The organism is Pseudomonas batumici (genome assembly GCF_000820515.1).
Taxonomy (GTDB): Bacteria; Pseudomonadota; Gammaproteobacteria; order Pseudomonadales; family Pseudomonadaceae; genus Aquipseudomonas; species Aquipseudomonas batumici.
On record NZ_JXDG01000062.1, the window covers coordinates 1 to 57,473 of the forward strand.

The window sequence follows — 57,473 nt, forward strand, 5'->3', positions numbered from 1 at the left end:
TCCACGGTGACTTCCACGGTGACTTCCACGGTGACTTCCACGGTGACTTCCACGGTGACTTCCACGGTCGCCCATCAGGCCCCGACGACTCGGGACCGATGGGCGACCTGCGGAAAAGCTCAAGTCATCAGTGTTGCTGCTCAAGAGGAAGTCCCAACTCACGGGCCAGATCGGCCATACCTTTAGCACGGGCAACGGCTCCCATCGCTTGGGCGATATGAGCCACATCACCAGTCTCGAAAGCATCAGCCATAAAAACAGCAATCGACTCCGGGTCGCCTAGCGCCGAGGCGGGGTCGTAGTCATAGAAAGGTTCGTTCATTTTTGACTTCACTGGCGCGCTAGGTTTGGAAACCTCGTTCGCAGGTAGTGGCTGCGTTGAATGTGACATCGCAATCGCCGGCAAGCCAGCTCCTACAGGTCCGAGTTTCAACGGTAGGGTAGTGTTTGCCTTGGGGGAGCAGGATGGAGGCCTTGGCCGAAACGTTATCGATTACAGGAAAGGGTTGATCCAGCGACGTCGGCGGAACGTGCCCTGCCTTGGGCAGGCATCGTTAACCATCACACCGAGGTTGTCTGTCGCCCAACATCCTCGTTGAGCATCAGCATTTTGGACCAGAGAAGAGAGAAATTTCCGACGTGTCGCTAAAACGCGATTTCAGCGACACGTTCTTCTCTCATGTCGCCGTCAGCGACATATCCTCACTACGTGTCGTTACGGATAACTAAACCGCCGAGCCAACGTCAACTCCCCAGGCGCCCGCATCGGCACGATGAACGACTCCATCTTCTCGTTCACCGTCCCCTCCTCCGTAATCACCGTGACCTTCGCCGTGGTCAGTGGCTGCACAGCATTCTCCTGCCCGCCGCTCTCGTCATCCTCACTGCGATAACCTCCACCGAAGTAGTTCACGTAGATCAGGTACTGCCCCTTGATCGGCGCAGGCATGGAGAAAATCTCCGGGCCGTACCCGGTAGTCACGTCCACATCCAGCGCCGCGCCATTGGGCGCGACCCGATCGCCGTACCAGATATGCGCACCATCCGGCGTCACCACGTGCAGATCCAGGTCGGTGCCATCGGTGTCCCACGACAGCAGGATCCGCAACTTGGCCGGTGTCGCGCCACCACCCACATTGAGAAACTGCACCCGCTTGCGCTGCTGCCCATCCGGGCTGCGCACTTCAACGCTGTTAGTGCCGTTGGGAAACATGAACGGCCGATCAAAATGCCCCGACTCATCGATCTTCAACGGCATGCTCACACCATTGACGATCAGGTTCCCCGGCACTCTGGCGCTCTTCGGCGCCCCCTTGATCATGCCCATGATCCGCGCCGTGTCCGCCTGGCCCAGCGGGGTGTTGACCGACGAGGCCGGGTAGTTGACGGTCTGGCGGAAGTGTTCAGTGTCCGGCGAGCCGACGTGCCAGCCGCCCCTGGGGGTGTCGAGCTGGATGCCGCTGTCGGCATGGGCCGCGTTCAGCACAAACAGCGCGCCAAGGAACAGGACAACGGTGGAGATGCGCAATTTCATGGCCTATTCCAGTAACAGGTGGCGGGCAAGCCCTTCGACGTAATCTTCGTCCTGGCCGTTCGGATGGGCTTCGAACGCCAGGTGCAGGTATTCATGGGTCAGGTCGAGGCGGTCCTGTTGCGTCAGCACGCCGCGCACATAGATACGTTGGCGTTCGCGGTCGACATAAGGCCGACCATAGGACACCCGGCAGACGGCAAACTGGCTCAATTCGTTATAGCCAACTTCCTGGTCCAGACGCTGGCGCCACACACGACGCTGCTTGAGCAGCCACTCCTGCGCCGCCGGCAACGGCTCGCACGAGGCCACCGGGTTGTCCCAACGGCTCAGGCTCGCACGCGGGTAGGCGTGCTGGAGGATCTGGTCGTAGCGCTCGCCGCCATTGGCCTGTTCCACTGCCTGTTGCCAGGACAGCTTGTCCGGGCCGGGTTGATCCGAGTGGTAGGTCACCGGGCTGCCCGCCAGCACCAGGTCGCTGGTCCAGGCCGCAATGCTCCGCGCCTCGACGGTGGCCGGACGCGGAGCGACGCGCTGACGGCCGCTGCTGTCGTCGATGCTCAGGCAATCGCCGCTACGGCCGGCGTTCTGCAACAGGTAGGTGCGGATCGCCACGGCCAAAGCCTTGGCGGCTTCGATGGGCTCGCTCTTGGCTTCGCGCTGCAGGACGCGGGCGACGTATTCCTCGCGGTCCAGCCGCGCCACCAATTGCGGCTGGCCGGCGTTCTGCAGCAGGAAGAGTTCGCCCGCGCTTTCGATTTCCAACTGGTTACCGTTGGCAAAGTCGACCCGGTAGTGACCTTGCAAGGCTCCTTTGGGAGCAGCCTGGCCGTCGGCGCGAGTGACACCTTTCAGCGGGTAGCGGGAGAACAGGTCGACCTGCACGCAACGCCCGGCATCCTCGGATGACGGCGATGGCAGGAAGCTGCCCAGCACATCCGAATAGTGCCGCAGCACCATCTGGCTGGTGCCGCGACCGCCGACCCAGAGCGGCGTGCCGTCTTCCAGCCAGCCGGCAAAACCACCCTGGCGCGACTGCGGGTCCTGGTCGCCGAGCCAGCTCCAGGTCTTGACCCGCACGCGCCCGCCCAGCAGCCCCACCGCCTGGCCGTCGGCGGCGTTGAGCAGCACGTCCAGCAGCAGTTTGCGCGTCGGTTCCTGGGCCGGCAGCGTACGTAGCGCTTCCAGCAGTTGCACCACGGGCACGCGGGTTTGCGGTTGCACTTGATCGAGCGTCAGCAGCCAACTTGGCGCCTGGCGCGCCTGCCAGTAGTCGCGCCAATGGCCGACATCGATCTTCAAGCGCTTGGGATCGAAGTACAAACCACAGGAACGGACCAACGCAGCATCCCGGGCGATATTGCCGCCCGGGGTGCAGCAATAGACTTCCTCGTGGTCCTGGCCGTGGCAGTCGTAGGCCGGCTCTTTCTGATCCGTATCCACCAACCAGGCATAGACGAAGAGCTTCCACAGGCTGCCCAGCGGTGTTTGCAGATCAGCCGGCAACGGCTCGCGGCTGAGCACCTGGGTGGTGTTCAGGTTCACCAGCTCGTAGCCGTTAGCAGTTTTCCAGGCCAGGCGCACCGGGGCTTCCTCTGCCGTCGCCAGCAGAGGAAGGATGCACAACAATAGCCAGGCCAGTGGACGGGTCATGTCATTCAACCGTGATTTGCCCAAGGGCTGGCTTCTGTTCCTGGGCCTGATGCTCCGGCGCATAGATCTGGCTGAAACGAGCCGGCGGCAACTTGAACTGGCCCTTCTGCGAGAAGCGGATCAGGTGGCGCAGGCGCACCTCACCGTTGAGGCTGTTGACCGGTACGCCGTAGGCCATCTGCCCCGGCTCGAAGTGCGCCTTCTCCAGCGGCGTGGCTTCGGCACCGGCCAGCCCGGCGAGGTTGACGCCCCAGGTGGTGCGCTCAACGTCCGCGCCCGGCGGCAACGGCACTTCGAGCATGCCGTAGCGCAGTGGCTTGACGCTCTTGGTGGTGAGGATCACTTCGTCCAGGTAGAGGCTGTCGCTGGACAACGGCTTGTCACCCACGGCCTTGAGGCTGAAGGTGTAGGCGTCGTCGCCCGGCACCAGTTCCAGCAGGCGGCGCTTGATCTGCACCGGCAGGTCGTCCGGGACTTTCTGCTGGCTCAGGTAGCTCAGCTTGGCCCGCAACGGACGCTCCTGCACACCGCCCAGGCTCAGCACACTCGGTACGCCTGCGCCCTGCCATTGCCAATAGTTTTCGCCGGTCCCGCCCTGGCGCGCTTGCCAGCCTTCGCCCGGGGTCAGGTTGACCATTTTCGGGGTCTGCTCGATGCTGCGTTGCAGCCAGGTCAGGGCCAGAGCACGCTCCAGAGTGGATTGCTGCGGCAACAGGCGCTGCAACAGGTCCTGGGCCTGGTCGGCGTTGAACGGTTTGAGCGACAGGTTCAAGGCACTGGCGAACGGTTGCGAGCTGGTGCCGAGGCGCTGCTCGGCCGCGGGCAGTTGCTTGCTGAACGCATCCGGCAAGGCGACTTTGCTCTGGCGTGCCAGGGCGGCGGTCAGCACCCGCGCACTGGCCAGGCCCAGGGCCGAATCCGGCGCGCTCATGATCAGGCTGTCCTCGCCGTCATCCATCAGGTTGGCGTCGGCGCCCTCGCCGGCTTTCGCCAGTTCGTTCATCAGGCCGCTCAGCAAGGTGTTGACCGGCAGTTGCATGTCCTTGGCGAACGACAGCACCAACGCCCGTTGCAGCAAAGGCGTGACGGTGGCCTGTTTGCCGTAGACATCCAGCACCCGCTGCCAGTGCTCCGGCGGCAGGCTGATGCCCAGGGCCTTGCTGGCGTGCCAGTCGGCGTAATAGGCATAGCCGGTCAGGAACGCATCTGGAGTGACGTCTTCACCCCACCAGGTGAACCAGGCGTCCGGCCCGGCCATCGAGACCAGGCGCAGGCGGCTGTTCTGCATGATCAGGCGCAAGCGGTCACGGACCTGGGCGTTGGCCGACAACGCCGGGTAGGCGATGCTCAACGGCAGCAGCTGGCTGGCGGTCTGTTCGACGCCGCCATACGGGTAGCTGAGCAAATCGTCGAGGCTGGCGCGGAACAGCGCTTGCGGGCTGTCGTCGAGGCGCAGGCGAATATCGCTGGCGTCCGCCGGCAGGCTCAGCGGGGTGTCGCCGCTCGCCACGCTGAGGTTCTGGCTTTGCGTCACTTGCCAGCCGTCACCCACGGCACTCAGGCGTACCGCCAAGGCATCCTGGGGCTTGCCGTCCTGTTGCAGCTCGGCGCTCCAGTCGCCGCTGCTCAACGGGGTCGCCGGCAGCGGGATGTAGTTGATGCCTTTGTTCAGGGACAGCGGCAGGCGTTGCTCCTGGCCGGCGTAGCGGATCAGCAGTTCGGTCTTGACCGGCTTGTCGGCCTGGCTGAAGGCGAACAGGCCGAGTTTCGGCTGGTCGCCCGTGCGGAAGTGGGTCGGGCCGCTCCATTTCAGGTACAGCGGTTTGTCGGAACGGATGAACTGGTTCTTCTGCCCCACCTGCCCGGCATCGGCGATGGCCCGAGCAGTGATGCGCCAGCGGGTCAGGGAGTCCGGCATGCGGAAGGTGAAACGCACCTTGCCGTTGGCATCGGTGACCAGCTCCGGTTGCCAGGCGGCGGTGTCGACGTCTTCACGACGCGGCCGTTCCAGCACTTTCACCCCACGTTCGCTACGGTTGGCCTTGCCCGGCGCGCCAGGGCTGCCCGGCAATGCCACGTCGTAGCTGATGAACGACAGGCTGGCGCTGGTGCGCACGTTGTTACGCCGTGGGTGGTAGAAGAACTGGTCGATGCTCGGCGCCACTTCCGGTTGCAGCGCGTAGATCATTTCATCCACCACGCTGACGGTCAGGTGCGCCGGGATCGGCTTGCCGGCGAACTGGGTGGTCAGGTCCACCGAGACGGTGTCGCCCGGCTGGTAGCTGTCCTTGTCAGTGGCAATGGCCACGTCGATCTGCGGCGTGGTGACCTTGAGGCCGGCGTTCTGGAAGCTGTATTCGCCGCCCTTGGTGTAGAGCACCGAGAAGGTAAGGTTGGGGGCGAAGTTGTCCTTCACCGGAATCCGCGCACGGTATTGGGTGTCGCTGATTTTTTCCAGGCGCAGCCAGTCGGCGCCCTTGGACAGCAACGCGGTGGCCTCGACCTTGTCACGCTCCAGCGACAGCAACGCGTCGTTGACCGGCTCCGGGAAGGTGATCAGCGCCAGGGCTTCATCACCCGCCTGGTACTCGGGTTTGTCGAGAAGGATTTCCACGGTGCCGGGCACGGCTTTCACCCCGTCGCCGGTCACCGAGTGGCCGGTGGCGCCGAGGATGCGTTCGTGGTCGTCCTTGAGCGACAGGTTGTAGGTGCCGGGACGGTCGAAGGTGACGCTGAAACCCTTATCGCCGGCAGCCAGTTTTCCGTTGCCGGTGGTCTGGTCTTCCAGGCGCACCCAGCTATAGGTACTTGGTTTGCCGGCGTTGGGCTGTTCGACAGTGGACTCGCTGGCGTAGCTGAACGCGACCTTCTCGCCGGTGGCGCTGAAACGCTGCGGCGCCGACAGGCGATAGCGGGCCGCACCGCGTTCGATGAGGATTTCCTTGGTGGTCTTGACCCGATACGCCGCGCCATCGCTGGCGAACACGGTGAGCATGTAGCGGCTCGGTTTTTCCGCCGCCGGCAGGTCGAGCACAGCCTGGCCCTTGTCGTCGGTGGTCAGTTCGGTGCTGGTCAGTTCCACCGGGAATTGCCCGAGGTATTGCAGCTCGTTGTCGACCATCGACAGTTGCTGGGCGCGCAGGCTCAGCTGCACACGGGCATCGGCCACCGGCTTGCCGTCCGGGTAGAGCAGCAGCAATTTGCCCTTGATCGGCTCGCCGGTGCGGAAGTCCTGCTTGGCCAGATCCATGGAGATTTCAAAGTGCGGCTTGATGTACTCGGCAACACGGAAGGCGCTGCTGTAGGTCTGGTCGCGGTAGGTGAAGCGCAACTCGTAGCCACCGGCCACGGCGTTGTCCGGTAGCTGGAAACGGCCCTGGGTACCGGACTTGGCGTCCAGGTTCAGGTCCAGGGTCTGCAACGTGGTGCCGGTGGCATCCAGCACGCTGACACGCACCGGGGCGGTGGTCGGGTTGACCGAGTCACGGGCGTTCTTGAATTCGCGGCCGACGATTTTCATCGACACCCAATCCCCCGGCCGGTATAGCGGCCGGTCGGTGAAGGCGTAGAGCTTGGTGTCGTAGATTTCGCTGTCGTAGTAGAAGTTCTCGGAGACGAACACGCCGCCCTCGTCGTCCTCGCCGATCATGAACGAGCGCTCCGGGCTGACGTGCTTGAGGCGCAGCAGGCCGTCGGCATCGGTCTCGCCACTGCTCATCACCCCCAGGCCATCGGTCCACAGCACCTTGACCTTGGGCACCGAGCTGCCTTCATGCTTGCGCGCCGCCCATACCACCAATTCGTCGCCGGCGATCTTGCTCACGGCCACGGTGTTGGAGACGAACACCACGGTGGTCGCGCGGTATTTGCCGATCAGCGCTTCCACCAGGTACAGGCCCGGCTTGAGTTTGCCCAGCGGCACATAGACGTTGCCGGGGGCGACGCTGATGAACTGGCTGGAGGAACCGGCCAGGTCGACGCCCTTCGGCGGCTGGATCGGCTTGGCGTCCCACAGCGGGTAGCGGAACTGGCTGACCAGCGGCAGGCCGGGCAGCGGCGCATATTGCGGGTGGTTGTCGTAAGGGGTCGGTGCGGCGATGGCCGTGCCCATTTTCAGTTCCGGCACTTCCTCGGTCACTTGCTTGCGCGACTCGTAGGAGAACGCCCGCTGCATCACGCGACGGGACTTGCGATACCAGTTGTCCCACAGGTAGGCCAGGGTGTTGGACAGGCCTTCGCCCTTGAACTGGCCGTCGCTGACCACCCGGTGCAGGTTCTTCTGGCGCTTGAGAAATTCCAGCGGCTGGTCGATGCGGTACACGCGGATATCCGCGCCGCCGTAGGGCTCCATGCGGAAACGCCGGTAGTCGCGGCCCGGTGCTTCGAGGCGGACCAGGGCCTGCTCGTCGCTGGCGAAGCTGCTATCGGCCAGCAGGAAGAAACTCTCGCCGGATACCGGCGTGTAGTTGCTCGGCGGCACCGAGTCATCGGCGGCACCGGCGACAACCGGCACCAGCACGGCCAGGGCGAAAACCATTCGGGAAAACAGACGCATCATGGGAGACCCGTTCATCGAGAGAGGAAGTTCAGCCGGTAGACGCCGATGAAGTTGGGGTTCGTTGCATCGGGTATCCATCGGGTGTCCTTCCATGTCATGAGTTGCTGCACGCTGGCGGAGCGCATGCCGTTGTCGGTGGGGGTGGTGGTGCCGGTGTGATAGGCGATGTTGCGGCCCATCCAGATCATCAGGTGCTGGTCGTCGCCCTGGTCGAAGAACAGCAGGTCGCCGGGCCGCGCCTGGTTGAGGTCGCGGCTGACCAGCTGGCTGTTGAACTGGATCAGCTTGATCGCATTGACGTAGGGCCCGACCTTGCCGCCGCCCTGCTGCCATTGCTGGGCCAGGTTGCGCTGGCTCTCGCTCAGGGTCAGCTCGGGCGGCAGGTAGCGGTTGGACAGGCCATTGGCCCGCAGCCATTTGTCATCGTGTTTTTTCAGCGCTTCGTTGGCGGCGAAGCGCACCAGGCCGGCGCAGTCCTGCTGGTACCAGCGCGGACTCGGCCCCTGGGTCAGTTGCTCCTGGGCGATGCGCACGAACCAGGCGCGGAACACCTGGGACTGCTCGACATCCAGGGGCGCTGTTTCAAGGGCGAACGCCGGCGCACTGAACGCGGTGTTCAGTAATAGCGCCAGCCAGCCCAACCTCTTGAACAGAGGAGTCACATTGCACGCCATTGCAGAGGCAGCCATTGCCAGTGGCCGTCCGGTTCGCTGCCTTCAGGCAGGGTCAGGGCGTACTTGCCGAAACCGGCGAGCTTCTGCAGCTTGGGAATCAGGTGGGTCTGCGCGGCATTGCGGAACACCGGCTCCATGTCCTGGGGCAGGCTGTCGAGGGTTTCCTGCTGCATCAGTTGCGCCAGGGAATCCGGGCCGAGGTAGACCGGCATCAGCACGTCCTTGGGCAGCACGTCGGCCAGCGGCGGGAAGTGTTTGTCGAGGGTACCGAGGGCCTTGTCCACCAGCTTGTCGTCCAGGGAGAACAGCAGGGTCGAACCGTGCCGCGCCAGGCTTACGCGGAAGAAGCCCTTGCCGGTGATGGCGTCAGGGTTCTCGGCTTCCTTGGCGGCGTACTGGCCGAAGGTCGAGCTGACCTGGCGCTTCCACTGGTGGACGCTGTCTTTCTGCTGCTCGTCGATGGGGAACAGGCCGCCTTCGACATTGCTTTCCTTGCTCCCGACCATGGAGCCGAACAGCTTGCCCAGATCGGCGTCGAGGCTGTCGTTGGACTTGGTTAGGTTCGCCACCAGCAACGGGGTGTAGAGGCGCGAGTCGGCGTACCAGCAGAGGCCGGCGGCACCGCTCATGTGTTCGGTGAGTTTCTGCGCGGTGGCTTCGTCGGCACCCAGTTTGACCAGCAGCGGTTGCTGCTGCTCGGCGGCCAGTGGCAGGGCCACACAGGCGCTGGCGCCCACCGGCATGGCTTGCCAGATCGGCTTGAAGTCGAAGTCGGCGGGTTTGTCCTGTTCGTCGAGGGCGAGGAAGCTGTGCCAGCCCTTGTCGTCCATGTCCAGGCGCAGGCCGGCGAAGTTGGGGATAAAGCGCTGGTAACCCATGGCCAGGACGCTGGAGGCGACCGAGATACGCTGCTTCACCGTGGTTTCGCGAGGCTTGAGGCCGAAGGCCTCGGGGAACAGTTTGTCGCCGTTGAGCAGCGCCGCCAGGGCCTGGGTCGAGACATCGCCCGGTACTAATTCGCTGTCGTCGCTGGTTTGCTCGTAAAGCCGGTCCGGGTTGGACAGCACCACCAACTTGTCGCCACGGGACGCAAACAGCAATGCTCTGTTGGCGTTGTAGGCCAGGCGATAGACCGCCACGCTGTCACCGGCCACTTTCACGTCGCCGACCTTGGTCAGTTGGGTGTCGTCCAGCGCCACATGAGCCAGGGGTTCGAGCAGCTTGGCCAGGCCGCCACGGTCCATCACCAACAGGAAATCCTTGAGCCGACCGTCGGCGCCGCGCCACAGGGCGATATCCGCCGGCTGGTCGAAGAGTTGCTCGATCAGGTTGTCCTGCAGCTTGAGGTCATGCTCGTAGATGATCCGGCGCAGGCTGCCGATCAGGCCCAGGCGGTCGCCGTGGGTTTCGTAATAGAAGACGAAATCCTCGGTCAGGGTGTCGCGCAGGAACGGTACGCTGAGCAGGTCCTTGGGCAACTGGCTCAGCGACGCGGTTTCCAGCAGCGCATCCGGGCGGCTCACGCCGAGTTTTTCCATGGCCAGTTCCGGCACCGGGGCAACGGGTTTGTGGTGGAAAAACCAGCCCAGGCCGCCGAGCACCGCACCGGCCACGCCAAGCCCGAGCACAAGGCCCAGCCAGCGGCGCGAGCCGGCAGGTTTGGTGGCGGCCGGTACAGCGGCGTCCGGGGAAGCTGTGTTATCGCTCATGTTCGCAAAGCCCATTCATCCGTGGAGCGGGATGTTCAATAGTTGAAGGTCTTGACCAGCAGCAGGTCGCCGATGGCACGCAGGGGCACGATGAAGCTCTCGCGCTTTTCATCGACGGTGTTTTCGTTGAGCACCAGGTTGATCTGCGAGGTGATGACCTCGTTCTGGTTGGAACGCTCGTTAAAGTTAAAGCCCTCGCTGGCGCTGTAGTTGCCCCAGTAGTTCACATAGATCAGGTAGGTACCGTGCAGCGGCGCGGTCATGGTGAACATTCCCGGGCCGGGGCCGTCGACGCTGTCCGGGTCGAGGCCGCCGCCGTTGGTCAACGCGGGATGCGCGTAGAAGGCGTGCTGGCCGTCGGGGGTGATGATGTGCAGGTCGAGTTGGGCCTTGGGGTCGTCCCAGGCGAGGACCACGCGGATACGCGCCGGGGTGATCTGCTTGTTGGCTTCGTAGAACTGTACGCGCTTGAGGGACTTGCCCTCGGAACTGCGCACTTCGACGCTGTTGGAGCCGGCGCCGAAGGCGTAGGGGCGCACGAAGCGGCCGGCGTCGTCGGTGTAGAGATTCAGCGGGCCGCCGTTGACCGACAGGATGTGCGGCGTGCGCGGGCCGGAGGGCGGATTGATCCGGCCTTCGATGGGCGTGCGGTTGCGCTGGATGCCACGGTCGATGGGCGGCGTGGGGTAGGCCACCTGTGGCGCGTCGTTACGGTTGAGCAAACCTGCATAACGCCAGCCGCCGGTGGGTTCCTGAAGCTCGGCCGAGGGCTCGGCCCAGGCGGTCGTGGCCCAGAGGGCGATCAGGATGGGAAAAAACCGGCGCATCAACAGCCTCCTTGCGGCGCATCACAAAACCCTGCGCAGACTCCATAGCGCACTCACGACACGGTACCGGTCAGAGAAGACCTGTCGATGACAGGTGGGGGAAGCGGCAGAGATTAGCGACTCGACGGTGGTTAGACAATGGAGGTAAAGCGCTATTTGTGAGGTGGCTCATCAAATAAACCAGGATCCGCGTTCGAACCCCGAAAAGCCCCGCAAAACAAGGCAAATGGCCAGTATTCAGGCAGTACTTCCTGATCGAGCTGCGGCCTTCATACGATGCTGGCGCCCTGCGCTTGCCCACGACAGCAATTGCCACAGGGCGTCCAACGCGCCGCGTGGGAACGATCCACTATCCTGTTCAGGGTAAGCCGAGTGGTAGCCCCTCGCATTTGCCCCGAAACCCGCTGTCTGCTAGTGTCGCGCCCGTTCAACGCCTACCGAGATCGCCGCCATGGCCCGCAAAAAAGCTTCCCTGGACTTCGAGCAATCCCTTGCCGACCTGCAAACCCTGGTCGAACGCCTGGAGAACGGCGAGTTGTCGTTGGAAGACTCGTTGACCGCCTTCGAACAAGGCATCCGCCTGACCCGCGACTGCCAGGGCGCCCTGGCCCAGGCCGAGCAGAAGGTGCAGATCCTGCTCGAGCGCGACGGCGAGCTGGCCGAAGAGCCCTTCGACGCGGAACAAGCACAATGATCAAAGCCTATCAGGCCAGCAGCCAAGCCCGGGTCAACGCCGCGCTCGATACCCTGTTCAGCGCCCCCGGTCCCGAACTCGCCCGCCTCTATGAAGCCATGCGCTACAGCGTGATGAACGGCGGCAAGCGCGTCCGCCCCCTGCTCGCCTACGCCGCCTGCGAAGCCCTCGGCGGCAAGCCCGAACAGGCCAACGGCGCGGCCTGCGCGGTGGAACTGATTCACGCCTATTCGCTGGTCCACGATGACCTGCCGGCCATGGACGACGACGACCTGCGCCGCGGCCAGCCGACCACTCACAAGGCGTTCGACGAAGCCTGCGCGATCCTCGCCGGCGACGGCCTGCAAAGCCTGGCCTTCAGCGCCCTGCTCGACCCGAGCCTGAGCGACCTGAACGCCGACATCCGCCTGTCCATGGTCACCACCCTGGCCCAGGCGGCCGGCCCCGCCGGCATGGTCGGCGGCCAGGCCATCGACCTCGGCTCGGTGGGCCTCAAGCTCGACCAGAACGCCCTGGAAACCATGCACCGGCACAAGACCGGCGCGCTGATCGAAGCCAGCGTCAAGCTCGGCGCCCTGGCCAGCGGCCAGGCGCAAAAGGACGAATTGCGCGCCCTGCAGGCCTACGCCCAGGCTATCGGCCTGGCCTTCCAGGTGCAGGACGATATTCTCGACGTGGAAAGCGACACCGCGACCCTGGGTAAGCGCCAGGGTGCCGATATCGCCCGCGACAAACCGACCTATCCGGCCCTGCTTGGCCTGGACGCAGCCAAGGCCTACGCCCTGGAACTGCGCGACCAGGCCCTGCACGCCCTGCGACCGTTTGACGCGTGCGCCGAACCGTTGCGCGAGCTGGCCCGCTATATCGTCGAACGGCGCAACTGATCCGGGCGCCGCGCTCAAGACCGCATATCGGCCAACTTCGACGCTGCGCGTGGGCAGCGTGCGATGCATCAGGTAAACTGCCGCCTCTTCTATACCTATAACGATTCGCCTGATGCCCACGACGTTCCATGAGATTCCCCGCAAGCGCCCGACCACGCCCCTGCTGGACCGTGCCGACACGCCGGCCGGCCTGCGCCGGTTAGGTGAAGCCGAGCTGGAAACCCTGGCCAATGAACTGCGCCAGGAGCTGCTCTATTCGGTCGGCCAGACCGGCGGGCACTTCGGTGCCGGCCTCGGCGTGATCGAACTGACCATCGCGTTGCACTACGTCTTCGACACCCCGGACGACCGGCTGGTGTGGGACGTGGGTCATCAGGCGTATCCGCACAAGATCCTCACCGGTCGCCGCGAGCGCATGCGCACCCTGCGCCAGAAGGACGGCCTGGCGGCTTTCCCGCGCCGTTCGGAGAGCGAGTACGACACCTTTGGCGTCGGTCACTCCAGCACTTCCATCAGCGCCGCGCTGGGCATGGCCATCGCCGCCCGCCTGCAGAACAGCGACCGCAAGGCCATCGCGGTGATCGGCGACGGCGCCCTGACCGCCGGCATGGCCTTCGAGGCGCTGAACCACGCGCCGGAAGTCGACGCCAACATGCTGGTGATCCTCAACGACAACGACATGTCGATCTCGCGCAATGTCGGCGGCCTGTCCAACTACCTGGCCAAGATTCTCTCCAGCCGCACCTACGCGAGCATGCGCGAAGGCAGCAAGAAAGTGCTGTCGCGCCTGCCCGGCGCCTGGGAAATCGCCCGTCGTACCGAAGAATACGCCAAGGGCATGCTGGTGCCCGGCACCCTGTTCGAAGAGCTGGGCTGGAACTACATCGGCCCGATCGACGGCCATGACCTGCCGACCCTGATCGCCACCCTGCGCAACATGCGCGACCTCAAGGGCCCGCAGTTCCTGCATGTGGTGACCAAGAAGGGCAAGGGCTTCGCCCCGGCGGAAGTCGATCCTATCGGTTACCACGCGATCACCAAGCTCGAACCCCTGGACGCCCCGGCCGCCGCGCCGAAGAAGGCCAGCGGACCGAAATACTCCGGCGTGTTCGGCGAATGGCTGTGCGATATGGCCGCCGCCGACCCGCGCCTGGTGGGCATTACCCCGGCGATGAAGGAAGGCTCGGACCTCGTGGCCTTCAGCGAGCGTTTCCCGCTGCGCTACTTCGACGTGGCCATTGCCGAGCAACACGCGGTGACCTTCGCCGCCGGCATGGCCTGTGAAGGTGCAAAGCCGGTGGTGGCGATCTACTCCACCTTCCTGCAACGCGGTTACGACCAGCTGGTGCATGACGTCGCGGTGCAGAACCTCGACGTGCTGTTCGCCATCGACCGCGCGGGCCTTGTGGGCGAAGACGGCCCGACCCACGCCGGCAGTTTCGACCTGTCGTACCTGCGCTGCATCCCCGGCATGCTGGTGATGACCCCGAGCGACGAGAACGAACTGCGCAAGATGCTGACCACCGGACACCTGTACAACGGTCCGGCGGCAGTGCGTTACCCACGTGGTACCGGGCCGAATGCGCCCATCGAGAAGGACCTGGAACCGATCGAGATCGGCAAGGGCGTGGTTCGCCGTCGGGGCAGCAAAGTGGCGCTGTTGGTGTTTGGCGTGCAATTGACCGAAGCGCTGATCGTCGCCGAGAAGCTCGACGCGACCGTGGTCGACATGCGTTTCGTCAAACCACTGGATGAAGCCCTGGTACGCGAGATTGCCGGCAGCCATGAGTTGCTGGTGACCATCGAGGAAAACGCCATCATGGGCGGCGCCGGGGCAGCGGTCAGCGAGTTCCTCGCACGTGACAACCTGCTCAAGCCGGTGCTGCACCTGGGCTTGCCGGATGCCTACGTCGAACACGCGAAACCGGCGCAGATGCTGGCGGAGTGCGGGTTGGATGTGGCGGGGATCGAAGCATCGGTGACCGAGCGGATGCAACTGCTGGGGCTGTAACCCCTTGCCACGCCCATCACTGTAGGAGCGAGCTTGCTCGCGATGGGCGCCAACGATAACGCGGGGTACCTGACGCCCCGCGGTGCCCCTACCTCCATCGCGAGCAAGCTCGCTCCTACAGGAGGAGGGAAGCGGCGTCGAGCTTATCAGCCCAGCTGACGCGGAATCCGGTACAGGTAGAACAGCACCACGGTGGACAACACCAGCAGCATCAACGGCACCGCCTCCAACCCGACGAACACCGCCAGGGTGCCGATCCAGGTCGGCAAGGCGGCCACCACCAAGGCCTTGCGCCGGACGTTCGCCAGTTCAATCCACGCCGCCGGCTCTTCCGGCGTATCCAGCGCCGCCTGCGTCGCCATCAGCGAACGCTTGTAAGCCCCGAAAAACCGCAAGCTGACAAACATCGAAGCCACGCCGGCAATGAAAAACGGCATCGCCAACACTGGCAACAGCGGTTCCGCCTGAGCGAAAAGCCAGTTCGCGACAAACAGCGGCAGCACACTCAACACCAGCTGTTTCCACCAGCCCACCGCCAGCCGTCGCTTCACCTGGCCACGGGTCACGCCGGATCGGCCTCGTTCTGATGCTCGTTGCCCATCATATGACCGAGCTTGCCGGCCTTGGTCGCCAGGTAGTGTTTGTTGTGCGGGTTCTGCCCGGTTTGCAGCGGCACGCGCTCGGCCACGTTGATGCCCATCTCGGTCAAGGCCTTGACCTTGCGCGGGTTGTTGGTCATCAGGCGCAGGGCCTGGATGCCCAGGTGTTCGAGCATCGGCCGGCAGATGGCGTAGTCGCGCAGGTCGGCGGCAAACCCCAGGCGCTCGTTGGCCTCGACGGTGTCGGCACCGCCGTCCTGCAATTCATAGGCACGGATCTTGTTCATCAGGCCGATGCCCCGACCTTCCTGGCGCAGGTACAGCAAGACGCCACGACCTTCCTTGGCAATCGCCCGCAGGGCCGCCTCCAGCTGGGAGCCGCAATCGCAGCGCTGGCTGAACAAGGCATCGCCAGTCAGGCATTCGGAATGCACGCGGCCAAGAACCGGTGCGCCATCCGCCACGTCCCCCAGGGTCAGCACGACGTGTTCACGGCCCGTGGCTTCTTCGAGAAAGCCATTCATGGTGAAGGTCGCAAAGGGAGTGGGCAGTTTGGAAGCAGCGACGAAAACGACGGGCACCGTGTGCTCCTGATCAGTGTGAGGACTGGAAATTCGCAGAGGTCGCATTGTAACAGCAGCTTCCTACAGACGCTTAGGCTGAATTGTCCATGATAACTATCAATAAGTTTGATTCGTTAGCACCGGCACCGGCAGGCTGTCGAACGGATAAGGTTGCTTCCAGTGCTCGAAGATGGCGCGCAACTCGCCACTCTTGACCAGTTCGTCCATGCGCTGATCGTACAAGGCCATTAACGCCCGCCCTCGCGCCGTGTTGGCAAACCCCAGGTACAGCGGCAGGTCCACCAGGTGGGTGCGTTGGTACATCTCCGGGTGCGCGGCCTGGCGCTGCACCTCGTTCACTTCCGTCAACGCGTCAATGTAGTAGTCGGCGTGACTCTGGGACAGCATCGACAAGATCCCGTCCCGCCGCTCGATTTCGTTGTAGTGGCGGATATTGGGCAGGTAGTGCTGGTATTTGTAGCCACGCATCCAGGCCAGACGATAGAGGCCGAGGGTTTCCAGGGACGGTTGCGGATTGCTCGCCAACCCCAGGGCATAAAGATGATCGACATCGAAATGCCAGCGCGGAAAAAGAGCGCCCGCCACCTCGTTGCGATAGGCCGCCACCCAGGCATCTGCCTCACCCCGCTGCACCAGGCCGATCGCCCGGGTATAGGGCTCGATGCTGATCAATACCTTGACGCCCTTGGGCTCGAAGATCTCGCGCATGACCTCCCAGGCCATGCCGCGTCCATCGGCGCCGGTGTAGTCGACCCATTCCTCGCTGGCGAGATGGATCTGCCCGGGCAAGGCGGTTTCTTCACGGGCCTGAGCGACATTTCCGACAACACCGACCGCCAACAGACAGAGCAGCAACACCCACAACCGACAGCGAGACATGCCTGAATCCTCAGGTGAAGAGGTGCACCAGCCCTTGCATGGCCAACCAGGCGAAAACCCCGGCGAGGACGTCGTCGAGCATGATACCGACACCACCCTGGACATGCCGGTCGATCCAGCGGATCGGCCAAGGCTTGAGGATATCGAAGAAGCGGAACAGCACAAAACCCGCCAGCAACCAGTACCACCCCTGCGGCACCAGCCAGAGGGTGATCCACATCCCGACCATCTCGTCCCAGACGATGCCTTCGTGGTCGTGTACCCGCAGATCGTCGGCGACCTTGCCGCACAGCCAGAAGCCGAACAGCGTGGTGACGCCGAGCATCAGCCAGTAGCCCCAGCCCGGCAACATCTGCCATAACGGCATGAAGGGCAGCGCCACCAGCGAGCCCCAGGTACCCGGCGCCTTGGGCAAGGTGCCGGAGCCGAAGCCGAAGGCCAGGAAATGCCAGGGGTTGCGCCAGACCGACGGCGGGACCTGCTTGGAATGATCTGTCACGGCGTCTCCGGAAAATGTTGGTAGCCCCGATGCGCCGGCGTGATGTCGCGACCGGTAGCGTCCACCAGTACCACGCCCTGCCCGGCCAGCACCTGCCCGATCACCCGCACCGATCCATGCGCCGCCAGCACCCCGGGCAACTCGCCCGGTGGCAGGGTGAAGGCCAGTACGTAGTCGTCGCCACCGCTGAGGGCCGCCTCGCGGGCGCCCTCCTGGCCGAGAAAGGCCAGCAATGCCGAAGACAGGGGCAAGGCCTCGCGCTCCACCCGCAACCTGACGGAGGATGCCGCCGCGATATGTCCGCAATCGGCCAATAGCCCATCGGAAATATCCAGCGCCGAGCTGGCCTTGTTGCGCAAGTACTGTCCCAGCGCCAGTTGCGGCTTGGGCGACCAGTAGTGGTCCAGCAGCGGCTGGGCAATCGCCGGCTCCGCGGTACGCTGTCCCAGCACCAGCGGCAAGGCCCCCGCCCCATTGCCCAGCTCACCACCGACACACAGCAGGTCGCCGACTTGCGCGCCGCCACGGGTCAATGCCTGCCCCGTCGGCACCCGGCCGAACACCGTCAGCGTCAGGCACAACGGCCCACGGGTGGTGTCGCCACCGATCAGGCGCAAGGCACACTGCTGCGCCATCAGGTTCAACCCATGGGCAAAGGCTTGCAGCCAACTGGCGTCGTTATGCGGCAGGGTCAGGGCCAGGGTAAAGGCCAGGGGCGTGGCGCCCATGGCGGCCAGGTCGCTGGCGGCCACGGCCAGCGCGCGCTGGCCGAGCAGGAAAGGGTCGCAAGGGTCGGCGAAGTGCACACCGGCCACCAGCGTGTCGGTGGAAATCGCCAGCTGTTCCCCGGCGGGAACGCTGAGCAGGGCACAGTCGTCGCCGATGCCCAGGGCAACGCCCTCGCCGCCCTGCGCACAGGGCGCGGCGGCGAAGAAATTGCGGATCAGCTCGAACTCGCCCATGCAAAGGTCAAGCGCGGATCAGCGCTTGAACGCCTTCACTTCAGCTTCACGCAGGCGCGGCGCCAGCTTGTCGAGCACGCCGTTGACGAACTTGTGGCCGTCGGTGGAACCGTAGACCTTGGCCAGTTCGATCCCTTCGTTGATCACCACGCGATACGGCACGTCGACGCGCTTGAGCAGTTCCCAGGTGGACAGGCGCAACACCGCCAGTTCAACCGGGTCCAGCTCTTCGATCTCGATGTCCAGGCATGGCTTGAGAGCGGTGTCGATCTCGGTCTTGAACTGCGGAACGCCGTGGAGGATTTCACGGAAGTACGCGCCGTCGACATCGGTGAAATCGTTGTCGACCCGGAACTGCGCCTCGATCTCGTTCAACGACTGCTTAGCCATGTGCCACTGGTACAGCGCCTGGGTCGCGAGCTGACGGGCATCGCGACGCTTGGCGCTCTTGGAGGGCTTGCCAGCGCCTTCGGGTTTCGGCTCGCGCGGGTTGAAACGATCGCTTTCGTCGCTAATCACACAGCCTCCAATTGCGCCAGCAGGCTGACCATTTCCAGGGCGGAAAGGGCTGCTTCGGCGCCTTTGTTACCGGCCTTGGTGCCGGAACGTTCGATGGCTTGTTCGATGGAGTCGACGGTCAGCACGCCGAAGGCCACCGGCACGCCGAACTCCATGGAGACCTGGGCCAGGCCCTTGGTGCATTCGCCGGCCACGTATTCGAAGTGCGGAGTACCGCCACGAATGACCGCGCCCAGGGCGATGATGGCCGAGAAGTCGCCTTTCTGTGCGACTTTCTGCGCGACCAGCGGGATTTCGAAGGCGCCAGGCGCACGGATGATGGTGATGTCGCTTTCGCTGACACCGTGGCGAACCAGGGCGTCAACGGCGCCGCTCACCAGGCTTTCGACGACGAAGCTGTTGAAACGGCCGACCACCAGGGCATAGCGGCCTTTGGGGGCGATGAAGGTACCTTCGATGGTCTTCAGGGTCATTCGACAATTCTCTTAAAGAGCCGGAGCGCGCCTAGTACGCGCCCCTCAGGGATATTTGAACCGCGAATCAAGGGCCGCGAGCAGCCGGTCTTTATTCGGAGGGCACGTATTCTACTACTTCCAGGTCGAAACCGGATATCGCATTGAACTTCATCGGCGCACTCATCAGGCGCATTTTGCGTACGCCCAGGTCACGCAGGATCTGCGAACCGGCCCCGACAATGCTGTAGGTGGTCGGTTTTTTCGCCGGGGCGTGCTCGCCGGTCTCGCGGATATGCGCCAGCAGGACGTCGCCGTCCAGCGGGTGACCGAGCAGCAGCACCACGCCGCTGCCGGCCTCGGCCACCGCGGCCATGGCGGCGCGCAGGCTCCAGCGCCCGGGCTGCTTGACCATCAGCAGGTCGCGCAGCGGGTCCATGTTGTGCACCCGCACCAGGGTCGGCTCTTCGGCGCAGACATGGCCCAGGGTCAGGGCCATGTGCACGTCACCTTCCACCGAATCACGATAGGTCACCAGGGTGAAATGCCCCAGTTCGCTGTCCAATGGCTGCTCGGCAATCCGCTGAACGGTACGTTCGTGGATCATCCGGTAGTGGATCAGGTCGGCGATGGTGCCGATCTTGATGTTGTGTTCGGCGGCGAAGGTTTCCAGCTCGGCGCGACGGGACATGGTGCCGTCGTCGTTCATCACTTCGCAGATCACCCCGCTCGGTTCGAAACCGGCCATGCGCGCCAGGTCGCAGGCGGCTTCGGTGTGACCGGCGCGGGCCAGGGTGCCGCCGGGCTGTGCCATCAGCGGGAAGATGTGACCGGGGCTGACGATGTCTTCGGCCTTGGCGTCCTTGGCGGCCGCCGCTTGCACGGTGCGGGCGCGGTCGGCGGCGGAGATGCCGGTGGTCACGCCTTCGGTGGCCTCGATGGACACGGTGAACTTGGTGCCGAAGCCGGAACCGTTGCGCGGCGCCATCAGCGGCAGCTTGAGCAGCTCGCAACGCTCGCGGCTCATGGGCATGCAGATCAGGCCACGGGCGTGCTTGGCCATGAAGTTGATGTGCTCGGCCTTGCAGCATTCGGCGGCCATGATCAGGTCGCCTTCGTTCTCGCGGTCTTCGTCATCCATGAGGATGACCATCTTGCCTTGGCGAATGTCTTCGACCAGTTCTTCAATCGTGTTGAGCGCCACGCGGCACCCCCTTCTTTCAGGATTTGAGGTAGCCGTTGGCGGCCAGGAAACTTTCGGTGATGCCGCCGCTCGAGGGCTCCGCGGCCTTGTCGCCCAGCAGCAGGCGCTCCAGGTAACGGGCCAGCAGGTCGACTTCGAGGTTGACCTGGCGACCGGGGCGGTAGTCGGCCATGATGGTCTCGGCCAGGGTGTGCGGGACGATGGTCAGTTCGAACTCGGCACCGTTCACCGCGTTGACCGTCAGGCTGGTGCCGTCGACGGTGATCGAGCCCTTGTGGGCGATGTACTTGGCCAGGTCTTTCGGCGCACGGATGCGGAACTGGATGGCCCGGGCGTTTTCTTCACGGGCGACGACTTCGCCGACGCCGTCGACATGGCCGCTGACCAGGTGCCCGCCCAGACGCGTGGTCGGGGTCAGGGCTTTTTCCAGGTTGACCCGGCTGCCAGCCTTCAATTGGTTGAAGGCGGTGCAGTCCAGGGTTTCACGGCTGACGTCGGCCCAGAAGCCGTCGCCCGGCAGCTCGACGGCGGTCAGGCAGACGCCGTTCACCGCGATGCTGTCGCCGAGCTTGACGTCGGCCAGGTCCAGCTTGCCGGTTTCCACATAGACGCGGACGTCGCCGCCCTTGGGGTTCAGGGCACGGATACTGCCGATGGATTCGATAATGCCGGTAAACATGAAGTCCTCCTCGAGAACGGGCCCGCGCGTGGCGCAAGCCGAAAATTATACGCCGGGTGCCGGATCAGGTATTGCGGTGACTCGCCAGTCACTGCCGATTGCGCGCATTTCGATGATTTTCAGCCGTGGGGCCTGGTTCATCCGCTCCAGCGGCCAGTCCAGCAACGGACGCGCCGTGGAACCGAGAAAGGTCCCGGCGACAAACAGTTGGTATTCGTCCACCAGGCCTTGTCGGGCAAAGGCACCCGCCAGGCGTGGGCCGGCCTCCACCAGCACTTCGTTGATGCCACGGTCGGCCAGCTCGGTCAACACGCGGCGCAGATCGACATGGCCGTCGGCACCGGGCACCTCCAGCAGTTCATGGCCCAAGGCCTGATAGCGTGCGGCGGCCCCCGGGACGCAGGTCACCACCAGCGCCGGACCCGCGGTGAAGAACGCGGCATCCAGCGGTACCCGCAGGCGACCGTCGATCAGCACCCGCAGGGGTGGACGGCGTTCGGCCAGGGCGGTCTGTTCCGGATCGAGACCCAGTTCGGCGGGGCGCACGGTCATCCGCGCCTTGTCCGCCATGACGCTGTCGGCACCGGTCAGCACCACGCTGGCCTGGGCCCGCAGGCGCTGCACCGCGGAGCGCGCCTCCGGACCGGTGATCCACTGGCTTTCGCCGCTGGCCATGGCCGTGCGACCGTCCAGGCTCATCGCCAACTTGACCCGCACGAACGGCACGCCATGTTCCATGCGTTTGAGGAAACCCTGGTTGAGCGCCCGCGCCTCGCCTTCCAGCACACCGCTGTGCACGGCGATACCGGCCTCGGCCAGACGCTTGAGGCCGCGTCCGGCCACTTCCGGGTTGGGGTCCTGCATGGCCGCGACCACCCGTGCCACGCCGGCCTTGACCAGGGCGTCGGCACACGGTGGCGTACGACCGAAGTGACTGCACGGTTCAAGGGTGACGTAGGCGGTGGCACCGCGAGCGTTTTCGCCCGCCTCGCGCAAGGCATGCACCTCGGCATGGGGCTCGCCGGCGCGCACGTGCCAGCCTTCGCCGACCACCGCGCCGGCCTGCACGATCACGCAGCCGACCCGTGGGTTCGGGTGGGTCGAGTACAGGCCCTTGCGGGCCAGCTCCAGGGCACGGGCCATGTAGTGGGCGTCGAGGACGGTCTGCTCGGTCGAAAGGCTCATTGTTTGGCGGGCTCGCGGGCGAGGCGCTCGATCTCTTCGCGGAACTCGTTGAGGTCCTGGAAGCGGCGATAGACCGAAGCGAAACGGATATAGGCGACTTCATCGAGTTTCTGCAACTCGGCCATCACCAGTTCGCCGACGACCAGCGACTTGACCTCGCGCTCGCCGGTGGCCCGCAGCTTGTGCTTGATGTGCACCAGCGCAGCCTCCAGGCGCTCGACACTGACCGGGCGCTTTTCCAGCGCGCGCTGCATGCCGGCGCGGAGTTTTTCCTCGTCGAAAGGTTGGCGGCTGCCGTCCTGCTTGATCAGGCGTGGCAGGACCAGTTCGGCGGTCTCGAAGGTGGTGAAACGTTCACCGCAGGCCAGGCATTCGCGCCGGCGGCGCACCTGCTCGCCCTCGGCGACCAGACGCGAGTCGATGACTTTGGTGTCGTTGGCACCGCAGAAGGGACAGTGCATGGTGGCAGGCAACAAAAAATGGGAGGGCCATGGTAGCGCATCCCCGTGGCAAGACAAGCCATAGGGTTTGCGGTATACAGTCGCCCGACTACCTTTTAATCAGATCGATGCCCCGGATTTCGCCTTCAGTTGGAGCCGTTCATGTCAGTACGACCGCTTGTTTTGCTCAGCCTCGCCGGCCTGTTGGCCGCTTGCGGCAGCCCACCGCCCAAGCCCGTTCCGGCGGCGCCGGCCCAGCAGCAGACGAGCAAACCGGTCAATCCTTATGAAGAACTCGGTCCCTTGCCCGCCTATCAGCGTGAATTGAGCGGCACCTTGCAGGGCGTCCCCAAGGGCGCGGAAGTGGAACTGGCGCTGCTGGTGATCGACGAGCGCGGTCGGCCGCAGCAATTGCTGGCCAGCAGTACGATCAACGGCACCGGCCAGGTCCTGCCCTTCCACCTGCGCTTCAACCCGGACGTGTTCCCGGTGGGCAGCCGGGTGGAATTGCGCGGGCGGGCCAGCCAGTCCGGGCAACTGATCCTGCATCTGCCGTCGCGGAGCATCACCGAGCCGACCACCCAGGCCCTGGGCCAACTGCAATTCTTTACCGCGCCATGAGTGCACCGCCGAACCTGCAACAGTCCTTGAGCGAGTTGCTCGGCGATGCGCGACTGGTGGCCTGCCCGTTGCCGGAAACCGCGTTGCAGTTGTGGCTGATCGACGCGCACAACATGGATCGCGCGTTCACGCCGGAGGAAACCCGGCGGATCCTGCATGAACCGCCGTACTGGAGTTTCTGCTGGGCCAGCGGCCTGGCCATGGCCCGCTACCTGGCCGAACACCCGCAGTGGGTGGCGGGCAAGCGGGTCCTGGATTTCGGTGCCGGTTCGGGCGTGGCGGCGATTGCCGCGGCCCGGGCCGGGGCGCTGGAGGTGGTGGCCTGCGACCTCGACCCGCTGGCGCTGGCGGCCTGCCGGGCGAATGCCGCGCTCAATGGGGTGGAACTGAGCTACAGCGAGGATTTCTTTGCCGAGACCGATCGCTTCGACCTGATCCTGGTGGCGGATGTGCTGTATGACCGGGAAAACCTGCCGTTGCTCGATCAGTTCCTCAGTCGAGGTCGGGAAGCGCTGGTGGCGGATTCGCGGGTGCGGGATTTCCGCCATCCGCTGTATCGCCGCCTGGAAATGCTCGAGGCCTTCACCCTGCCGGACCTGGCGGAGCCGGAGGAGTTTCGTCATGTAAGCCTGTATCACGCCTGCCGCCCCTGACGACACACTGTGGCGAGCGCAACTTGAAATAGCACCGCCCTGAACCATGGGCCGCTTCCGGCCATCCCACCCAGGCTTTATAGTTGGCCTATTCCCCGCTTTCCGAGACTCCGATGACTCAACCCACCCCCTACATCTTCGACGCCACCACCGCTGACTTCGACCAGTCGGTGATCGAGAACTCGTTCCACAAGCCGGTGCTGGTGGACTTCTGGGCCGAGTGGTGCGCGCCCTGCAAGGCGTTGATGCCGATGCTGCAACAGATCGCCGAGAGCTATCAGGGCGAGCTGCTGCTGGCCAAGGTCGACTGCGATGCCGAGCAGGACATCGTCGCCCGCTTCGGCATTCGCAGCCTACCCACCGTGGTGCTGTTCAAGGACGGCCAGCCGGTGGACGGTTTCGCCGGTGCCCAGCCGGAATCGGCGGTGCGTAAAATGCTCGAGCCGCATGTGCAGATGCCACCGCCCGCGGCCGCTGATCCTCTTGAGCAAGCCGAGGCGCTGTTTAGCGAAGGCCGGATCGGCGATGCCGAAGCCCTGCTCAAGGTGCTGCTCGGCGAAGACAACAGCAACGCCAAGGCGCTGATTCTATATGGTCGTTGCCTGGCCGAACGTGGTGAGCTGAGCGAAGCCCAGGCGGTGCTGGACGCGGTGAAGAGCGACGAGCACAAGGCCGCGCTGGCCGGAGCCAAGGCGCAGCTGACCTTCTTGCGCCAGGCTGCCGACCTGCCGGAAGTGGCTGACCTGAAGGCACGCCTGGCGCAGAACCCGCAGGACGATGAAGCCCACTATCAGTTGGCGGTACAGCAGCTGTCGCGCCAGCAGTACGAGGCCGCTCTGGAGGGTTTGCTCAAGCTGTTCATCCGCAATCGCGGCTACAGCGAAGGCCTGCCGCACAAGACCTTGCTGCAGGTGTTCGACCTGCTGGGCAATGATCATCCGCTGGTGACCAGCTACCGCCGTCGGCTGTTCGCTGCGTTGTACTAGCCCCAGCGCTCCCCTTGTAGGAGCCGGCTTGCTGGCGATGCGGGCACCGCGGTGTTTCAGGCAGACCGCGTTATCGTTCATCGCCAGCAAGCCGGCTCCCACAGGATGTGCATTGTGTGTGAGAACAGTGTTCCGCCCTCAGGCCTCAACCCAGCTGTAGAGCGGTGAATCCGCCCCGCTCACTACCTTCACCTCGCTGCAATGGCGCAGGCGCACCAACAGGCGCTTGGCCGCCGCCGTGCTCCCCGCCAGCCCCTCCAATTGCCCTAGCAGTTGCGGCCCGTCGATCTGTCCGGCCTGGCGCACCAGGTCCCTGGCCGTCCGCCACAACGCATCGTCCTGGCTCACCGGCCGGGCCACCACCGCCGCATCCACGTCTGGCGGTACGCTCACCTGCAACTGTGCTCCCAGGCGTGCCCAGTCGCCGTCATCCAGCTCCAACGTCAAATCCACCGGCCATTGGCCGATGGTGCCTCGAATTCGCACCATGATACTCACCTCACTCTTGCAGGCGCCCATGCTCCCACGCGTCATCCGACACGCCAAGCCAGTGGCCGAACAAGTCATAAATTGTTATAAGATCACATAACAAAACACCCTTGTTGCCGTTCCCGGAGAAACGCCATGCGCCACCTGCTGCTCGCCCTGCCTTTTGCCCTGCTCCCGCTGGTTGCCGCCCAGGCCCATGAAGCCCACGAACATGGCAGCCTCGGCGCCCACGAGCACGGCGTCGGTCGGCTGAACGCGGCGCTGGACGGCCAGACCCTGGAACTGGAACTGCAAAGCCCGGCAATGAACCTGGTGGGCTTCGAACACCCCGCCACCAGCGACGCCGACAAGGCCAAGGTCGCCGCCGTGCGTGCCTTGCTGGACAAGCCGCTGGAACTGTTCAACCTGCCGAAAGCCGCCGGTTGCATCGTGGCCAACCAGGAACTGCAAAGCCCGCTGTTCGGCGACCCGGCCCCTGAAGACGCCGATGACGATGACGACGACGATCACGCCCCCGAAGCCGCCGGAAGCACCCCGGCCGCCGGTGCCGAGCATCATCACGACCACAGCGAAATCCACGCCCACTACCAGTTCACCTGTGCCACCCCGACCGCGCTGAAGACCCTGGACCTGGGCCAGGTGTTCAAGACCTTCCCCGCGACCCACAAGATCCAGGTGCAGCTGATCACCGGTAGCGGCCAACAAGGGGTTGACGCCACACCAGAGGCTGCCACCCTGAAGTTCTGATCCATCTCGATCCTGTGTAGGAGCCGGCTTGCTGGCGATGAACGGTGACGCGGTCTGCCTGAAGCACCGCGGCGTCTGAATCGCCAGCAAGCCGGCTCCTACAACAAGAGCCCATCACCTGTGAATCGGCCTTTATGACCCAAGCACTTATCGAACTGTCCGACCTCGGCTTCAACTGGCCCGGTCATCCGCAGTTGCTGGACATCCCGGCATTCCGCCTGGAGCCGGGCGAAACGCTGTTCCTCAAGGGCCCCAGCGGCAGCGGCAAGACCACCTTGCTGGGCCTGCTGGGCGGCGTGCAGAAACCCAGCCGGGGCAGCATCCGCCTGCTCGGCCAGGAATTGACCGAACTGGGCGCCGGTGCCCGCGACCGCTTTCGCGTCGACCACACCGGCTACATTTTCCAGCAGTTCAACCTGCTGCCGTTTCTCTCGGTCCGCGAGAATGTCGAGCTGCCTTGCCACTTCTCCAAACTGCGCGCCAACCGCGCGATCCAGCGCCACGGCAGCGCCGACCAAGCCGCCGCGACCCTGCTCGCCCACCTCGGCTTGAGTGATCCGGCCCTGCTGGAACGCCGCGCCGATTCGCTGTCCATCGGCCAACAGCAACGGGTTGCCGCCGCCCGCGCGCTGATCGGCCAACCGGAGTTGGTGATCGCCGACGAGCCGACCTCGGCGCTGGACTACGATGCCCGCGAAGCCTTTATCCAACTGCTGTTCGCCGAATGCCGCGAAGCCGGCTCGAGCCTGCTGTTCGTCAGTCATGACCAGAGCCTGGCGCCGCTGTTCGACCGTCACCTGTCGCTGTCCGAATTGAATCGCGCGGCCATGCCCGCGGAGGTCTGAGATGTATCTGTTTCGTCTGGCCCTGGCCAGCCTGGCCAACCGCCGCTTCACCGCCCTGCTCACGGCCTTCGCCATCGCCCTGTCGGTCTGCCTGCTGTTGGCCGTGGAACGCGTGCGCACCGAAGCCCGCGCCAGCTTCGCCAGCACCATCAGCGGCACCGACCTGATCGTCGGCGCCCGCTCGGGCTCGGTGAACCTGCTGCTGTACTCGGTGTTTCGCATCGGCAACGCCACCAACAACATCCGCTGGGACAGCTTCGAACACTTCGCCAGCAACCCGAAGGTGAAGTGGGCGATCCCGATGTCCCTCGGCGACTCCCATCGCGGCTACCGGGTACTGGGCACCAGCCAGGCCTACTTCGATCATTACCAGTACGGCCACCAGCAGAACCTGCAACTGGCCGAAGGCCGCCCCTTCGCCACCGATCCGTTCGAGGTGGTGCTCGGTGCCGAGGTGGCGGAGGCGTTGCACTACAAGCTCGGCGACAAGCTGGTGCTGGCCCACGGCGTGGCCGTCGTCAGCCTGGTCAAGCATGACGACAAACCCTTCACCGTGGTCGGCATCCTCAAGCGCACCGGCACCCCGGTGGACCGCACGCTGCATATCAGCCTCGGCGGCATGGAAGCGATCCACATCGACTGGCACGACGGTGTGCCGGCCCACGGTGCCGGGCGCATCAGCGCCGACCAGGCACGCAACATGGACCTGACGCCGCAAGCCATCACCGCCTTCATGCTCGGCCTCAACAGCAAGGTCTCGACCTTCGCCCTGCAACGGGAGATCAACGAATTCCGTGGCGAGCCGATGCTGGCGATCCTGCCGGGCGTGGCCTTGCAGGAACTCTGGAGCCTGATGGGCACCGCGGAAAAGGCGCTGTTCGTGGTTTCGTTGTTCGTGGTCTTGACCGGCTTGATCGGCATGCTCACGGCGATCCTCACCAGCCTCAACGAGCGCCGCCGGGAGATGGCGATCCTGCGCTCGGTCGGCGCGCGGCCTTGGCATATCGCCAGCCTGCTGGTGCTGGAAGCCTTGGCCCTGGCGTTGTCCGGGGTGGTGGCCGGGGTCGGCCTGTTGTACCTGTGCATCGCCCTGGCCCAGGGTTACGTGCAGTCGAGCTACGGGCTGTACCTGCCGCTGTCCTGGCCGAGCGAATATGAATGGACGCTGCTCGGCGGTATCCTCGTCGCCGCCCTGTTGATGGGCAGCGTGCCGGCGTGGCGCGCCTATCGACAATCCCTGGCCGACGGCCTGTCCATCCGTTTATGAGTGTGCTGCGATGAAGAACAAAGTCCTGGCCGGCGTGCTGCTGGCGCTGTCCGTGGTGACGACCACGCCGTTGTGGGCCGCAGACAAACCGAGGGAGCTGACCTGGCATGAGATGATTCCGCCCGATGCCCCACCGGAAGCCCCGCAGATGACGCCGCTGCATGACCTGTCGAAAATCGGCAGCATGAACATCGAGGCGGCGCCGGCGGCCAAGCAGTCGCTGCCCAATGCGCCGGTGGTCAAGGCGCTGGACGGCCAGCATGTGCGCCTGCCGGGCTATATCGTGCCGCTGGAAGTCAGCGAGGAAGGCCGGACCACGGACTTTCTGCTGGTGCCGTATTTCGGCGCCTGCATCCATGTGCCGCCGCCACCGTCGAACCAGATCGTGCATGTCACCAGCGAGCTGGGGGTCAAGATGGACGAGCTGTACCAGCCGTACTGGATCGAGGGCGACATGCAGGTCAAGCCGAGCACCAGCGACCTGGCGGATGCCGGGTACAGCATGGCGGCGCAGAAGATCTACGTGTATGAATTGCCCGAGTAAGGCCGGTCGTTCACCGGTGTTCTCACGGGCGTCATCGCGAGCAAGCTTGCTCCTACAGGTCCAGCGTCGGGCACATAATCCTGGTTCGACGCGAACCCCGCAGGAGCAAGCTTGCTCGCGATAGCGTCAGCAGGAACAGCGCAAAAGTTCCTGCCCTGCGCCAACCATTGGCCTTTCATTGAGCTGAGTCAAAGACCGGCCCGGCTTCCATTGAGCTGAGTCAAGAGTCGGCCCAGCTCGCTCTTTACCATTGGACCCAGTGAATCTGACCCGTCCTTTGGAGCCCCCCATGCACAAGTCCCTGCTCAGCGCCTCCCTCGTTGCGCTCGCCCTCGCCGCCCCTCTTGCACACGCCCACCAGGCCGGTGATTTCATCGTCCGCGCCGGTGCCGCGACCATTTCGCCGAACGACAGCAGCAGCGACCTGAGACTCGACGGCGCGAAGATCGCCGGCACCAAGGCCACGGTGGACAACGACACCCAGCTGGGCCTGGCCTTCGCCTACATGTTCACCGACCATATCGGCCTGGAGCTGCTGGCCGCCACGCCGTTCCATCACGAAGTCTCCGTCAAGGGCCTCGGCCCGGCGCTGGATGGCCAGTTGGGGGATATCAAGCAACTGCCTCCAACCCTGTCGCTGCAGTACTACCCGCTGGATGCCAGCTCGAAGTTCCAACCTTATGGCGGTATCGGCATCAACTACACGATGTTCTTCGGTGAAGACCTGACCAGCCAGCGCAAGAACGAAGGCTTCAGCAACCTGAAGCTGCAGAACTCGGTGGGCCTGGCCGGACAGCTGGGCTTCGACTACATGCTCACCGACCGCATGCTGTTCAACGCCTCGGTCTGGTACGTGGACCTCGACACCAAAGCCACCGTCGACGGACCGACCGCCCTGGGCGTCGGCCAGACCAAGGTGGATGTGAAAGTCGACCCATGGGTCTACATGGTCGGCATCGGCTACAAGTTCTAAGCCGCCCCCCTATCCGCTTTCCATCCCCCCATGAAAAAGGCGCCTCTTCTGGCGCCTTTTTCATTTCCCGTGATTCACCTCAGCGCCCCGGCAAGCCGGCACCGCCGATGACAAGAACGGGGACCTCAGCCATGCCGATAGAACCGGTCGAGCAGCGCCGGCAACGCCGCACGCCAGGCACGGGGCTTGATGCCGAAGGTATGGAGGATTTTCTTGCAGGCCAGCACCGCGTGCTGCGGCTCGTCCGCCGCATCCGGACGGGCGGCGTGGGCCTGGGCGGTGGGCGCCTCGATGGCCAGCGGATGCAATTGCCGGGCTTCGCTGAGAATCGCCTGCCCCAGGGCCAGCGGCGTGGTCGCCTCATGGCCGGCGTAGTGGTAGGTGCCCCACAACGGCGCGGCACAATCGAGTTGCTTGAGCACCGAAATGATCACCCGCGCTGCGTCGTCCACGGGGGTCGGGTTGCCACGCCGGTCATCGGCCATCAGCAGTTCATCGGGCTTCTCGGCCCGGGCCAGGAAACGCCCGAGGGTGCCTTCGGGGCTGTCGTCGAGCAACCAGCCGAAGCGCAGCAGCACGTGTTGCGGACAGGTGGCGCGCACGCTCTGCTCGATCCTCCACAGCGCCTGGCCGCGCAGGCCCAGGGGCACGGGTTCGTCTTTTTCGCTGTAGGCCGTGGCCCGCGAACCGTCGAACACCCGGTAGCTGGAAGGTTGCAGGAGGATGATGTTGTGGTGCTGGCAGAGCTCGGCCAGCCGCTCGACGGCGCGCTCCTGCTCGGCCAGGCGCGTCTCGCCGACCGTCTCCGCCTGGAACCAGTCGAAGTAGAAGGCAAGGTTGATCAACGCATCCGGACGGGTGTCGTCGAGCAGTTGCGTAAGGCTCGCGGCGTCCCAGCCGTCTTGCGGCGGACGGGGGGCGAGGAAACCGATGTCCTCTTCCGCCCCCAGGCGAATCAGCGCCTGCCCAAGGGCATTTCCGCCGCCCAGTAACATAAGGCGCATTCGCATAGAGTCAGCAGGCCCAGGTCTGTTCAGAACGATGGTGGTTGGCGGAGAGCTTGTGGCCTCGCCGCCGGCAATAGCCAGAATCCTTGCATTTTGCGGGTTTTGCGCGCAACCGTCACGGATAAAGTGCCAGAGGGGTCGGCCGGCTTGCAACTTGGGCCGGACGATCGCATAAATAAACCCATGAATCTTCCCGAATCGGTCCATGACGCTCTGGCAGGTTTCCACCCGGCCGTCAGCGCCTGGTTTCGCCACACTTTCCCGGACGTGACCGCCGCCCAGGCCCGCGCCTGGCCGTTGATCCGCCAGCGCCGCTCGACGCTGATCGCCGCGCCCACCGGCTCCGGCAAGACCCTGACCGGCTTTCTCGCGGCGATCGACGATCTGGTCCACCAGGGCCTGGCCCAGGGTGGCGAATTGCCGGACGAAACCCTGATCGTCTATGTGTCGCCGCTCAAGGCGCTGTCCAACGATATCCGCATCAACCTGCAGGAGCCGCTGGCGGGCATCACCGCACAGCTTGAGCGCCAGGGCCTGCCGCCACTGTCGATCACCACGGCGGTACGCACCGGCGACACCCCGCAGAACGAACGCACGCGCCTGCGCAAGACCGCGCCGCATATCCTGGTGACCACGCCGGAATCGCTCTATGTGCTGCTCGGTTCCGATTCCGGCCGGCGCATGCTGGGCAGCGTGCGCACGGTGATCGTCGACGAGATCCACGCCATCGCCGCCAGCAAGCGCGGCAGCCACCTGGCCCTGAGCCTGGAGCGCTTGCAGGCGCTGTGTGGCGAGTCGTTGCTGCGCATCGGTCTGTCGGCCACGCAAAAGCCCATCGACGCGGTGTCGCGCTTTCTGGTGGGCAGCGGGCGCGCCTGCGAAATCATCGATATCGGCCACGCCCGCCCCCGCGACCTGGGCATCGAAGTGCCCCCCGTGCCACTGACGGCGGTGATGTCCAACGATGTCTGGGAGCTGGTCTACGAGCGCCTGGCCGAGCTGGCCCGACAACACCGCACCACGCTGATTTTCGTCAACACCCGACGCCTGGCCGAACGCCTGGCCCGGCACTTGAGCGAGCGCCTGGGCAAGGAGGCGGTAGCCGCCCACCATGGCAGCCTGGCCAAGGAACAGCGGCTGGACGCCGAACAACGGCTCAAGCGCGGCGAACTGCAGGTGCTGATCGCCACCGCCTCGCTGGAACTGGGCATCGATATCGGCGAAGTGGAACTGGTCTGCCAGATCGGCTCGCCGCGTTCCATCGCCGCCTTCCTGCAAAGGGTCGGGCGCTCCGGCCACCAGGTCGGCGGCACGCCCAAGGGCCGGCTGTTCGCCACCTCGCGGGACGAGTTGATCGAGTGCGCCGCCCTGCTCGACTGCGTGCGCCGCGGCGAGCTAGATACCCTGCTGATTCCCCGCGCCCCGCTGGATGTGCTGGCCCAGCAGATCGTCGCCGAAGTCAGCTGCCAGGAATGGCAGGAGCAACCGTTGCTGGAACTGATCCGCCGGGCCGCCCCCTACGCCGAACTGGACGAGGCCCACTACCAGGCGCTGCTGCGGATGCTCGCCGAAGGTTTCAACAGTCGCCAGGGCCTGCGCAGCGCCTATATTCACCGCGACGCCGTGAGCCAGACCCTGCGCGGGCGCCGTGGCAGTCGCCTGACCGCCCTCACCAGCGGCGGCACCATCCCGGACAACGCCGACTACAGCGTACTGCTCGAACCCCAGGGCTTGAACATCGGTTCGGTGCATGAGGACTTCGCGGTGGAAAGCATCGCCGGCGACGTGTTCCAGCTGGGCAACAGTTCCTATCGCATCCTGCGGATCGAGACCGGCAAGGTGCGGGTCGAGGATGCCCATGGCCAGCCGCCGAGCATTCCGTTCTGGCTCGGCGAGGCACCGGGGCGCAGCGCCGAGTTGTCCTTCGCCGTGGCGCGCCTGAATGCCCGCCTCGATGAGTGGCTGGGGGCTACGCCGGGGGACCTGCAGCCGAGCCTCGACTGGCTGCGCGAGAGCATCGGCCTGGACCCGGCCAGCGCCGAACAGATCGTCGACTACCTGGCCCGCGCCCGGCAATGCCTGGGCGCGCTGCCGTCCCAGGACACGCTGGTGATGGAGCGCTTCTTCGACGAATCCGGCGGTACCCAGCTGGTGATCCACACGCCGTTCGGAAGCCGGATCAACCGTGCCTGGGGCCTGGCCTTGCGCAAGCGTTTCTGCCGCACCTTCAACTTCGAATTGCAGGCCGCCGCCAGCGAAGACGCCATCGTGCTGTCGCTGTCCACCAGCCACAGCTTTGCCCTCGACGAGGTCTGGCATTACCTCAACAGCCGCAGCGCCGAACATATCCTGATCCAGGCCGTACTCGACGCCCCGCTGTTCGGGGTGCGCTGGCGCTGGAATGCAGGGGTCGCGCTGGCGCTGCCGCGCTTTGTCGGCGGACGCAAGGTGGCGCCGCAGATCCAGCGGATGAAAAGCGAAGACCTGACCGCCTGCGTGTTCCCGGACCAGATCGCCTGCCTGGAAAACCTCGCTGGCGAGCGGGAAATTCCCGACCACCCGCTGGTGGAGCAGACCCTCGACGACTGCCTGCACGAGGCCATGGACTGCGAAGGCTGGCTGGCCCTACTGCGGCGCATGGAGGCCGGCGACGTGCGGCTGATCGCCCGCGACCTGCCGGCGCCCTCGCCGCTGGCGGCGGAAATTCTCAGCGCCAGGCCCTATACCTTCCTCGACGATGCGCCGCTGGAAGAGCGCCGCACCCAGGCCGTGCTGAACCGGCGCTGGAGCGATCCGACCAGCACCGACGATCTCGGCGCGCTGGATGCCGAGGCCATCCAGGCCGTGGCCGAGGAAGCCTGGCCCGCGCCCAACGGCGAGGATGAAATGCATGAGGCGTTGATGAGCCTGGCGGCGATCAGCGACGCTGAAGTCCAGACCAATCCCTCGTGGTCCTCCTGGCTTCAGGCGCTCGCGGCGCAAGGGCGTGCCACGCGTTTGCAGGTCGACGCGACGCACACGCTATGGACCGCCCTGGAACGCCTGACCTGCCTGCAAGCACTTTATCCACAGGCCACGCTCGACCCGCCCTTGCAACCACCGATGGGTTTCGATCAACCCTGGGAGGCCGACGAGGCGGCCGTCGAACTGGTCCGCGCTCGCCTCAGTGGTTTTGCCCCGTTGACCCTGCCCGAGATCGCCGGGCCCTTGGCACTGCCCACCGCCACGCTGACCCAGGCCTTGGCGAAGCTGGAAAGCGAAGGCTATGTGCTACGCGGTCAGTTCAGCCCGGGGGCACCTCGGGAACAGTGGTGCGAACGCCACCTGCTGGCGCGCATCCACCGCTACACGGTCAAGCGCCTGCGCCGGGAAATCGAGCCGGTGGCGGTGCAGGATTTCATGCGTTTCCTGTTCGACTGGCAGCACCTTTCCGTCGCCTGCCAGGGCCAGGGCAGCGCCGCCCTGGCGATGATCGTCAGCCAGTTCGAAGGCTATCCGGTCGCCGCCGGGGCCTGGGACAGTGACGTGCTGGCCGCGCGCCTCAAGGATTATTCGCCGACCTGGCTCGATGAGTTGTGCCGCTCGGGCAAGCTGGTCTGGGCCCGCCTCAGTGGCCACGGCAAAGGCGCCAGCGTGGCCTCGCGCAGCACGCCGGTGGTGTTGCTGCCCCGGGGCCAGGTCGCGTTGTGGAGCAGCCTGACGGAACAGACGGAGGTGGAAGAGTTGTCGCCGCGGACGCAAAAGGTCCATGCCGCGCTGACCCAGCAGGGCGCGCTGTTTTTCGATGAGTTGCTGCACGAGGCCCATCTGCTGCCCACCGAACTGGAAGCCGCGTTGCAGGAGCTGGTGGGCGCCGGTTGGGTGAATGCCGACAGCTTTGCCGGCCTGCGGGCGCTGATCACCCCGGCCAGCAAGCGCCAGGCCCGCAGTCCTCGACGCGGACGCGGGGCCTTTGTCGGCGGGATGGACGATGCCGGACGCTGGGCCTTGCTGCGACGTTCCGCCGTGGCTGTGCCGGCGGGCGTCCAGGTGCCGGCCGAGACCCTCGAACATATCGCCATGACCTTGTTGCGGCGTTACGGCGTGGTGTTCTGGCGGCTGTTGGAGCGTGAGGCAGACTGGTTGCCGAGCTGGCGGGAATTGCTGAGGACTTTTCATCGGCTGGAAGCCCGGGGCGAAATTCGTGGCGGGCGTTTTGTCAGTGGTCTGGCGGGCGAGCAGTTCGCCTTGCCGGAGGCGATTCCGCTATTGCGCGAAGTGCGCCGACGCCCGCCGGACGGCAACCTGATCGCGGTGTGCGGCGCCGATCCGTTGAACCTGGCGGGGACCTTGTTGCCGGGCGCCAAGGTGCCGGCGCTGGCGGGGAATCGCCTGGTGTATCGCGATGGCGTTCCGGCTGCGGCGGAGATTGCCGGCAAGCAATTGTATTGGCTCGAGCTGGATCAGGCGGCCGCCGCCGAAGTCCGAAAAAAACTGACCCAATACCGCCTCTGAAACCACCACGCCCCCTGTAGGAGCCTGGCTTGTCGGGACGCCGCACCGCAGCGATTGCGTCCGGACAGGCACCGCAAGGTTCAAGGGCCTCATCGCCGGCAAGCCGGCTCCTACAGGGGGATCGCGGCGTTCTCTATATTTTATTACACGCCCGATCTTTGCCTGCTGATCAAATATGTTGTGCTCTTACCTGTATTTTTCCGCACAAGTGAAACCCCGACACTGCGCTCCTGATCAAACCTACCGGAGTTGCAGCCATGCCCATTGCCTTGCTGGCGCTGACCCTCAGCGCCTTTGCCATCGGGACGACCGAGTTCGTCATCGTTGGCCTGTTACCCACCATCGGCACCGACCTGGGTGTCGATCTGCCCACCGCCGGCCTGCTGGTCAGCCTCTATGCCCTGGGGGTCGCGATCGGCGCCCCAGTGCTGACCGCCCTCACCGGCAAGGTCCCACGCAAACTGTTGCTGCTGGCGCTGATGGTGCTGTTCACCCTCGGCAACCTGCTGGCCTGGCAAGCGCCGAGCTACGAGTCGCTGATCCTCGCGCGAATCGTCACCGGCCTGGCCCACGGGGTGTTCTTCTCCATCGGCTCGACCATCGCCACCAGCCTGGTGCCGAAGGAAAAGGCCGCCAGTGCGATTGCCATCATGTTCACCGGCCTGACCGTGGCCCTGGTGACCGGCGTGCCACTGGGGACCTTTATCGGCCAGCATTTCGGCTGGCGCGAAACCTTTCTCGCCGTGTCCGCCCTGGGTGTGATCGCCTTTCTCGGCAGCCTGCTCTATGTGCCGAAGCACATCGCGCACAACAAACCCGCATCACTGATCCAGCAACTGCAAGTGCTGAAACAACCACGCCTGCTGCTGGTGTATGCGATGACCGCCGCCGGGTATGGCGGGACCTTTATCGCATTTACCTTCCTGGCGCCGATCCTTCAGGAGATCTCCGGCTTCCAGCCCGGCACCGTCAGCCTGGTGCTGCTGGTCTACGGCGTCTCGGTGGCGGTGGGCAATATCTGGGGCGGGAAACTGGCGGACAAGCGCGGTCCCATCGGCGCGTTGAAGCTCATCTTCCTGCTGCTGGCCGTCGTGCTGTTCGTGCTGGGCTTCACCGCCGGCCATCCGTGGCTGGTCCTGTTGACCGTGCTGGCCTGGGGCGCGGTGGCCTTCGGCAACGTGCCAGGCCTGCAGATCTACGTGGTGCGCCAGGCCGAGCATCACACGCCACAGGCCGTGGATGTGGCGTCGGGCCTGAACATCGCCGCCTTCAACCTCGGCATTGCCGGTGGGGCCTGGATCGGTGGGTTGATCGTCGCCAACCTGGGGCTGATCCATACCACCTGGATTGGCGGGCTGGTGGTGCTGGTGGCCCTGGCGCTGACGGCCTGGAGCGGTCGTCTGGATCGACTGGGGCCGGTGTATACGCCGCCCGCTGAAGGTTCGGCGCGGGTGGTGGTCGGGCACTGAGGCCGTCACAACGCGCTGGTGGAGTTCACTCGATTGCCCCACACTGGCCTGATCGATACGGGCTCCCGCACTCCCTTTGATCCCTGGCGTAATCCATCATGCGACGACAGTTCGACGACCTCATGCTCGGCAGCATCGAGCTGTTTTGCCTGGCGGCCGAGGCCGGCAGCTTCACCGCCGCCGCCCAGGTGGCCGGGGTCACGCCGGCGGCGGTGAGTCGTTCGATCTCGCGCATGGAAGAACGCCTCGGCGTGCGCCTGTTCACCCGCACCACCCGCAGCGTGCGCCTGACCGAGGGTGGTCGCAGCTACTTCGAGCAATGCCGCCAGGCCCTGACCCAACTGACCGAAGCGCAGCGGGAAGTCATGGGCAAGCAGCAGGAGCCGGCCGGGACCTTGCGCATCAGCATCCCGACCCCCTACGCCCATCACCGCATCCTGCCGCTGCTGCCGGCCTTTCGCGCGCGTTATCCGGCAGTGAAGGTCGAGGTGCATATCAGCAACCGCAATATCGATTTCGTCGAGGAAGGCTACGACCTGGCGATCCGGGTGCGGGTGCTGCCCGACTCGGGGCTGATTGCCCGGCACCTGGAAGACGCGGCGCTGGTGGTGATTGCCAGCCCTGGCTATCTGCAACGGGCCGGTACGCCGCAAGCGCTGGAGGACCTGCAACAACACGAGTGTATCCAGTTCGAACTGCCCAGCAGCGGGCGGCGGATTGCCTGGCTGTTCAAAGATGCCGACGGCAAGGAACAGGAGCTGCTGGCCGACGGCAGCTACTGCTGCTCCGACGATGTGCTGGGCGGCGTGACCCTGGCCAAGAACGCTGCCGGGTTGTTCCAGACCTATCGCTTCATTGTCGAGAACGAGCTGGCCGACGGCTCGCTGGTGGAAGTGCTCAAGCCCTTCGCCGGACGCTCACGCCCCTTCACCCTGCTCTATCCACACGGTCGGCATGTACCGTTGCGCTTGAAGGCGTTTGTGGACTTTTTGCTGGAACAGCGGGAGCGCTGGAGCATCTGAAAACGGCAGGTGCCAGGAACGGGCGGATCAACTGGCAGTCCCTTGATCGGCAAGATTCAGGACCTGCATCAACCGCGGCAGCGTCGCCACAAACCCCAGGCGCTCCGACTCACGCTGCAACACCTTCAAGGCCTGCGCGCTTGAACCATCGCGGCCCTGCAGCCATTGCCCGGCCACTTCGACCAAACGCACATGGTGGCTGACCCAGGCACAAGGCGTGGCCTGGGCGACGGCCGCCAAGGCCTGGGCGTGTCGGCTCGCTTGTGCGAAGTCGCCATCGAGCAGGCAGGTTTCGGCAGCCGCCACCCTGAAGCGCAGGACGTTGTGCGCCAGGCAGTCCTGGGTGAGCAACGCTTCTCCTTGCGCCAACGCCTGGCGACTCAATTGCCCATCGTCGACGATCAAGGCCAGGCTGCCGTAGACCCAGGGACCGATATAACGCTGCAAGGCGAAGCGCTCCACCAGGGCGACCGCTTCCCGAATCAGTGCCTGCGCCCGGGCGCGATCATGCTCGCGCAGGGCGACACGGGCCTGCCCCTCCAGCAGAATCGCCTCGAAACGACTGGCGCCGATGCCACGAGCCAACGCCAGGGCATCCGTCAGCTCCTGCCCGGCCTGCTCGTCCCGCCCCGTCGCCACCAGCACCCAGGCCGCGGTCAGTCGGGAAAAGACTTCCGCGCGACGGTTGCCGATCTGACGGCTGCAAACAATGGCGTCCATGGCGTCACGCAGGGCCTGCTCCGGCTGGCCAAGGTAAAGATGCGTCGAACCGCGAGCACTGCGATTGCCCGCCTCGACATGGGTCAGTCCATGCCGTTCGCACAAGCGCACGCACTGGTCGAAGACTTCATAGGCGGTCTGCATCCGCCCCTGGGCATAGTAGGAATCACCGATGCCGCCCAGGGCCTTGGCCTCGGTTTCGAGGTTCGCCGCGATACGCGAAAAGGACAGCGACTCTTCATGCAAGCGACGGCATTCGACGTAGTCGCCCCGTGGAAAATAAATATCGCCACGCAGCTGATACAGCCGGGCCAACGCCGTGTTCGCCTGCAGGGCGCGGGCGCTGGGCAGTGTCTCTTCGATCAGTCGTTCCTCGTCCTCCAGACAATCGAGGGTATTGAGGATCGGCGCCAGCCCCAGGGCTGTCTCGATCCGCTCCTGCGGCTGCTCGGCCAGCGCCAGCGCGCGCTGGAAAAAGTCCCGCGCCTGGGCCGTTTTCCCCAAGCCGGAACAGGCCTGGCCACAACGCAGTGCCAGGGTAAAACTGCCGGCGGCGCGCTCGGCGAAACCCTCACCCTGCTGGCCCAGCGCAAGCACGCTGTCGTACTGGCAGGCCTGGAGTTTTTCCTCCATGGCCACCAGCAGCGCATCGAAGGCCGTCGGATCCTTGGCGAGCAACAGGTGCTGGGCATACAGGCTTCGATCGCGCTCGCGGTACAGCTTCGCCACCTCACCGTGCAACTGTTCGCGCACGGCATCCGGCATCGCATCGTAAAGGCAGTGCATCACCAGGTCATGGACGAACAGGTAATGGCCCGGCTCGGTTTCCCGCAGCAGCCCCTGGCGCATGTCCGCCGCCGGAAGATAATCGGGCTGCCCCAGGGCCTCGCGCCAGAGCGCCAGCTCGCAGCGGTTGCCGAAGATCGCGGCGTAACGCAGGGCGCGCCGCTGCTCGGGCAGCAGCCGGTCGAAGCGCGTCTGGATCAGATGACGCAGGCTGTCGGGGAATACACCCTCGCGACTCGACAACAGTTGCGTCAGGTACAGCGGGTTACCTTGGGCGCGCTTGACGCAATCGGCCCGATAGGTCGGGTCGACCTCGCTGAACTGATCCGCCAGGAGGCTGGCTTCGCGTGCCCGGATCGGGGCGATATCGAGTAGGCTCATGGGATTGCTGCAATACGGCCGCAGCGCGCTTTCCAGCGGATCGCCCTCATGGCGCGAGGTCAGCAGCCAGACCAGCGGCGCTTCATCGGTGGCATCGAGCAGCTTGCCCAGCAGGGTGCACAGTGCGGCATCCGCCCAGTGCAGATCCTCGATGCAGATCAACAACGGCTGTTGCACCGCCACCCGCAACAGCAACTGCAAGAGTGCCGTGAACAAGCCCTGGGTCCGCACCTCATTGCTCATCGCCGCATACTGCGCGAGCGAATATTTGAGGGGCTCGTCGGCCCGGTGCGCGCCCGTCAGCACCCGCAGGAACAGTTGGTGTTCGTCGGCCAGCTTCAAGCGCAGCAACGCGCTTTCCAGTTCAGGCGCTCCGGCCTGGAGCTGCGTACCCAGGCCGAGCAGGCTGCGCACCAACTGCCCCAGGGGCCATAAGGCGTTGTCCATGCCGAAGTCCAGCACATCGCTGCGATGGCAAACGAAACCGCCTTGCCGGGCCATCTCGAAAAACTCGCTGACCAGGCGCGTCTTGCCGATGCCCGCCATGCCGCGAATATAGACCACATGCCCGTCCTGATACGCCTGAGTGGCCTCGATCACGCCTTTGAACTGCAGTACCTCGACCGCCCGGCCCACCAGCGGACGCGGGGCGTTTTCGTCAAGGTCACGCAAGCGCAGGCATTGGCGATAAGCGGGAAACCGATCATCGGACAGGGAAAACTCGAACCGCGCGCGCAGCTGCTCCACCAACCCCTGGGCGACATGGACCGGTGCATTGCCATGCAGGTCGCTGCGGTTGTAGCCGAGCAACGGAGGCAACGCCTCATTGACCGCCGAGGCCTCCGCGCCTTGGCGAACCAGTTGCAGCACGATCCCGTGCCCAGGCCTGGCGAACCGTTCGCGGCTCAACGCCTGGGCACAGAGCAGAGCGCGTTCGCTGTCGCTGCGGTAGGCCTGTGGGGCACCGAACTGGGCCACCATGACATCCCCCGGACGCACGACCGGCACACCGCCGAACTGGCGAATCAGGCGCTCGATCTCGGCCACCAGCGACGCACGTTGTTCCGGGCCGATGGCCGCCCCCAGCACATCGGTTGCAAAGCTCAGTTCCAGCACATAGCGGATCACATCGTCATCGATCGGCCGCAATGTCTGCGTTGCCAGGACCGTCTCGTGCAGGTCGGCAATCGACTGCTCGATTTCCACCAAGGCGGTGGTGACCGCGTGCCCCAACAACGCCCCGACGTCGACCTCGAAAGCCGTCGCCAGGTGGCGGGCCGTACGGTAGAGCACCGCCTTGCCCGTCTCGGCACGCTTGATGGAGGCAACGGACACGCACAGGTGGCGGTTCAGGCAGGCCTCGGCCAGCGTTTCCTGGCTCAGGCCGCGCTGTTTGCGCAGCCCCTTCAGCAAACCGGCATCCAGCAGCACACGCCCGTCGGAAATCGCGGGGACCCGTTTGGGCAAGGCGGCAAATGCGCTCTGTTTGGAGTCCATGTCGATCGTCTCGGCGGTACCTGGGCAGCCGCTCGAGTGTACCCCACATCTGATACCGAACTGATACCGCAATGACACTACTCTGGACTGTCTCGTCGGCACCCTGCCTCCGATACTGGATCCCGTCAAATGATCACACCTGGATAAGGGGAGAAGGCAATGAGCGACGGGATGAAGGACAACGCAGGCAGTTCGGAAAAGACACCACGGGATATCGGCGGTTCACAGTTGCTGGGACTGGGCTTGAACCGGCTGGACTGGTCCGAGGAAAGCAAGAAATGCGAAAAAGTAGGCGACACCGAGAGCGGCAAGCGTGCGGTGCCCTACAAAGACACCTTTTACAACGTGGGCAAACACGTCACGATGACCACGGTGACCACGGAAAGCTATTTCACCGAGACCTTTCTCTCACGGGATGAATACGAGAAACACACCCAGTCCAGCGTCGAAGTCTCTGGCCGCTACGGGGCGTTTTCCGGCGGTTTCAAGGCCACCTTCGGCACCGATATCAAACAGCTCGAAGAACGCGAGGCGGCGATCTACAACCACACCGCGCGTTTGTGGAAACTGACGCTCGCGGTCAACCCGGCGAACAGCACCCAGGAGTTCAAAGATCAGCTCAAGGAGCTGCCGTCGAGCTTCGATCCGGCCCATCCCAAGCCGTTCTTCAATTTCTTTGTCGACTTCGGTGCCGATATCGTCAACGAGGTGGTGGTCGGTGGCGCGCTGAATTATGCAATGACGGCCCTCAAGTCCTATCTCAACGAGAAAACCAGCCTCGACGCCATGGTCAAGGCCGAGTACGGCGCCTTCATCAGCGCGAACGCCACGACCTCGATCTCGGAAGAGGTCAAGAAGCACCTGGCCCATCGTAACGTCAGCCTGACGACCCACGGCGGCACACACTCCATCAACTTCAATAACGGTGCGCCAAGCAACTGCAACGCTGACTTCAAGGCCTGGCGTGACTCCCTGGCCGATGCCCCCGAGGTCGTGGAACTGACACTCGTGCCGATCTACCGCTTCGTCAAGGAGGGTGACACCCGCACCGCCCTGGAAGCGGCCTACCAGTGGTACACCAGCCACAGGGCGGAAATCGAGGCCGACTGGAAGGAGTCGACCATCGTCGTCGGAGACCCCGACCTGTCGACCCCGGCCCCGGCCCCGGCCCGTGCCACGACAAAGGGCCCGGTCTTGCGCATGGTCTTCATTGATGGCAAGAGCAGGGAGACCAGCGAAAGCCACCACGCTCTCCCGCCCGCCAGTGCCTCGCAGGAAACCTTCGATCAGTTCTGGGACGCCATTGCCCTGCTGCTGAGTCAGAACAGGAAGGCCGGGAACAAGCTGCTGATGGCGACCGAACGCTGGCCAAGGGATAAAAAACACTACCCGAGCGCCGCCCTGCGCGAAGAACTTCGTCGCCACGGCGCCAGTGACCGGGTACTGAAGCGCTGGGACAGCCTGACCCAGAAAAGCGAGCCCAGCCCGCTCGCCGGCCTGACCTATGTGCTGGCTGGCAATGACTTCGAACACCCTGGTGTCGATGGCCTGAGCGTCGGTTTCGGTCAGCCGGGAAGCGACCTCAACCCAACGGTGAAGGTCGTGGCACGCCTTGCCCACGACTCGTTCGGCCGGCTGAAAGTGGTGCAGGCGGAAAAGACGGTCGAAGACTCGAAAACCGTCCTGTATCGGGTGCGCAACAACAGCGGCGAGCAACCGGCGCTGGCTCAGGACCCGCAACACAAGGACCGGATCGCGATGCAGACACCCGATCCGAAAAACCCCGGACAACTCTGGTACATGCCCGAACTGGAAAAACCCTACCCTGAAATCAACCACCCGACCCTACTGATCAACTACCTGACGGGGACTTGCCTGCAAGGCAGGCTCGATCAGAGTGATTGCCGCCTCAAGCCCATGGAAGCGGGTCGGCAGCAGGACGATGTGATCTGGGACCGGCGTGGCGATGATGTCTTTCACTTGCTGATGACCTACTACCATCACCATCACCTGAACCTGACCCAGGTCGAAAAGCGCGCGGCGGTACGCCCCTGGCGCGAGCCCCACGGCATGGACTGGTTTCGCGAGGAACATGTACCGTTCAACTGACGGTATGACGCGTACCGGATAAAGCTCGCCGCCCCGGCCTGTACGCCGGGGCGGTCGGCCTTGAGCAGGCGGCGGGACATCGCCGCCTTGGCTGTCCCACTCTGACCCTGGCGGTGTGACCACGATGCAAGTCTTCAACTCTGTACCTTTTATCGGCGATGGCGAGGAGGTCGATCTCGACACCGCCGCCTTCCCCTATCTGTACAACGACCATGGCCTGGCGCGTCTCAAGGCCCATGAGGAAGGTCGCTTGATCCACCTGGCGCCAGACAATCCCGAACTTGAACACGGGGCCCGCTATGCCGGTATCACCTGGGAGCCCAAGGAGATCCCCACCAGCAGCGGCGCCTACACGATCAAGTCGTTCGACTTTCACGCCCGGGAAGTACGTTATGAGCCGATGTGGGCCACTGAAGAAACGGCGCAGGCCTTTGGCATGACCTTGCTGCGCAGCGGCGAGTGCCTGCGTTTCGACTATGAGCAACTGATCCTGGGTCAGTACACCTATGGCAAATGGGCCGGTCACCAATCGCCCTACCTCGGTGTCGCACGCCAGCGAGAATTGCTGACCTACAACCCGACCGACCTGGAATACCACGCCTTTCCCCACGCCTTCTTTTCCCGCTATGGCCGGCTCCCGCTGGTGATCAGCGTGGCGCGCTGGCGGCCCTTCGTGGAGGAAATCTGCCTCGCCGATCTCTGGGTCCGTCCCGGGGACGCGTTGGTGCTACCGCCCAAGCACTTTCCCGAGGCTCCGCCGCTGGGCGCCCCACCGGAGCAGAAACGCCTGAAAATCGTCGATATGCACGGCAATCGAAACTCGGCGCTTGCCTGCTGGTTCAAGGAAGGAGAGGACAGCCTGTTGACGGAAACCATCCTAGCGAATCATGACCTCATGAACTCCGAGACGGGCAGGCCGCACTATCACGAAGAACAGACCCCGACCCGGCATGAAACGCCGGCGGATTTCCTTTGACGCGCCATCGGTCGCCTTGGAGACCCGGGCATCAATCGTAAGTGATCGAGAGCGTCACGCTGGTAACCCCGCCAGGCTGACACAGCGCGTCGCCAGGACGGTCGTCGGGTCCACCAGGGCCACGCTGTGTCCTCGAACCTGGAAGTGGTCGCAGTGGCTGAGCACCAGCGGCAGTTCCGTGCAGCCAAGGATGATCACCTCGGCTCCCAGCTCACACAGGTGCTCGACCGCCAGCAGCAATTGCTCCTTGCACAGGCCATCGGTGAACCCCGCCTTGATGCCCCGCTCGCCATAAATGGCGTTCATCACCAGTTCCTGATAATCGAAGCCGGGAATCAGCAGGGACAATCCGGTATGGCGGGCGGCGTGATGGTAGACCTGGCTCTGTACCGTACCCGAAGTGGCGAGCAAGCCGATGCGCTTGCCGCTGCCGTGCTGCCGGGCAATCGCCGCGACGGTTTCGCTGAGCATGTTGACGATCGGCACCCGCAGGTAAGGCTGGAGCCGTTCGACGAACGCATGAGCGGTGTTGCACGGGATCGCGATGGCTTGCGCCCCGGCACTTTCCAGACGCTTACAGGTGGCGTACAGCGCCAGGGTCGGGTCGGCTTCGTCGAACAGCAGATTGGCCGTGCGGTCCGGGATCTGCGGGTTCTGCTCCACCACCATCTTGATATGTTCCTGGTCGCGTCCCGCCGGGGTGTGGCGCACCACCTTGGCCATGAAGTCCACGGTCGCCGCCGGGCCGACGCCACCGACGATTCCCAGTTTGAAGGGTGCGCGCGTCGGCTCGTCGTCGGCCGTGGTCACGGCGGCGGCATAGATCTCGTTGATGTCGAGCACGCTCAGGCCACGCCGCTGCAAATCGGCGCAGACCAGCGATAGTTCGGTCAGCCCCGGCACGATCAGGTTCGCGCCCCGGGCCTGCAGCGCCAGACAGGCCTGGTACACCCCTTCCAGCGGTACGCCTTGCAGGTAGCCGTCCTTGATACCGTTGAGGCCATACATGGCGTCCATCAGGACGCGCTGGTCCGGCTCGGGCGGATAGACCAGTTGGAAATCGCCGCCCAGGTAGCGCTCGAACAAACCGGAATGCCGCACATAGTCCGAGGCCAGAATCCCCAGCCGGGTGCCGGGCTCGGCGATCCGGCGAATGTGTTCGGCCAGGGCCGCCATCAGGTCGAGGACCGGAATCCCCAGTTCCTGCTGGATCTCGTCACGGAAGGTATGACTGGCGAAACAAGGCAGCACTACGGCATCGACCCCACCCGCCTCGAAGGACTGGCAGACCTGGAACACGTAGAACTTGCGCGCAGTCATGCTCGCGTCGCGGTCCAGGGGCAGCAGCACGTCCTTGAACGGGTGCTGCTCGAACAGGAAGTGATAGCGCCCCTGATCCGCCAGCACCGCCCGCGACTTGACCAGCTTGAAGAACAGATCGCCGCCGGCCAGCGAGCCGAGGCCACCGACGATACCCAGCTTGCGGGCGACCGGCAGCACTGCGGTTTTTTTGTCTTGGGTGTTCATGGTCGTGGCTCTCAAACCGTGGTCGCCGGAGTACGCGCCAGCGCGACGGGCTGGACGCCAGGCAGTTCGTCCCGCTCCTCTTCGGACTCATGCGCCTGCTCGGCGTGGGCGACCACCGCCGTCGCGATGCTGTTGCCGACGACATTGGTCGCGGTTCGCGCCATGTCGAGGAACTGGTCGATACCGATGATCAGCAACAGGCCGGCTTCAGGCAGGTTGAACATCGGCAGGGTCGCGGCCACCACCACGACCGAGGCCCGGGCGACACCGGCCATGCCTTTGCTGGTAACCATCAGGGTCAGCAGGATCAGCAACTGCTGGGTGAAGCTCAGCTCGATGTTGTAGGCCTGGGCGATGAACATGATGGCAAAGGCCTGGTACATCATCGAGCCATCCAGGTTGAACGAGTAGCCCAGGGGCAGGACGAAGCTGGACACGCGTTTCGGTGCGCCGAACTTCTCCAGGGCCTCCATGGTTTTCGGGTAGGCCGACTCACTGCTGGCGGTAGAGAACGCCAGCAGGATGGGTTCCTTGATCAGCTTGCCGAGGGTGAACACCGAACGCCCGAGAAACAAGTAGCCGGCGCCGAACAGCACGACCCAAAGAAGAGCGATCCCCAGGTAGAACTCGGCGATCAGCTTGCCGTAGTCCAGCAGCAGGCCCAGGCCTTCGGTGGTGATTGCGCTGGCAATGGCGGCGAACACACCGATGGGGGCGAAGGCCATGACGTAATCGGTGATCTTGAACATCACCTTGGCCAACTCATCCACCAGGCTGGTGATCCGGGTAAAGCCCGCCTGCTTCAGCCCCGCCAACGCGAAACCGAAAAACAGCGAGAACACCACGATCTGCAGGATCTCGTTGTTGGCCATGGCTTCGGCAATGCTGCGCGGGAACACGTGGCTGACGAACACCTTGAGGCTGAAGTCGCCAGTATTCACCACCTGGGACGCGACGGCGCCCTGGCTGAGGTGCAGGTTCATCCCCGTCCCTGGCTGGAACAGATTGACCAGCAGCATGCCGATCAGCAGGGAGATCAGCGATGCGCTGATAAACCAGGCCATGGCGCGGGTGCCGATACGGCCCACCGAACGCGAACTGCCGAGGCTGGCGATGCCGCCCACCAGGGTGGCGAATACCAGGGGCGCGATAATCATCTTGATCAGGCGCAGGAAGATGTCGGTGACCATGGAGAAGTAGGCGGCGATGTCCTTGGCCGACTTGGCGTCTGCTGCGAAGTGATGACACAGCCAGCCGACCAGGACACCGGCGGCAATGCCGATGGCGATGTGACGGGGCAATCTGTTTTTGCTCATGGTGTTTCCCTCAAGTCTGTTGTCGGTTTTTTCTTGGCAGGAAAAAGATCGGAGGCCCGGTCGCTCTGCGGCGCCGAGCCCAAATACATCCCTTACAAACACCTCGGTCCCCTTGTAGGAGCTGGCTTGCCAGCGATGGCGGCCGCCTGATCGATGCAGGACTCACAGGCCTCATCGCTGGCAATCGAGCGCCGACCGGCCGCTCCTACAGGGGACCGTATCCATGGCCCGATTCTAGGGCGACGGCAACCAGCAGATGATGAGTAATCACCATCACCCGATGCGCTTTTGGAATAGTTATGAAAAAGCCGACGAAGACCCGCAGGCGCTGACGTAGACTCGTTGTCACCGCGACCGAGGTGGGCAGCATGCAAATCAAGTGGCTGGACGATCTTCTGGCGATCGAGCAACACAAGAACTTCTCCCGGGCCGCCGAGGTCCGCTGCGTCACCCAATCGGCGCTGTCCCGACGTATCCGCTCGTTGGAAGACTGGGTCGGCGCGCAACTCGTCGACCGCGGCACTTACCCGGTGCAACTGACCCAGGCCGGCCAACTGTTCTGCGAACAGGGCCGCGAGGCGCTGGCAGCGTTGCTGGAGTTACGCTCAACCCTGCGCCAGGACGAAAAAATGCCCGGGCGTTCGATTCAGATCACGGCGGGACACAGCCTGTCGATCACTTTTCTGCCCAAGTGGTTGGCGCAATTCCAAAAGCACCACGAGCCGTTCAACGTGCGGGTGGTCGCGGCGAATATCCACGACGCGGTGATCGCCCTGGCGGAAGGCAATTGCGACCTGATGATCGTTTACCACCACCCCCAGGCACCGATCCTGATCGACGCCGACAAGTTCGCCAGCCTACCCCTGGGCCGAGACGCCTTTCTGCCGTTCTGTGCTCCGGACCGTAGCGGCAAGCCGCTGTATCGACTGCCGGGAAAGATCGGCAAAGCGGTCCCGTACCTGGCCTACACAGCAACGACCTTCCTCGGCCGCGTGGCCGACCTGATCCTCAAGAATGCGTCCACGCCCTGCGAACTGACGCGTTGCTACGAAGCCGACATGACCATGCTGCTGATGCAGATGGCCGTTGAAGGATATGGCGTGGCCTGGCTACCGCAGAGCGCAGCCGCACCAGCCGTGGACAGCGGGCAGTTGGTGAAGGCTGGGGGCAATGAATGGAGCACGGGGCTGGAGATTCGTGCTTATTGTTCGTTGGCTAATCAGAATCCGACTATGCGCGAGTTGTGGGAGACCTTGGGGAAGGCTTCGCGGGAGGTGAACGAGTAGAGGATCGCGCTGGCGACTTACCCCCCTCAGATCAGGAATTCGAAATCGGAGAGCAGTTTCACGGTTTCGGGCAGCTTCTGCTGTAACAGCTTGTCGAGGTATTCCCGGGCACTATGCGGCGGATTCCTCAGCGATGCACGCTGCCGTTGCGCCGCCCCTAGAACGACCGCCTGATCCAGGTCCCAAAGATCGGCAATGAAATCGTCCGGATGCAAAGGCTCGATATCGAATGGTTCAAGAGCGCCCTTGGGGAAATCCTTGAGGTTAAAGGTCACGATGACGGAGGCGTTGCACTTGATAGCAGCGGCAAGCACATGCCGATCATCGGGGTCCGGTAACTCAAGTCCCACGAGAATGGGTTCATAGTCCGTCACCAGTGCGTCAGGCACAGCACGATCCATAAGCGCGCAAGTGCGGTCCAGTTGCTCACGGGTAAGCTCAGGACGATTCAACAGAAGATTGCGCGTCCACTCCTCATGGACCTGCGCCGACCAACGCGCGCGGTACACGCCGGTCAGCGCAAGATGCATCAAGAAGTCGCGTAGCGGTGCAGGGTAGAGAACATTCGCGTCGTAAACGGCTGTGAACGGCGAATGCCTCATTCGTACCCCATCCCCAACTCCTGGGCCTGGGCTGCCAGTTCATCCATGGCTGCACGACTCACTCGCTCACGCTGTTCCTTGTACGCCATCAGATCGGCGAACTTGACCCGGCGATGGCGCCCCGTTTTGGTATGCGGGATCACGCCTTCATCCAACAGTTTCACCAGGTGAGGCCGCGAAACATTGAGCATGTCCGCCCCCTCTTGGGTGGTCAGCTCAGCGTGAATGGGAACAACCTTAACGGCATTGCCCAACGCAAGTTCGCTGAGGATTTCACCGAGCAAGCGGAAGGCGAACGTCGGCAACTCAACGACCTGGCGATGTTGCTCGCCGTCAACCAGCTCAATGCGCTGAGTCTGCAGCTTGGTCGAGAGGAAAGCAGCCAACTGGCGGCGTGACTCCACGGCCGCAGCAATCTCCTTCTCGTCAGGAAGAACGGTGCGGGTGAGGTCGGCGGTGGTCATGGTTATCTCCAAAAACTCTGTGTTCAACCGTGGTTGTGGTCGCGGTTCGGCAACCACGTAGACCTTTTATATTCGAAACAAACGAAAAGCACAACAAACGAAATAAACGAAACAGCCCTCCACAGCGCGCACTTGCTGCTTACTCGGTTCCTGAACGATCCTCTGTACCGGTTGAAACTTTTCGACTTAAATACCCCCGCCAGTCACATTGCAGCTCCCCACGGTGCGCGCTACCTTTTCCCTGTCGCTGTCAATTCAGCGACCGGGCTTGGTAACCCGACCAGATACAGGCGCAAACAGCGCCCAATCACGATTGCAGGCGTTTTTTTGTGCCCGCTTTTTTCGTGCAATGGCGGCTGTGCGTCGGAGGACTTCGGTCCTGCCGGGTTCCTGTATCCCCGGTTTACCAACCTGCGCACAGCTGCCACCCATTCGCTTGGTAACGAACGTGGTAGCTCTCACTTTGATACGGGAGTTTTATCCATGCATGCTTTCAGTACGCGCATAAATCTCGCTTTCCTCTCAATATTCAGCACCACTCAGAAACACAGCCATTTCATGACTGATGCCGGAGGTGTGCAATGAGCGATCACACCGACATCAAAACCCTCGGCATCATCACCTTTTCTAAATGCGGTTCCCAAGGTCGTGAACTGTTCCGTGTGAACCCCAGCGTTCCCATTCTGGAAGCCATGGAGCACGCGTCCCTCCTGCTCTATTGCGCCAAAGCACTCTCCCTCGATGCTGCCCTGGAAAGCGATGGCGAACGCTACGCCTGGGCCTCGCATTACCTGGGTGAGATGGGCAAGGCGGTGATCGATGATTTGACACAGGGAATGTTGCGCGGGACGTCGGTGTAAGCGGGTAATAACAGGCAACAAAAAAGCCCGTGGCATTGATAGCCACGGGCTTTTGACTAGTGCTTCAACCGCGCTGAATCAGAACGGAATATCGTCATCAAAGCTGTCGAAATCCGGAGCCGGCTGCGGTGCGGCCTGCTGTGGAGCCGGGCGCGATTGTGGGGCCGACTGCTGTGGACGCGGAGCCTGTTGGCGAGGAGCCTGCTGCCGTGGCGCGGACTGATCGTAGCCGCCTTGTTGGTCGCCCTGTTGTGGACGGCCGCCCAGCAGCTGCATGGTGCCCTGCATGTCGACGATGATTTCGGTGGTGTAGCGCTTGATGCCGTCTTTTTCCCACTCGCGGGTCTGCAGCTTGCCTTCGATGTAGACCTGCGAACCTTTACGCAGATACTCGCCGGCAATCTCGGCGACCTTGCCGAACATCGACACACGGTGCCACTCGGTCTTCTCGACCTTCTGACCGGTCTGCTTGTCAGTCCACTGTTCGCTGGTGGCCAGACTCAGGTTGGTCACGGCGTTACCGTTAGGCAGGTAGCGAACTTCGGGATCCTGGCCGCACGTGCCGACCAATATGACTTTGTTAACCCCACGGGCCATAACGTTCTCCTAGGCTTCGCACGCTTGCGGCGACGGTTCGTTGACCAGGCGCTCAAGAGTCGTGCGATCCAACAATTCGGTGTCCAGTTTGATGTATAGGGCGGCTTCGTCTGCCACCATCACTGCATCGGTTACCCCTACGATCGCCTTCAGGCGCTCGACCAGACCGGCTTCGCGGATCGCTTCAGGCGATAACGGCACGCGCAGGCTGGTCACGTAGGGAGGTTCTCTCATGGTAACAGCAAAGGCCAGCCATAGGGCAGCCAGTGCCGCGCATCCCAGGAACACGGCCGACAGACCGCCGTGCTGGAACATCCAGCCCCCCAGGATGCCGCCGAGCGCGGAACCGAGGAACTGGCTGGTGGAATACACCCCCATCGCCGTGCCCTTGCCGCCCGCCGGTGAAACCTTGCTGATCAGCGACGGCAAGGAAGCCTCCAGCAGATTGAACGCGGTGAAGAACACCACCGTACCGATCACCAGGGCCCGCAAGCTGTCGCCGAACTCCCAGAAGAATAGCTCAGTGAGCATCAAGGTCGTCACGGCGCCGAGTAAAACTCGTTTCATTTTGCGTTTCTTCTCGCCATAGATGATGAAGGGGATCATGGCGAAGAAGGAAATCAGCAACGCGGTCAGGTACACCCACCAATGCTGCTCCTTGGGCAACCCGGCCTTTTGCACCAGGGCCAGGGGCAAGGCGACGAAGCTGGACATGAGCATCGCGTGCAGGACGAAGATCCCCAGGTCCAGGCGCAGCAGGTCGGGATGCTTGAGGGTCGGCAGCAGCGCCTGGCGGGCCACGCCGGACTCACGGTGCTGCAACGGACCGGTGGAACGCGGCACCATGAAGGCGATGATCAGGATCCCCAGCAGCGCCATGCCGCCGGTGGCCAGGAACAGCCCCGAGAGACCGAAGGCGCGGGTCAGCAAGGGACCAACGACCATCGCCACGGCAAACGACAGACCAATGGTCATGCCGATCATCGCCATGGCCTTGGTCCGGTGCTGTTCGCGGGTCAGGTCCGAGAGCAATGCCATTACCGCCGCAGAAATCGCCCCAGCGCCTTGCAGGATCCGTCCGGCGACCACGCCCCAGATCGAATCGGCGTTGGCCGCCAGCAGGCTGCCGAGGGCGAAGACCACCAGCCCCAGGTAGATCACCGGGCGTCGGCCGATGCGATCGGAAATGATCCCGAAGGGGATCTGGAAAAGCGCCTGGGTCAGGCCATAGGCGCCGATGGCCAGGCCGATCAGGGCCGGTGTCGCGCCTGCGAGATCCATCCCGTAAGTAGCCAGAACCGGCAACACCATGAACATGCCAAGCATACGGAAGGCGAACACCAGGGCCAGACCGCTTGCCGCGCGGGTCTCGCTGCCACTCATGCGTTCGCTGTGGGGATCGTGCATGGAAAAACCTCGTGTGAACCGGCGGCGATTCTACCAGTCCCATCGACAGAGGGGATATATGGCGACGCTTTGTCGCGAGCTGTCATGCCAGACTGTAATACTGTCGTCCGATAGTGTGCATCCATCCAGTATTTAGCCTTATACTCCTGCGTTTACCGCCCGCCGTGCGAGGCCATCTTGGACAAGATCCTGATTCGTGGGGCTCGAACCCACAACCTGAAGAACATCGACCTGACCCTGCCCCGGGACAAGCTGATCGTGATCACCGGCCTGTCCGGATCCGGCAAGTCGTCCCTGGCCTTCGACACGTTGTATGCAGAAGGCCAACGCCGTTATGTGGAGTCGCTGTCGGCCTATGCCCGGCAATTCCTGTCGATGATGGAAAAGCCGGACGTCGACACCATCGAAGGGCTGTCGCCGGCGATCTCCATCGAGCAGAAGTCGACTTCGCACAACCCGCGCTCGACGGTCGGTACCATCACCGAGATCTACGACTACCTGCGCCTGCTGTACGCCCGCGTCGGTACCCCGCGCTGCCCGGACCACGATATCCCGCTGGAAGCCCAGACCGTCAGCCAGATGGTCGACCTGGTGCTGGCCCAGCCCGAAGGCGCCAAGCTGATGCTGCTGGCACCGGTGATCCGCGAGCGCAAGGGCGAGCACCTGTCGGTGTTCGAAGAACTGCGGGCGCAGGGCTTTGTCCGCGCGCGGGTCAACGGCCGGCTCTGCGAGCTGGACGAAGTGCCCAAGCTCGACAAACAGAAGAAGCATTCCATCGATGTGGTGGTGGACCGCTTCAAGGTTCGCGCCGACCTGCAACAGCGCCTGGCCGAGTCCTTCGAGACCGCGCTGAAGCTGGCGGACGGCATCGCCCTGGTGGCACCGATGGACGACGAACCCGGCGAGGAACTGATCTTCTCCGCGCGCTTCGCCTGCCCGATCTGCGGCCATGCCATCAGCGAGCTGGAACCCAAGCTGTTCTCCTTCAACAACCCGGCCGGCGCCTGCCCGACCTGTGACGGCCTGGGGGTAAAACAGTTCTTCGACACCAAGCGTCTGGTCAATGGTGAGCTGACCCTGGCCGAGGGGGCGATACGCGGCTGGGACCGGCGCAACGTCTACTACTTCCAGATGCTCGGATCACTGGCGGCCCACTATGGCTTCAGCCTGGAAGAGCCGTTCAACACCCTGCCGGCTGACCAGCAGAAGCTTCTCCTACAAGGCAGCGGCAGCCAGAACGTCGACTTCAAGTACCTCAACGACCGGGGCGATATCGTCAAGCGCTCCCACCCGTTCGAGGGCATCGTGCCGAACCTGGAGCGTCGTTACCGCGAAACCGAATCGGCCACCGTACGCGAAGAGCTGGCCAAGTTCCTCAGCACCCAGCCCTGCCCGGATTGCCGTGGCACGCGCTTGCGTCGCGAGGCGCGGCACGTGTGGGTCGGCGAGAAGACCCTGCCGGCGGTGACCAACCTGCCGATCGGCGACGCCACCGACTACTTTGGCGGACTGAAGATGACCGGACGCCGCGGCGAGATCGCCGACAAGATCCTCAAGGAGATCCGCGAGCGCCTGCAATTCCTGGTCAACGTCGGGCTCGACTACCTGACCCTGGACCGCAGCGCCGACACCCTGTCCGGCGGTGAAGCCCAGCGGATTCGTTTGGCCAGCCAGATCGGTGCCGGGCTGGTCGGGGTGATGTACATCCTCGACGAACCGTCCATCGGCCTGCACCAGCGCGACAACGACCGCCTGCTGGGGACCCTGAAACACCTGCGGGACATCGGCAACACGGTGATCGTCGTCGAGCACGACGAAGATGCGATCCGCCTGGCCGACTACGTGGTGGATATCGGCCCGGGGGCCGGCGTGCATGGCGGACAGATCGTCGCCGAAGGCACCGCCGCCGAGGTTATGGCGCACCCCGACTCCCTGACCGGCAAGTACCTGTCGGGCCGGGTAAAGATCGAGGTACCGGCCAAGCGCACCCCGCGCAACAAGAAGCTATCGCTGAGCCTCAAGGGCGCACGCGGCAACAACCTGCGCAATGTCGACCTGGAGATCCCCATCGGCCTGCTGACCTGCGTGACCGGTGTGTCCGGCTCCGGCAAGTCGACGCTGATCAACAACACCCTGTTCCCCCTCAGTGCCACCGCGCTCAATGGCGCGACGACACTGGAGGCCGCGGCCCACGACAACATCAACGGCCTGCAGCACCTGGACAAGGTGGTGGATATCGACCAGAGCCCCATCGGTCGCACCCCGCGCTCGAACCCGGCCACCTACACCGGCTTGTTCACGCCGATCCGCGAGCTGTTCTCCGGGGTGCCGGAGTCGCGCTCACGGGGTTACGGTCCGGGGCGCTTCTCGTTCAACGTCAAGGGCGGGCGTTGCGAAGCCTGCCAGGGCGACGGCCTGATCAAGGTGGAGATGCACTTCCTGCCGGACATCTATGTGCCGTGCGATGTGTGCAAGAGCAAGCGCTACAACCGCGAAACCCTGGAGATCAAGTACAAGGGCAAGAGCATCCACGAGGTGCTGGAGATGACCATCGAGGAGGCCCGGGAGTTCTTCGACGCGGTACCGGCCCTGGCGCGCAAGCTGCAGACGCTGATGGACGTGGGCCTGTCGTATATCAAGCTCGGGCAGTCGGCGACCACCCTGTCCGGCGGCGAGGCGCAGCGGGTCAAGCTGTCCCGCGAGCTGTCCAAGCGCGATACCGGCAAGACCCTGTATATCCTCGACGAGCCGACCACCGGCCTGCACTTCGCGGATATCCAGCAATTGCTGGACGTGTTGCATCGCCTGCGCGACCACGGCAACACCGTGGTGGTGATCGAGCACAACCTGGATGTGATCAAGACCGCCGACTGGTTGGTGGACCTTGGCCCTGAAGGCGGCTCCAAGGGCGGGCAGATCATTGCGGTCGGTACACCGGAGCAGGTCGCGGAGATGCCGCAATCCCATACCGGGCATTACCTGAAACCGCTGTTGCTGCGCGACCGGGCGTAAACCGGAGACATGAAAAAGCCCCTGTCATCGAGTGATGACAGGGGCTTTTTTTTGTGAGGCTGAAATCGCTATCGTCGGAACGCCGCCCGCAGCAAGCCGGCTCCTACATATCGGCGTTCTCCCCAGGGATATCACCGTTTCCATACAGATCGGCGTTTCACCGCGGGGATATCGCCATGCCTAACTCCTGTAGGAGCTGGCTTGCCGGCGATCCGGTGCGCAGCACCGGCCATTCTCAGAGCTGCGATTGCAGGTAATTCTCCAACCCGATGGACTTGATCAGCCCCAGCTGCTTCTCCAGCCAGTAGGTGTGATCTTCCTCGGTATCGGCCAACTGCACGCGCAGGATGTCACGGGTGACATAGTCCTTGTGCAGTTCGCAGAGCTCGATGCCCTTGCACAGCGCGGCACGCACCTTGTATTCCAGACGCAGGTCGGCGGCGAACATGTCGGGCACCGTGGTACCGATGTCCAGGTCGTCCGGACGCATGCGCGGCGTGCCTTCCAGCATCAGGATCCGGCGCATCAGCGCATCGGCGTGCTGTGCCTCTTCTTCCATCTCGTGATTGATGCGCTCGTAGAGCTTGCTGAAGCCCCAGTCCTCATACATCCGCGAATGGATGAAATACTGATCACGTGCTGCCAGTTCGCCGGTCAGCAGCGTGTTGAGGTAATCGACTACGACCTGGTTACCTTGCATCGCCCTACATCTCCCTGCTTGAAAGTCCGTATTTTGAACCAAGCCGACCGGCAGGTCACTGGAAAAACGCAAATAAAGTGAAGATTTTCCGAGAAAAGCAGCCTAAAAAACGCAAAAACCGCCCTGAGTGAGGGCGGTTCTGCTTCTCGTTTAGACTTAGCTCAACACTACGCCCAGCGCCTTGGCGATACCCTCGCCGTAAGCCGGATCGGCCTTGACGAAATGCTGCAACTGGCGCTCGACCACATCGCTGGAAACGCCGGCCATCGCGCCGGCGATATTGCTGATCAGCAAGGCCTTCTGCTGGTCGCTCATCAGGCGGAACAGCGCACCGGCGTGGCTGTAGTAGTCGGTATCTTCGCGGTGATCGTAGCGATCCGCCGCACCACTGAGGGCCAGCGCCGGCTCGGCATAGTGAGGCGCCTGCTTGGGTGCTTCGACGTAGCTGTTGGGCTCGTAGTTCGGCGCCGCACCACCGTTGCTGCCGAAGGCCATGGCGCCGTCACGCTGGTAGGTGTTGACCGGGCTGCGCGGGGCATTCACCGGCAGTTGCTGGTGATTGGTGCCGACACGGTAGCGATGGGCGTCGGCGTAGGCGAAGACGCGACCTTGCAGCATACGGTCCGGCGACAGACCGACGCCTGGCACCATGTTGCTCGGCCCGAAGGCCGCCTGCTCGACTTCAGCGAAGTAGTTCAGCGGATTACGGTTGAGCTCCAGCTCGCCGACTTCGATCAACGGAAACTCTTTCTGCGACCAGGTCTTGGTCACATCGAAGGGGTTCTCGTAGTGCGCCGCGGCCTGGGCTTCGGTCATGATCTGGATGCAAACGCTCCATTTCGGGAAGTCGCCGCGCTCAATGGCGTTGAAAAGATCGCGCTGGGCGTAGTCCGGATCGGTACCCGCCAGGCGCGCAGCCTCGGCCGGTGCCAGATTCTTGATGCCCTGCTTGGTCTTGTAGTGCCATTTCACCCAGTGACGCTCGCCCTTGGCGTTGATCAGGCTGTAGGTGTGGCTGCCGAAGCCGTGCATATGACGGTAGCCGTCCGGGATGCCACGGTCCGAGAACAGGATGGTGACCTGGTGCAGCGCCTCGGGCGAGTGCGACCAGAAATCCCACATCGCCTGAGCGCTCTTCAGGTTGCTTTGCGGCAGGCGTTTCTGGGTGTGGATAAAGTCGGGGAATTTCAGCGGATCGCGGATAAAGAACACCGGCGTGTTGTTGCCGACGATGTCCCAGTTGCCTTCCTCGGTGTAGAACTTCAGGGCGAAACCGCGTGGATCACGCTCGGTGTCGGCCGAACCACGCTCGCCACCGACGGTCGAGAAGCGCAGGAAAGTCGGGGTCTGCTTGCCCACGGACTCGAACAGCTTGGCGCTGGTGTACTGGGTAATGTCCTTGGTCACGGTGAACGTGCCATAGGCACCCGAGCCCTTGGCGTGCACACGACGCTCAGGAATGTTCTCGCGGTTGAAGTGAGCGAGCTTCTCGATCAGGTGAAAGTCGTCGAGCAGCAGCGGGCCGCGAGGGCCGGCGGAACGGGAATTCTGGTTGTCAGCGACAGGAGCACCA

47 protein-coding genes and 1 pseudogene (1 of these 48 running past the window's edge) are annotated in these 57,473 nt (G+C 64.0%); 19 read left to right on the plus strand and 29 right to left on the minus strand.

Features of this window, described 5'->3' with window-relative positions:
- Positions 1-136 precede the first annotated feature (136 nt).
- From UCMB321_RS24265 to UCMB321_RS24295, 7 genes and pseudogenes are all read right to left on the minus strand, one after another.
- Positions 137-322, minus strand: a pseudogene (locus UCMB321_RS24265) (addiction module antidote protein); the annotation flags it as partial.
- A gap of 393 nt (positions 323-715) precedes the next feature.
- On the minus strand, positions 716-1,534 hold the full coding sequence (locus tag UCMB321_RS24270; RefSeq protein ID WP_040071228.1) for a YfaP family protein: 819 nt from the start codon (positions 1,532-1,534) through the stop codon (positions 716-718).
- Between the two features lie 3 nt (positions 1,535-1,537).
- A complete protein-coding gene (locus UCMB321_RS24275; RefSeq protein ID WP_040071229.1) occupies positions 1,538-3,184 on the minus strand; it encodes a DUF2300 domain-containing protein in 1,647 nt (548 codons plus the stop codon).
- A 1-nt stretch (position 3,185) separates the two neighbouring features.
- Positions 3,186-7,757: an alpha-2-macroglobulin family protein gene (locus UCMB321_RS24280; RefSeq protein ID WP_084615154.1), complete on the minus strand. Its 4,572-nt coding sequence runs from the start codon at positions 7,755-7,757 to the stop codon at positions 3,186-3,188.
- Entirely contained in the window at positions 7,754-8,416 is a 663-nt protein-coding gene (locus tag UCMB321_RS24285; RefSeq protein WP_040071230.1) for a DUF1175 domain-containing protein, read from the minus strand. The genes UCMB321_RS24280 and UCMB321_RS24285 overlap by 4 nt, the downstream gene beginning before the upstream one ends.
- Positions 8,401-10,125: a DUF2138 domain-containing protein gene (locus UCMB321_RS24290; RefSeq protein WP_040071282.1), complete on the minus strand. Its 1,725-nt coding sequence runs from the start codon at positions 10,123-10,125 to the stop codon at positions 8,401-8,403. Before UCMB321_RS24290 ends, UCMB321_RS24285 begins: the two co-directional genes overlap by 16 nt.
- Before the next feature lie 35 nt (positions 10,126-10,160).
- Positions 10,161-10,952: a YfaP family protein gene (locus tag UCMB321_RS24295; RefSeq protein ID WP_040071231.1), complete on the minus strand. Its 792-nt coding sequence runs from the start codon at positions 10,950-10,952 to the stop codon at positions 10,161-10,163.
- A 451-nt stretch (positions 10,953-11,403) separates the two neighbouring features.
- On the opposite strand from UCMB321_RS24295, the gene UCMB321_RS24300 reads away from it, so the two are divergent.
- From UCMB321_RS24300 to dxs, 3 genes are all read left to right on the plus strand, one after another.
- Entirely contained in the window at positions 11,404-11,646 is a 243-nt protein-coding gene (locus UCMB321_RS24300; RefSeq protein WP_040071232.1) for an exodeoxyribonuclease VII small subunit, read from the plus strand.
- A complete protein-coding gene (gene ispA, locus UCMB321_RS24305; RefSeq protein ID WP_040071233.1) occupies positions 11,643-12,530 on the plus strand; it encodes a (2E,6E)-farnesyl diphosphate synthase in 888 nt (295 codons plus the stop codon). Before UCMB321_RS24300 ends, ispA begins: the two co-directional genes overlap by 4 nt.
- A gap of 112 nt (positions 12,531-12,642) precedes the next feature.
- The gene (gene dxs / locus UCMB321_RS24310; RefSeq protein ID WP_040071234.1) at positions 12,643-14,541 is read left to right on the plus strand and encodes a 1-deoxy-D-xylulose-5-phosphate synthase; all 1,899 of its coding nucleotides are present in this window, start codon (positions 12,643-12,645) and stop codon (positions 14,539-14,541) included.
- Between the two features lie 146 nt (positions 14,542-14,687).
- Here dxs and UCMB321_RS24315 read toward each other — a convergent pair whose 3' ends face one another.
- The 11 genes from UCMB321_RS24315 to nrdR all read right to left on the minus strand — a co-directional run bounded on the left by UCMB321_RS24315 (position 14,688) and on the right by nrdR (position 22,564).
- Positions 14,688-15,107 carry a hypothetical protein gene (locus UCMB321_RS24315; RefSeq protein WP_040071235.1) on the minus strand — a complete coding sequence of 140 codons (420 nt, stop codon included), beginning with the start codon at positions 15,105-15,107 and terminating at the stop codon, positions 14,688-14,690.
- On the minus strand, positions 15,104-15,721 hold the full coding sequence (gene ribA, locus UCMB321_RS24320) for a GTP cyclohydrolase II (protein ID WP_040071236.1): 618 nt from the start codon (positions 15,719-15,721) through the stop codon (positions 15,104-15,106). Before ribA ends, UCMB321_RS24315 begins: the two co-directional genes overlap by 4 nt.
- A 99-nt stretch (positions 15,722-15,820) precedes the next feature.
- Entirely contained in the window at positions 15,821-16,603 is a 783-nt protein-coding gene (locus UCMB321_RS24325) for a type 2 periplasmic-binding domain-containing protein (RefSeq protein ID WP_040071237.1), read from the minus strand.
- A gap of 10 nt (positions 16,604-16,613) precedes the next feature.
- The gene (locus tag UCMB321_RS24330; protein ID WP_040071238.1) at positions 16,614-17,102 is read right to left on the minus strand and encodes a phosphatidylglycerophosphatase A family protein; all 489 of its coding nucleotides are present in this window, start codon (positions 17,100-17,102) and stop codon (positions 16,614-16,616) included.
- Positions 17,099-18,064, minus strand: a complete 966-nt coding sequence (gene thiL, locus UCMB321_RS24335) for a thiamine-phosphate kinase (protein WP_040071239.1) — start codon at positions 18,062-18,064, stop codon at positions 17,099-17,101. The genes UCMB321_RS24330 and thiL overlap by 4 nt, the downstream gene beginning before the upstream one ends.
- Before the next feature lie 18 nt (positions 18,065-18,082).
- Positions 18,083-18,583 (minus strand): transcription antitermination factor NusB, encoded by a 501-nt coding sequence (gene nusB, locus UCMB321_RS24340; RefSeq protein WP_040071240.1) that lies wholly within the window; start codon positions 18,581-18,583, stop codon positions 18,083-18,085.
- On the minus strand, positions 18,580-19,056 hold the full coding sequence (gene ribH, locus UCMB321_RS24345) for a 6,7-dimethyl-8-ribityllumazine synthase (RefSeq protein ID WP_040071241.1): 477 nt from the start codon (positions 19,054-19,056) through the stop codon (positions 18,580-18,582). Before ribH ends, nusB begins: the two co-directional genes overlap by 4 nt.
- 91 nt (positions 19,057-19,147) lie before the next feature.
- Positions 19,148-20,239: a bifunctional 3,4-dihydroxy-2-butanone-4-phosphate synthase/GTP cyclohydrolase II gene (gene ribBA / locus UCMB321_RS24350; protein WP_040071242.1), complete on the minus strand. Its 1,092-nt coding sequence runs from the start codon at positions 20,237-20,239 to the stop codon at positions 19,148-19,150.
- Between the two features lie 16 nt (positions 20,240-20,255).
- Positions 20,256-20,918, minus strand: a complete 663-nt coding sequence (locus UCMB321_RS24355; protein ID WP_040071243.1) for a riboflavin synthase — start codon at positions 20,916-20,918, stop codon at positions 20,256-20,258.
- A 45-nt stretch (positions 20,919-20,963) separates the two neighbouring features.
- The gene (gene ribD, locus UCMB321_RS24360) at positions 20,964-22,103 is read right to left on the minus strand and encodes a bifunctional diaminohydroxyphosphoribosylaminopyrimidine deaminase/5-amino-6-(5-phosphoribosylamino)uracil reductase RibD (protein WP_040071244.1); all 1,140 of its coding nucleotides are present in this window, start codon (positions 22,101-22,103) and stop codon (positions 20,964-20,966) included.
- Positions 22,100-22,564, minus strand: coding sequence for a transcriptional regulator NrdR (gene nrdR / locus UCMB321_RS24365; RefSeq protein WP_040071245.1), 465 nt, complete (start codon positions 22,562-22,564; stop codon positions 22,100-22,102). The genes ribD and nrdR overlap by 4 nt, the downstream gene beginning before the upstream one ends.
- Positions 22,565-22,705: 141 nt before the next feature.
- On the opposite strand from nrdR, the gene UCMB321_RS24370 reads away from it, so the two are divergent.
- From UCMB321_RS24370 to trxA, 3 genes are all read left to right on the plus strand, one after another.
- Positions 22,706-23,164, plus strand: coding sequence for a YbaY family lipoprotein (locus UCMB321_RS24370; RefSeq protein WP_040071246.1), 459 nt, complete (start codon positions 22,706-22,708; stop codon positions 23,162-23,164).
- The gene (locus UCMB321_RS24375) at positions 23,161-23,817 is read left to right on the plus strand and encodes a class I SAM-dependent methyltransferase (RefSeq protein ID WP_040071247.1); all 657 of its coding nucleotides are present in this window, start codon (positions 23,161-23,163) and stop codon (positions 23,815-23,817) included. Before UCMB321_RS24370 ends, UCMB321_RS24375 begins: the two co-directional genes overlap by 4 nt.
- Before the next feature lie 113 nt (positions 23,818-23,930).
- The gene (gene trxA, locus UCMB321_RS24380; protein WP_040071248.1) at positions 23,931-24,803 is read left to right on the plus strand and encodes a thioredoxin; all 873 of its coding nucleotides are present in this window, start codon (positions 23,931-23,933) and stop codon (positions 24,801-24,803) included.
- Positions 24,804-24,941: 138 nt separating this feature from the next.
- Here the strand turns inward: trxA and UCMB321_RS24385 are convergent, their stop codons facing one another.
- Positions 24,942-25,292: a hypothetical protein gene (locus UCMB321_RS24385; protein WP_040071283.1), complete on the minus strand. Its 351-nt coding sequence runs from the start codon at positions 25,290-25,292 to the stop codon at positions 24,942-24,944.
- 135 nt (positions 25,293-25,427) lie between these two features.
- Between UCMB321_RS24385 and UCMB321_RS24390 the strand changes: the two genes are divergently transcribed.
- The 5 genes from UCMB321_RS24390 to UCMB321_RS24410 all read left to right on the plus strand — a co-directional run bounded on the left by UCMB321_RS24390 (position 25,428) and on the right by UCMB321_RS24410 (position 29,668).
- Positions 25,428-26,039 carry a DUF2796 domain-containing protein gene (locus UCMB321_RS24390; RefSeq protein ID WP_040071249.1) on the plus strand — a complete coding sequence of 204 codons (612 nt, stop codon included), beginning with the start codon at positions 25,428-25,430 and terminating at the stop codon, positions 26,037-26,039.
- A gap of 134 nt (positions 26,040-26,173) precedes the next feature.
- Positions 26,174-26,884: an ABC transporter ATP-binding protein gene (locus UCMB321_RS24395; protein ID WP_040071250.1), complete on the plus strand. Its 711-nt coding sequence runs from the start codon at positions 26,174-26,176 to the stop codon at positions 26,882-26,884.
- A gap of 1 nt (position 26,885) precedes the next feature.
- Positions 26,886-28,151 carry an ABC transporter permease gene (locus UCMB321_RS24400; protein ID WP_040071251.1) on the plus strand — a complete coding sequence of 422 codons (1,266 nt, stop codon included), beginning with the start codon at positions 26,886-26,888 and terminating at the stop codon, positions 28,149-28,151.
- A 10-nt stretch (positions 28,152-28,161) separates the two neighbouring features.
- Positions 28,162-28,695 carry a DUF3299 domain-containing protein gene (locus UCMB321_RS24405; RefSeq protein WP_040071252.1) on the plus strand — a complete coding sequence of 178 codons (534 nt, stop codon included), beginning with the start codon at positions 28,162-28,164 and terminating at the stop codon, positions 28,693-28,695.
- Between the two features lie 289 nt (positions 28,696-28,984).
- Complete coding sequence (locus UCMB321_RS24410) at positions 28,985-29,668, plus strand: OmpW/AlkL family protein (protein WP_040071253.1); 684 nt, start codon at positions 28,985-28,987, stop codon at positions 29,666-29,668.
- A gap of 125 nt (positions 29,669-29,793) precedes the next feature.
- Here UCMB321_RS24410 and UCMB321_RS24415 read toward each other — a convergent pair whose 3' ends face one another.
- A complete protein-coding gene (locus UCMB321_RS24415) occupies positions 29,794-30,678 on the minus strand; it encodes a sugar nucleotide-binding protein (protein WP_084615155.1) in 885 nt (294 codons plus the stop codon).
- A 180-nt stretch (positions 30,679-30,858) separates the two neighbouring features.
- On the opposite strand from UCMB321_RS24415, the gene UCMB321_RS24420 reads away from it, so the two are divergent.
- The 3 genes from UCMB321_RS24420 to UCMB321_RS24430 all read left to right on the plus strand — a co-directional run bounded on the left by UCMB321_RS24420 (position 30,859) and on the right by UCMB321_RS24430 (position 37,660).
- Complete coding sequence (locus UCMB321_RS24420; RefSeq protein ID WP_040071255.1) at positions 30,859-35,169, plus strand: DEAD/DEAH box helicase; 4,311 nt, start codon at positions 30,859-30,861, stop codon at positions 35,167-35,169.
- A gap of 257 nt (positions 35,170-35,426) precedes the next feature.
- The gene (locus tag UCMB321_RS24425) at positions 35,427-36,638 is read left to right on the plus strand and encodes an MFS transporter (protein ID WP_040071256.1); all 1,212 of its coding nucleotides are present in this window, start codon (positions 35,427-35,429) and stop codon (positions 36,636-36,638) included.
- Positions 36,639-36,736: 98 nt separating this feature from the next.
- Positions 36,737-37,660, plus strand: a complete 924-nt coding sequence (locus UCMB321_RS24430; RefSeq protein ID WP_040071257.1) for a LysR family transcriptional regulator — start codon at positions 36,737-36,739, stop codon at positions 37,658-37,660.
- Between the two features lie 27 nt (positions 37,661-37,687).
- Here UCMB321_RS24430 and UCMB321_RS24435 read toward each other — a convergent pair whose 3' ends face one another.
- Positions 37,688-41,044, minus strand: coding sequence for an ATP-binding protein (locus UCMB321_RS24435; RefSeq protein WP_040071258.1), 3,357 nt, complete (start codon positions 41,042-41,044; stop codon positions 37,688-37,690).
- Positions 41,045-41,203: 159 nt separating this feature from the next.
- Between UCMB321_RS24435 and UCMB321_RS24440 the strand changes: the two genes are divergently transcribed.
- Together UCMB321_RS24440 and UCMB321_RS24445 are read left to right on the plus strand one after the other, a co-directional pair.
- Positions 41,204-43,153, plus strand: coding sequence for an MAC/perforin domain-containing protein (locus tag UCMB321_RS24440; protein ID WP_040071259.1), 1,950 nt, complete (start codon positions 41,204-41,206; stop codon positions 43,151-43,153).
- A gap of 124 nt (positions 43,154-43,277) precedes the next feature.
- Positions 43,278-44,129: a hypothetical protein gene (locus UCMB321_RS24445; protein ID WP_040071260.1), complete on the plus strand. Its 852-nt coding sequence runs from the start codon at positions 43,278-43,280 to the stop codon at positions 44,127-44,129.
- Between the two features lie 54 nt (positions 44,130-44,183).
- On the opposite strand, the gene cuyB is transcribed toward UCMB321_RS24445, so the two are convergent.
- Together cuyB and UCMB321_RS24455 are read right to left on the minus strand one after the other, a co-directional pair.
- Positions 44,184-45,656, minus strand: a complete 1,473-nt coding sequence (gene cuyB / locus UCMB321_RS24450) for a cysteate racemase (RefSeq protein WP_040071261.1) — start codon at positions 45,654-45,656, stop codon at positions 44,184-44,186.
- Between the two features lie 11 nt (positions 45,657-45,667).
- On the minus strand, positions 45,668-46,972 hold the full coding sequence (locus tag UCMB321_RS24455; RefSeq protein ID WP_040071262.1) for a dicarboxylate/amino acid:cation symporter: 1,305 nt from the start codon (positions 46,970-46,972) through the stop codon (positions 45,668-45,670).
- Between the two features lie 368 nt (positions 46,973-47,340).
- Between UCMB321_RS24455 and UCMB321_RS24460 the strand changes: the two genes are divergently transcribed.
- Positions 47,341-48,258, plus strand: a complete 918-nt coding sequence (locus UCMB321_RS24460) for a LysR substrate-binding domain-containing protein (RefSeq protein WP_040071263.1) — start codon at positions 47,341-47,343, stop codon at positions 48,256-48,258.
- A 26-nt stretch (positions 48,259-48,284) separates the two neighbouring features.
- Here the strand turns inward: UCMB321_RS24460 and UCMB321_RS24465 are convergent, their stop codons facing one another.
- Together UCMB321_RS24465 and UCMB321_RS24470 are read right to left on the minus strand one after the other, a co-directional pair.
- Positions 48,285-48,860, minus strand: a complete 576-nt coding sequence (locus UCMB321_RS24465; protein ID WP_040071264.1) for a PIN domain-containing protein — start codon at positions 48,858-48,860, stop codon at positions 48,285-48,287.
- The gene (locus tag UCMB321_RS24470; protein ID WP_040071265.1) at positions 48,857-49,324 is read right to left on the minus strand and encodes a helix-turn-helix domain-containing protein; all 468 of its coding nucleotides are present in this window, start codon (positions 49,322-49,324) and stop codon (positions 48,857-48,859) included. Before UCMB321_RS24470 ends, UCMB321_RS24465 begins: the two co-directional genes overlap by 4 nt.
- Positions 49,325-49,905: 581 nt before the next feature.
- Here UCMB321_RS24470 and UCMB321_RS24475 point away from each other — a divergent pair.
- Entirely contained in the window at positions 49,906-50,184 is a 279-nt protein-coding gene (locus tag UCMB321_RS24475) for a DUF3077 domain-containing protein (RefSeq protein WP_040071266.1), read from the plus strand.
- A 78-nt stretch (positions 50,185-50,262) separates the two neighbouring features.
- Here UCMB321_RS24475 and UCMB321_RS24480 read toward each other — a convergent pair whose 3' ends face one another.
- Positions 50,263-50,781 (minus strand): single-stranded DNA-binding protein, encoded by a 519-nt coding sequence (locus UCMB321_RS24480; RefSeq protein ID WP_040071267.1) that lies wholly within the window; start codon positions 50,779-50,781, stop codon positions 50,263-50,265.
- 9 nt (positions 50,782-50,790) lie between these two features.
- Positions 50,791-52,188: an MFS transporter gene (locus UCMB321_RS24485; RefSeq protein WP_040071268.1), complete on the minus strand. Its 1,398-nt coding sequence runs from the start codon at positions 52,186-52,188 to the stop codon at positions 50,791-50,793.
- A gap of 177 nt (positions 52,189-52,365) precedes the next feature.
- Here UCMB321_RS24485 and uvrA point away from each other — a divergent pair, with 177 nt between their 5' ends.
- Positions 52,366-55,200 carry an excinuclease ABC subunit UvrA gene (gene uvrA / locus UCMB321_RS24490; protein ID WP_040071269.1) on the plus strand — a complete coding sequence of 945 codons (2,835 nt, stop codon included), beginning with the start codon at positions 52,366-52,368 and terminating at the stop codon, positions 55,198-55,200.
- A 235-nt stretch (positions 55,201-55,435) separates the two neighbouring features.
- Here the strand turns inward: uvrA and bfr are convergent, their stop codons facing one another.
- Positions 55,436-55,900 (minus strand): bacterioferritin, encoded by a 465-nt coding sequence (gene bfr, locus UCMB321_RS24495; RefSeq protein WP_040071270.1) that lies wholly within the window; start codon positions 55,898-55,900, stop codon positions 55,436-55,438.
- 156 nt (positions 55,901-56,056) lie between these two features.
- A protein-coding gene (locus UCMB321_RS24500) for a catalase (RefSeq protein WP_040071271.1) crosses the window boundary here: on the minus strand, positions 56,057-57,473 show its 3' portion. The gene runs 32 nt beyond the window's last position; the window shows 1,417 of its 1,449 coding nt (coding positions 33-1,449); the start codon falls outside the window, past its right edge; it ends in the stop codon at positions 56,057-56,059.

Excerpts from the sequence above, each read along its gene's own strand:
- bfr (WP_040071270.1), bottom strand. The coding sequence starts at position 55,900 with ATGCAAGGTAACCAGGTCGTAGTCGATTACCTCAACACGCTGCTGACC.
- UCMB321_RS24410 (WP_040071253.1), top strand. The coding sequence starts at position 28,985 with ATGCACAAGTCCCTGCTCAGCGCCTCCCTCGTTGCGCTCGCCCTCGCC.
- UCMB321_RS24455 (WP_040071262.1), bottom strand. The coding sequence starts at position 46,972 with ATGAGCAAAAACAGATTGCCCCGTCACATCGCCATCGGCATTGCCGCC.
- UCMB321_RS24460 (WP_040071263.1), top strand. The coding sequence starts at position 47,341 with ATGCAAATCAAGTGGCTGGACGATCTTCTGGCGATCGAGCAACACAAG.
- UCMB321_RS24445 (WP_040071260.1), top strand. The coding sequence starts at position 43,278 with ATGCAAGTCTTCAACTCTGTACCTTTTATCGGCGATGGCGAGGAGGTC.
- UCMB321_RS24370 (WP_040071246.1), top strand. The coding sequence starts at position 22,706 with ATGTCAGTACGACCGCTTGTTTTGCTCAGCCTCGCCGGCCTGTTGGCC.
- UCMB321_RS24300 (WP_040071232.1), top strand. The coding sequence starts at position 11,404 with ATGGCCCGCAAAAAAGCTTCCCTGGACTTCGAGCAATCCCTTGCCGAC.
- ribH (WP_040071241.1), bottom strand. The coding sequence starts at position 19,056 with ATGACCCTGAAGACCATCGAAGGTACCTTCATCGCCCCCAAAGGCCGC.
- ispA (WP_040071233.1), top strand. The coding sequence starts at position 11,643 with ATGATCAAAGCCTATCAGGCCAGCAGCCAAGCCCGGGTCAACGCCGCG.
- UCMB321_RS24425 (WP_040071256.1), top strand. The coding sequence starts at position 35,427 with ATGCCCATTGCCTTGCTGGCGCTGACCCTCAGCGCCTTTGCCATCGGG.
- dxs (WP_040071234.1), top strand. The coding sequence starts at position 12,643 with ATGCCCACGACGTTCCATGAGATTCCCCGCAAGCGCCCGACCACGCCC.
- UCMB321_RS24440 (WP_040071259.1), top strand. The coding sequence starts at position 41,204 with ATGAGCGACGGGATGAAGGACAACGCAGGCAGTTCGGAAAAGACACCA.
- UCMB321_RS24400 (WP_040071251.1), top strand. The coding sequence starts at position 26,886 with ATGTATCTGTTTCGTCTGGCCCTGGCCAGCCTGGCCAACCGCCGCTTC.
- UCMB321_RS24325 (WP_040071237.1), bottom strand. The coding sequence starts at position 16,603 with ATGTCTCGCTGTCGGTTGTGGGTGTTGCTGCTCTGTCTGTTGGCGGTC.
- thiL (WP_040071239.1), bottom strand. The coding sequence starts at position 18,064 with ATGGGCGAGTTCGAGCTGATCCGCAATTTCTTCGCCGCCGCGCCCTGT.
- UCMB321_RS24430 (WP_040071257.1), top strand. The coding sequence starts at position 36,737 with ATGCGACGACAGTTCGACGACCTCATGCTCGGCAGCATCGAGCTGTTT.
- UCMB321_RS24470 (WP_040071265.1), bottom strand. The coding sequence starts at position 49,324 with ATGACCACCGCCGACCTCACCCGCACCGTTCTTCCTGACGAGAAGGAG.
- UCMB321_RS24395 (WP_040071250.1), top strand. The coding sequence starts at position 26,174 with ATGACCCAAGCACTTATCGAACTGTCCGACCTCGGCTTCAACTGGCCC.
- UCMB321_RS24415 (WP_084615155.1), bottom strand. The coding sequence starts at position 30,678 with ATGCGAATGCGCCTTATGTTACTGGGCGGCGGAAATGCCCTTGGGCAG.
- UCMB321_RS24475 (WP_040071266.1), top strand. The coding sequence starts at position 49,906 with ATGAGCGATCACACCGACATCAAAACCCTCGGCATCATCACCTTTTCT.
- cuyB (WP_040071261.1), bottom strand. The coding sequence starts at position 45,656 with ATGAACACCCAAGACAAAAAAACCGCAGTGCTGCCGGTCGCCCGCAAG.
- nrdR (WP_040071245.1), bottom strand. The coding sequence starts at position 22,564 with ATGCACTGTCCCTTCTGCGGTGCCAACGACACCAAAGTCATCGACTCG.
- UCMB321_RS24295 (WP_040071231.1), bottom strand. The coding sequence starts at position 10,952 with ATGCGCCGGTTTTTTCCCATCCTGATCGCCCTCTGGGCCACGACCGCC.
- UCMB321_RS24465 (WP_040071264.1), bottom strand. The coding sequence starts at position 48,860 with ATGAGGCATTCGCCGTTCACAGCCGTTTACGACGCGAATGTTCTCTAC.
- UCMB321_RS24390 (WP_040071249.1), top strand. The coding sequence starts at position 25,428 with ATGCGCCACCTGCTGCTCGCCCTGCCTTTTGCCCTGCTCCCGCTGGTT.
- UCMB321_RS24355 (WP_040071243.1), bottom strand. The coding sequence starts at position 20,918 with ATGTTTACCGGCATTATCGAATCCATCGGCAGTATCCGTGCCCTGAAC.
- ribD (WP_040071244.1), bottom strand. The coding sequence starts at position 22,103 with ATGAGCCTTTCGACCGAGCAGACCGTCCTCGACGCCCACTACATGGCC.
- UCMB321_RS24280 (WP_084615154.1), bottom strand. The coding sequence starts at position 7,757 with ATGAACGGGTCTCCCATGATGCGTCTGTTTTCCCGAATGGTTTTCGCC.
- UCMB321_RS24405 (WP_040071252.1), top strand. The coding sequence starts at position 28,162 with ATGAAGAACAAAGTCCTGGCCGGCGTGCTGCTGGCGCTGTCCGTGGTG.
- UCMB321_RS24485 (WP_040071268.1), bottom strand. The coding sequence starts at position 52,188 with ATGCACGATCCCCACAGCGAACGCATGAGTGGCAGCGAGACCCGCGCG.
- UCMB321_RS24435 (WP_040071258.1), bottom strand. The coding sequence starts at position 41,044 with ATGGACTCCAAACAGAGCGCATTTGCCGCCTTGCCCAAACGGGTCCCC.
- UCMB321_RS24420 (WP_040071255.1), top strand. The coding sequence starts at position 30,859 with ATGAATCTTCCCGAATCGGTCCATGACGCTCTGGCAGGTTTCCACCCG.
- UCMB321_RS24375 (WP_040071247.1), top strand. The coding sequence starts at position 23,161 with ATGAGTGCACCGCCGAACCTGCAACAGTCCTTGAGCGAGTTGCTCGGC.
- UCMB321_RS24290 (WP_040071282.1), bottom strand. The coding sequence starts at position 10,125 with ATGAGCGATAACACAGCTTCCCCGGACGCCGCTGTACCGGCCGCCACC.
- UCMB321_RS24285 (WP_040071230.1), bottom strand. The coding sequence starts at position 8,416 with ATGGCGTGCAATGTGACTCCTCTGTTCAAGAGGTTGGGCTGGCTGGCG.
- UCMB321_RS24270 (WP_040071228.1), bottom strand. The coding sequence starts at position 1,534 with ATGAAATTGCGCATCTCCACCGTTGTCCTGTTCCTTGGCGCGCTGTTT.
- UCMB321_RS24385 (WP_040071283.1), bottom strand. The coding sequence starts at position 25,292 with ATGGTGCGAATTCGAGGCACCATCGGCCAATGGCCGGTGGATTTGACG.
- UCMB321_RS24275 (WP_040071229.1), bottom strand. The coding sequence starts at position 3,184 with ATGACCCGTCCACTGGCCTGGCTATTGTTGTGCATCCTTCCTCTGCTG.
- UCMB321_RS24480 (WP_040071267.1), bottom strand. The coding sequence starts at position 50,781 with ATGGCCCGTGGGGTTAACAAAGTCATATTGGTCGGCACGTGCGGCCAG.
- trxA (WP_040071248.1), top strand. The coding sequence starts at position 23,931 with ATGACTCAACCCACCCCCTACATCTTCGACGCCACCACCGCTGACTTC.